Source organism: Pseudomonas sp. PDM05, from assembly GCF_014851685.1.
GTDB lineage: Bacteria > Pseudomonadota > Gammaproteobacteria > Pseudomonadales > Pseudomonadaceae > Aquipseudomonas.
The window spans coordinates 1-57,671 of record NZ_JACVAC010000006.1 but is presented as its reverse complement, the minus strand read 5'-3'; the positions used below and the strand labels follow the sequence as shown (position 1 = coordinate 57,671).

Here is a 57,671-nt window from a genome sequence, read left to right as displayed (position 1 = left end):
TACACCCTGGATGAGCTGTCGAACGACATCACCGGCGGCAAGACTCCGGCGTCCTTCGAGCCGTCCATCGACTACGTCGTGACCAAGCTGCCACGTTTCGCCTTCGAGAAGTTCGCCAAGGCTGACGCGCGCCTGACCACCCAGATGAAATCCGTGGGTGAAGTCATGGCCATCGGCCGTACGTTCCAGGAATCCTTGCAGAAAGCCCTGCGCGGCCTGGAAGTGGGCGTTTGTGGCCTGGACGAGAAGCTCGACCTGAGCAACCCGGAAAGCATGAGCGTGCTCAAGCGCGAGCTGACCGTGCCGGGCGCCGAGCGTATCTGGTACGTGGCTGATGCCTTCCGTGCCGGCCTGTCCGTCGAAGACATCTTCGGCATGAACATGATCGACCCGTGGTTCCTGGTGCAGATCGAAGATCTGATCAAGGAAGAAGAGAAGGTCAAGACCCTGGGTCTGGCCAGCATCGACCGCGACATGATGTTCCGCCTCAAGCGCAAAGGTTTCTCCGACCAGCGTCTGGCCAAGCTGCTGGGCGTGACCGAGAAAAACCTGCGGACCCATCGCCACAAGCTGGAGATCTTCCCGGTCTACAAGCGCGTTGACACCTGCGCTGCCGAGTTCTCCACCGATACCGCGTACTTGTACTCCACCTACGAGGAAGAGTGCGAAGCGGCGCCGTCGGGTCGCGACAAGATCATGATCCTGGGCGGCGGTCCAAACCGTATCGGCCAAGGCATCGAGTTCGACTACTGCTGCGTACACGCCGCTCTGGCCCTGCGCGCAGACGGGTACGAGACCATCATGGTCAACTGCAACCCGGAAACTGTTTCCACCGACTACGACACTTCTGATCGCCTGTACTTCGAACCAGTGACCCTGGAAGACGTGCTGGAAATCGTACGCGTCGAGAAGCCCAAAGGCGTGATCGTCCAGTACGGCGGCCAAACCCCGCTGAAACTGGCTCGCGCCCTTGAAGCGGCTGGCGTGCCGATCATCGGTACCAGCCCTGACGCCATCGACCGTGCCGAAGACCGTGAGCGCTTCCAGCAAATGGTTGAGCGCCTGAATCTGCGTCAGCCGCCAAACGCCACTGTGCGCAGCGAAGACGAGGCCATCCGTGCAGCCAGCAAGATCGGCTACCCGCTGGTGGTGCGTCCGTCCTACGTACTGGGCGGTCGGGCGATGGAAATCGTCTACGAAGAAGAAGAGCTCAAGCGTTACCTGCGTGACGCCGTGAAAGTGTCCAATGACAGCCCGGTGCTGCTGGACCACTTCCTCAACTGCGCCATCGAAATGGACGTGGACGCTGTTTGCGACGGCACCGACGTGGTGATCGGCGCGATCATGCAGCACATCGAACAGGCTGGCGTTCACTCCGGTGACTCCGCATGCTCGCTGCCGCCGTACTCGCTGCCGGTGCACATCCAGGACGAGATGCGCGAACAGGTCAAGAAAATGGCCCTGGAGCTGGGTGTGGTCGGCCTGATGAACGTACAGTTGGCGCTGCAAGGCGAAGACATCTACGTTATTGAGGTCAACCCGCGCGCTTCGCGTACCGTGCCGTTTGTTTCCAAATGCATCGGTGTGTCCCTGGCCATGATCGCTGCCCGTGTGATGGCTGGTAAGACCCTGAAGGAAATCGGCTTCACCAAGGAAATCATCCCGAACTTCTACAGCGTGAAAGAGGCGGTGTTCCCATTCGCCAAATTCCCTGGTGTGGACCCGATCCTGGGCCCTGAAATGAAGTCCACCGGTGAAGTGATGGGCGTGGGCGATACCTTCGGTGAAGCATTCGCCAAGGCCCAGATGGGCGCCAGCGAAGTGCTGCCGACCGGCGGTACTGCGTTCATCAGCGTGCGTGATGACGACAAGCCACTGGTTGCAGGCGTTGCCCGTGATCTGATCAACTTGGGCTTCGAAGTCGTGGCCACTGCCGGGACCGCCAAGCTGATCGAGGCTGCCGGTCTGAAAGTGCGTCGCGTGAACAAGGTGACGGAAGGCCGTCCGCACGTGGTCGACATGATCAAGAACGACGAAGTCACCTTGATCATCAACACCACTGAAGGTCGCCAGTCGATCGCGGATTCCTACTCCATTCGTCGTAACGCCTTGCAGCACAAGATCTACTGCACCACCACCATTGCTGCTGGCGAAGCTATCTGCGAAGCGCTCAAGTTCGGTCCGGAAAAGACCGTGCGTCGCTTGCAGGATCTACACGCAGGATTGAAGGCATGACCAAATACCCAATGACCGTCCAGGGCTTCAAGGCCCTGGAAGAGGAACACGCCCATCTGACCAAGGTCGTCCGTCCAAAGCTGAGCCAGGACATCGGTACGGCCCGCGAGCTGGGTGACTTGAAGGAAAACGCTGAATACCACGCTGCTCGCGAGCAGCAGGGTATGGTTGAGGCGCGGATCCGTGACATCGAAGGCCGCCTGCAGAACTCGGTGGTGATCGACGTGACGACCATTCCGAAGACCGGCAAGGTGATTTTCGGCACGACCGTGGAAATCGCCAATGTCGAGACTGACGAAAGTGTGGTCTACCACATCGTTGGCGAGGACGAAGCTGACTTCAAGCTCGGCAAGATCTCCGTCGGTTCACCGCTGGCCCGCGCCTTGATTGCCAAGGAAGAGGGTGATGTGGTGGCCGTCAAGACGCCGGGTGGCGTGATCGAGTACGAGATTGTTGAAGTTCGTCACGTCTGAAAGGCGGCGCCCGCTCCGTGCGGGCGCCATGCTATGGCAGCTCTCCCAGATGCTTTGGGTGGGTGGCCTGTGGTTGTTGCACATTGGTGTTTTACCGGCGCTGGGCCTGATAGGCCTGGCACCGTTGCTGATCGATGAGATCGACGGATTACTGAGTGCGCTGCTGGTGGGTTTTGCGGCGGCGTGCGTGACACTCCAGGCGTTGGTGCTGGTCAAGGCCGAAGGCTGGGGGAGTTTGTGGCGGGATATTCGCGGCCAACTGCTGTTGATGGCGCTGTATGCGTGTGCAATGTTTTGCATCGTGCATGTCTGGCTGCCGGAAGCGTTGCGCTGGCAGTTGTTCAGCTATCTTGTGCTAGGGTTCTCTGGCTTGGTCCTGGTTGTGCAACCTGCACCGGGATGGAGCGGCAGGGCGCGCGAAGCACGCCCGTGACCCTTTGAATCATTTGAAGCGATGAACGTTCGACAGCTGCTTGTTGACGCTGAAGTTCTTGCGATACAGCAGCGCCATCTTGCCGATGACCTGAACCAGGTCGGCCTTGCCCACCTTGCACAGTTCTGCAATGGCGGCCAGGCGCGCTTCGCGGTCAAGGATGTTGACCTTGATCTTGATCAGTTCGTGATCGCCCAATGCGCGTTCAAGTTCGGCTAACACACCTTCAGTCAAACCGTTGTCTGCCACAATCAGAACTGGTTTCAGATGGTGGCCAATGGATTTGTACTGTTTCTTCTGCTCTTGAGTGAGCGGCATAATCTGACCCCTGCGTCTGATCTTGTAAAAAGCGGCGGCCAGTTTACCCGAGCGAGTCCGGGACCGCCCAGTTAATCACAACCCGTTTTATTTTCGAGGTGGCCCGTGGCCCGTTCCAAAACTAGCCTCAAGTGGCTGCAAGAGCATTTCAACGATCCTTACGTCAAAAAGGCGCAAAAGGACGGCTATCGTTCCCGTGCCAGCTACAAGCTGCTGGAGATCCAGGACAAGGACAAGCTGATTCGTCCAGGCATGAGCGTTATCGATCTTGGTGCAGCCCCTGGTGGCTGGTCCCAGGTGACCAGTCGTCTGATTGGTGGGCAAGGTCGCCTTATCGCTTCCGACATCCTCGAGATGGACAGCATCCCGGACGTGACCTTTGTTCATGGTGACTTTACCCAGGACACGGTGCTCGCCCAAATCCTTGAGGCTGTGGGAAATTCGCAGGTAGACCTTGTGATTTCCGACATGGCCCCCAATATGAGTGGATTACCGGCCGTCGATATGCCGCGTGCAATGTTCCTTTGCGAGCTGGCACTGGATTTGGCGGGTCGGGTATTGCGTCCCGGTGGCGATTTCCTGGTGAAGGTCTTCCAGGGTGAAGGTTTCGACGAGTACCACAAGAACATACGCAAGTTGTTCGATAAGGTGCAGACGCGTAAGCCAGACTCTTCCCGGGACCGGTCCAGAGAGCAATACCTGCTGTGCCGTGGCTTCCGTGGCGTCGAAGGTGCGACGAGTGAAGAGCGTTTTTGAGAAAGTCGAGGAGGGCGATAGGTTTTTTTATGTCGCTTTCGTCACGAAGCTTTACGAATATTGTGTAGTCAAAGTTTCACAAAGGGTTACAGACGGCGCCTGCCAGAGTTGTAGGTAATGTAGTAAGTTAGGCCGGTGAATATCATGCGAAGCGCGCGCCAGTAGCGGAGCTTGCTTCAGAGGGTAGTTAATTGAACGATATGGCAAAGAATCTGATCCTGTGGTTGATCATCGCGGCTGTCCTTGTGACGGTGATGAACAACTTCTCCAGCCCTAACGAGCCGCAGACCCTCAACTACTCCGACTTCATCCAGCAAGTCAAGGATGGCAAGGTCGAGCGTGTAGCGATTGATGGCTTTGTGATCAACGGCAAGCGCAACGACGGCGATAGCTTCAAGACCATTCGTCCGAACATTCCGGACAACGGTCTGATCGGCGATCTGGTGGACAACCACGTCGTGGTCGAAGGCAAGCAGCCTGAGCAGCAGAGCATCTGGACCCAGCTCCTGGTCGCCAGTTTCCCGATCCTGGTGATTATTGCCGTGTTCATGTTCTTCATGCGCCAGATGCAAGGTGGTGCGGGAGGCAAGGGCGGGCCGATGAGCTTTGGCAAGAGCAAGGCGCGCCTGCTCTCCGAAGATCAGGTGAAGACCACCCTGGCTGACGTTGCCGGTTGCGATGAAGCCAAGGAAGAAGTGGGTGAGCTGGTCGAGTTCCTGCGCGATCCGGGCAAGTTCCAGCGCCTGGGTGGTCGCATTCCACGTGGTGTGCTGATGGTAGGCCCCCCAGGTACGGGTAAAACCTTGCTGGCCAAGGCGATTGCCGGCGAAGCGAAAGTGCCGTTCTTCACCATTTCCGGTTCTGACTTCGTCGAGATGTTTGTCGGTGTCGGCGCCAGCCGTGTTCGCGATATGTTCGAGCAGGCCAAGAAGCACGCACCTTGCATTATCTTCATCGATGAAATCGACGCCGTTGGTCGCCATCGTGGCGCCGGCATGGGCGGCGGTCATGATGAGCGTGAGCAGACCCTCAACCAACTGCTGGTTGAGATGGACGGCTTTGAAATGAATGACGGCATCATTGTCATCGCTGCTACCAACCGTCCGGACGTATTGGACCCTGCGTTGCTGCGTCCGGGCCGTTTCGACCGTCAGGTCGTGGTCGGCTTGCCGGACATCCGTGGTCGTGAGCAGATTCTCAAAGTGCATATGCGCAAAGTGCCGATGGGCGACGACGTGGCTCCGGCCGTGATTGCCCGTGGTACTCCTGGCTTCTCCGGTGCTGACCTGGCCAACCTGGTTAACGAGGCTTCGCTGTTTGCGGCCCGTACCGGCAAGCGCATCGTCGAAATGAAAGAGTTCGAACTGGCGAAAGACAAGATCATGATGGGCGCCGAGCGCAAATCCATGGTCATGTCCGAGAAAGAAAAGCAGAACACTGCTTATCACGAAGCCGGTCACGCCATTGTTGGTCGCGTTGTGCCAGAGCATGACCCGGTCTACAAGGTATCGATCATTCCTCGCGGTCGGGCGCTGGGTGTCACCATGTTCCTGCCGGAAGAGGATCGCTACAGCCTTTCCAAGCGTGCGCTGATCAGCCAGATCTGCTCACTGTACGGCGGCCGTATCGCGGAAGAAATGACCCTGGGCTTTGACGGTGTGACCACCGGCGCGTCCAACGACATCATGCGTGCCAGCCAGATTGCGCGAAACATGGTGACCAAGTGGGGCTTGTCGGAAAAACTCGGTCCTTTGATGTATGCCGAGGAAGAAGGTGAGGTGTTCCTGGGTCGTGGCGGCGGCGGTCAAAGCGCCAGCTTCTCCGGTGAGACAGCCAAGCTGATCGACTCCGAAGTGCGCAGCATCATTGACCAGTGCTACGGCACGGCCAAGCAGATCCTGACCGATAACCGCGACAAGCTCGACGCGATGGCTGACGCGCTGATGAAGTACGAAACCATTGATGCCGACCAGATCGACGACATCATGGCTGGCCGCGCCCCGCGTGAGCCTCGCGATTGGGAAGGTGGTTCGGGTACTTCGGGTACTCCGCCAGTGGTCCAGAATGAACGCCCTGAAACCCCGATCGGCGGCCCTGCGGCTGACCATTAAGGTTTGAAATGACTTCTGTGTTGTCCTCCACCCGGTTGCCTTGCGGCAATCGGGTTCTTGATTTGGCCCATACGCACGTCATGGGCATTCTTAATGTCACTCCTGATTCCTTCTCTGATGGTGGTCGCTTCAGCCAGCTTGATGCTGCGTTGCGCCACGCCGAGGCGATGGTGTTGGCCGGTGCGACCTTGATCGATGTGGGAGGGGAGTCCACCCGTCCCGGTGCTCGCGTGGTTTCTCCCTTGGAGGAGTTGGAGCGGGTTGCACCGATTGTCGAGCGCATCGCCCAGGAGCTGGATGTCATTATCTCGGTTGATACCTCGACCCCGGCGGTGATGCGCGAAACCGCGCGGCTGGGGGCTGGACTTATCAACGACGTGCGTTCCTTGCGGCGTGACGGTGCCCTGGATGCGGCAGCAGCCACCGGTCTGCCGGTGTGCCTGATGCACATGCTGGGGGAGCCTGAAAATATGCAGGACAATCCGCACTACGACGATCTCGTTGGTGAGGTGAGCAGTTTCCTGGCTGAGCGGATCGCTCAGTGCGCCGGAGTAGGCATCGCTCCCGAGAAGATCATCCTTGATCCTGGGTTTGGCTTCGCCAAGACCCTGCAACATAATTTGAGTCTGTTTAAACACATGGAGTCTCTCCATGCGCTTGGTCGTCCCTTGTTGGTTGGGGTTTCGCGCAAGAGCATGATAGGGCTGGCATTGAATCGTCCAGTGGGTGAGCGGTTATATGGTGGCCTGGCGCTTGCGGCGCTTGCCGTGACCAAGGGCGCACGCATCTTGCGTGTACATGATGTCGCCGAGACGGTCGATGTGGTGCGCATGATTGCCGCTGTAGAATCCGCCGAATAAGAATGATGGAGCACTTATGACTAAAAAATACTTTGGCACCGACGGTATCCGTGGTCGGGTCGGCGAGTTTCCGATTACTCCTGATTTCATGCTCAAGCTGGGTTGGGCGGCAGGCATGGCGTTCCGCAGCATGGGCGCGTGCCGCATCCTGGTGGGCAAGGACACCCGCATTTCGGGCTATATGTTTGAGTCTGCGCTTGAGGCGGGTTTGTCTGCTGCCGGTGCTGATGTGATGTTGCTGGGGCCGATGCCGACGCCGGCGATCGCCTACCTGACGCGTACCTTCCACGCTGAAGCCGGTATTGTGATCAGCGCTTCGCACAATCCCCACGATGACAATGGCATCAAGTTCTTTTCCGGGCAGGGCACCAAGTTGCCTGACGAAATCGAGCTGATGATCGAAGAGTTGCTCGACGCACCGATGACTGTGGTCGAGTCCAGTAAGCTGGGCAAGGTGTCGCGCATCAATGATGCCTCTGGGCGTTACATCGAGTTTTGCAAAAGCAGTGTTCCTACCAGCACCAATTTTGCCGGGCTGAAAATTGTTGTCGATTGCGCACACGGTGCGACCTACAAGGTTGCCCCGAGCGTGTTCAAGGAGTTGGGTGCCGAAGTAACGGTGCTGTCGGCGCAGCCTGATGGTTTGAATATCAACGAGAACTGTGGCTCCACGCACATGGAGCAGTTGCAGGCAGCCGTGCTGGCCAAGCATGCTGACTTGGGTATTGCCTTTGATGGCGATGGCGATCGCGTGCTGATGGTGGATCACACGGGCGCGGTGGTCGATGGCGATGACCTGCTGTTCATCATTGCTCGCGACTTGCATGAGCGTAACAAGCTGCAGGGCGGCGTCGTTGGTACGTTGATGAGTAATCTGGGATTGGAGTTGGCCCTGGCTGACCTGGGGATTCCCTTTGTTCGTGCCAATGTCGGTGACCGTTACGTAATCGCCGAGCTGCTGGAGCGTAACTGGCAAGTGGGTGGCGAGAACTCCGGGCATGTTGTCTGCTTCCAGCACACCACTACTGGCGACGCAATTATCGCGGCGCTTCAGGTATTGCTGTCTTTGCGTCGTCGTGAAGAGAGTCTTGCTCAGGCGCGTCAGGCGCTGCGCAAGTGCCCGCAAGTGCTCCTCAATGTGCGCTTTGCAGGGGGTGAAAACCCAATCGAGCACCCGGCTGTCAAAGATGCCTGTGAGCGTGTGACGCTGGCAATGGCGGGGCGTGGGCGGGTGTTGCTGCGCAAGTCCGGCACAGAGCCTTTGGTGCGCGTTATGGTCGAAGGTGACGATGAAACGCAGGTTCGCGAGCATGCAGAAAGCCTGGCAAAACTGGTAAGTGAAGTTTGCGCCTGAATTCGGCTTGCCAGTGGTGATGTGGTTGGGTAACATCTGCGCCCACTTTGACCGACGGGGTACAGCATGCGTCGCACTATGGTAGCTGGTAACTGGAAGATGCACGGTACCCGCGCCAGTGTCGCTGAGCTGATCAACGGCCTTCGTCACCTGGCCTTGCCTAGCGGCGTTGATGTGGCGGTTTTCCCGCCTCTCTTGCATATCACCCAAGTGGTTGATGGCTTGAAAGGCAAGTCGATTCAGGTCGGCGCGCAGAATTCTGCGGTGGAAGCCATGCAAGGTGCGTTGACCGGTGAGATTGCACCGAGTCAGTTGGTTGATGCGGGTTGTTCCTATGTGCTTGTCGGGCACTCCGAGCGTCGCCAGATGATGGGCGAGCGGGATGGGACACTCAATCGCAAGTTCGCAGCGGCACAGGCTTGTGGCTTGATTCCGGTGTTGTGCATAGGGGAAACCCTTGAGCAGCGCGAATCGGGCAAGACTCTTGAAGTTGTCTCGCGTCAGCTGGGCAGCATCATCGAGGAGCTGGGTGTCGGTGCGTTTGCAAAGGCAGTAATCGCTTACGAGCCGGTCTGGGCCATTGGTACCGGGCTGACTGCAACGCCGCAACAGGCGCAGGATGTGCACGCAGCCATCCGCGCGCAGTTGGCGGCAGAGAATTCTGAAGTCGCACAAGGTGTGCGTCTTCTATACGGCGGCAGCGTGAAGGCGGCCAATGCGGTCGAACTGTTCGGCATGCCGGATATCGATGGGGGGCTCATTGGTGGAGCTTCCCTGAATGCAGATGAGTTCGGTGCGATCTGTCGCGCCGCGGGAAACTGAAAAAATGCTGGAAACAGTCGTAGTCGTTTTTCATCTGTTGGCCGCACTGGGCGTAGTTGCCCTGGTTTTGCTGCAACAGGGTAAAGGTGCGGATGCTGGTGCGTCTTTCGGTGCAGGTGCTTCAAATACTGTGTTCGGAAGCCAAGGTTCCTCTACCTTTCTTAGTAAGTTTACTGCTATACTTGCCGCCGGTTTCTTCATAACCAGCTTGGGGTTAGGTTACTTTGCTAAAGAGAAGGCTCATGTGCTGACTCAGGTAGGTCTCCCAAACCCAGCAGTGTTGGAAGTTCCAAAAGCAAAACCGGCTTCTGATGATGTCCCGGTGCTTCAAGAGCAAAAGTCGGCTACTCCAGCGACTGACGTACCTCCAGCTCAAGAGCAAAAGTAAGAAGGGTTGTAAACGCTGTATTGCCGAGGTGGTGGAATTGGTAGACACGCAACCTTGAGGTGGTTGTGCCCATAGGGTGTAGGGGTTCGAGTCCCCTTCTCGGTACCAATTATCAGGAGAGCCCGCTGTTGCGGGCTTTCTTGTAGGTGGAAGGTTACATTGACCCTGCAAGGGATCGGTCGTATACTTCCGCCCCAGCTTTGTCGCGGGGTGGAGCAGTCTGGTAGCTCGTCGGGCTCATAACCCGAAGGTCGTCGGTTCAAATCCGGCCCCCGCAACCAGTTTTAGCGGAGCCCCTTTTAAGGGGCTTTTTGTTAGCTGGACACTTTCAACGCCGCTGTTCGACGGCGTTTCAAGGATGGGCGTTTCGCCCATTTTTTTATTTTGCACAGCATGCACATACATGCACGAGGGGGTTCAGGTGTCGAGCAAGCTAGAAGAGTTGCAGGCCTTGCTGGCCCCGGTGGTCGTGGCCCTAGGCTATGAATGCTGGGGTATTGAGTTTTCGGCTCAAGGTCGCCACTCAATGTTGCGCGTTTATATCGATAAAGAGGGCGGTGTGCTGGTGGACGATTGCGCCATTGTCAGCCGTCAGATCAGCGGTGTCCTGGATGTTGAAGATCCAATCGCCGTTGAATACACCCTCGAAGTTTCCTCGCCAGGCATGGAACGCCCACTGTTCACTATCGAGCAGTTTGCTAAATATGTCGGTGAACAAGTGAAGATCAAGCTGCGATCCCCGTTCGAAGGGCGACGCAATTTTCAGGGCCTTCTGCGCGGTGTAGAAGAACAGGATGTCGTGGTGCAGGTAGAAGACCATGAGTTCCTGTTGCCGATCGATATGATCGACAAGGCCAACATTATTCCCAGTTTTGACTGAGACGCGGATCCCGCGGATCCAATGGCTTGCGAAAGGCGAGGCGTACGATGAGCAAAGAAGTACTGCTGGTTGTTGAGTCGGTATCCAACGAAAAGGGTGTACCGGCAAGCGTGATTTTTGAAGCGTTGGAGCTGGCCCTGGCCACTGCTACCAAAAAACGCTTTGAAGACGAAGTTGATCTGCGTGTGGAAATCAACCGCCACACCGGTGCCTACGAGACTTTCCGTCGCTGGACGGTGGTCGAAGAGGACGATCTTGATGATCCTGCCATCGAAACCTGGCCGAGCAAGGTTGCGCAAACGCATCCTGGCGCCAAGGTCGGTGATGTCGTTGAAGAGAAAATCGAATCCATCGAGTTCGGCCGCATTGCTGCACAGACTGCCAAGCAGGTCATTGTGCAGAAAGTCCGCGAAGCCGAGCGCGCTCAAGTCGTTGACGCTTATCGCGAGCGCCTGGGTGAAATCATCTCCGGCACCGTGAAAAAAGTCACCCGCGACAATGTGATCGTCGACCTGGGCAACAACGCAGAAGCGTTGCTGGCTCGCGAAGACATCATTTCTCGCGAAACCTTCCGTGTTGGCGTGCGTCTGCGTGCGCTGCTCAAGGAAATCCGCACCGAGAACCGCGGTCCTCAGTTGATCCTGTCGCGTACCGCGCCGGAAATGCTGATCGAGCTGTTCCGTATCGAAGTGCCGGAAATTGCCGAAGGCCTGATCGAAGTCATGGCTGCGTCCCGCGACCCGGGTTCGCGTGCCAAGATCGCGGTCCGCTCCAAGGACAAACGCATCGACCCGCAAGGCGCTTGCATTGGTATGCGCGGTTCGCGCGTCCAGGCAGTGTCGGGCGAATTGGGCGGTGAGCGTGTGGACATCGTCCTGTGGGACGATAACCCGGCGCAGTTCGTGATCAACGCCATGTCGCCAGCTGAAGTGGCGGCAATTATCGTTGACGAAGATGCCCATGCAATGGACATCGCCGTTGGCGCAGACAATCTGGCTCAGGCCATTGGTCGTGGTGGTCAGAACGTGCGTCTGGCCAGCCAACTGACCGGCTGGACCCTGAACGTGATGACCGAATCGGACATCCAGGCTAAGCAGCAAGCTGAAACCGGTGACATCCTGCGCAACTTCATCGACGAGCTGGAAGTCGACGAAGACCTGGCGCAGGTGCTGGTAGATGAAGGCTTCACCAGCCTGGAAGAGATTGCCTACGTACCGTTGGAAGAAATGCTCAACATCGACGGCTTTGACGAAGATACCGTCAACGAGCTTCGCGCTCGGGCCAAGGATCGTTTGTTGACTAAAGCCATCGCTACTGAGGAAAAGCTGGCAGACGCCCATCCGGCCGAAGACCTGCTCTCGCTTGAGGGCATGGACAAGGATTTGGCGATGGAACTGGCGGTGCGCGGCGTAATTACCCGCGAAGACCTGGCCGAGCAGTCTATTGACGATCTGCTCGACATCGACGGCATTGACGATGATCGTGCCGGCAAGTTGATCATGGCCGCCCGAGCCCATTGGTTCGAGTAATTAGGCGCGGCCTGAGGAGAGAAGTGCATGACGCAAGTCACGGTGAAACAACTGGCCGATGAGGTCAAAACACCGGTAGAGCGCCTGTTGCAGCAGATGCGTGAGGCAGGTCTGCCGCACACCGCCGCCGATGAAGGTGTGAGCGATAGTGAGAAGCAGTCTTTGCTGACTCACTTGAAGAGCAGCCACAAGGCGAAAGTGGAAGAACCGCGCAAGATTACATTGCAGCGCAAAACCACCAGCACACTGCGTGTTGCTGGTAGCAAGAGCATCAGCGTTGAAGTACGCAAGAAGAAAGTCTTCGTACAGCGCAGCCCGGAAGAAATCGAAGCCGAGCGCAAACGCGAACTGGAAGAGCGTCGCGCAGTAGAAAATGCTGCTCGTCAGAAGGCTGAAGAAGAAGCCAAGCGTCGCGCCGAAGAAGAAGCGCGTCGCCAGCCTGCTGCTGCGCAACCTGCTGCCACTGAAGCGGTCGCTGCGCCTGTTGACGCTGTGCGTGAGGCCGCTCCGGTTGCCGCTGCACCTGCTCCGGCAGCTGACGCCCGCAAGCGTGACGAACCTCGTCGCCCGGACAAGCCACGTGCCGACGATAACAATCGTCGCAGCGGTGGTGGCGATGGCGAGCGCAAAAACGCTCCGCATCGTGCTTCGGTCAAAGAGAAAGCGCCTGCTCCACGCGTTGCCCCACGTACTACCGACGAAGAAAGCGATGGCTTCCGTCGTGGTGGTCGCGGCAAGGCCAAGCTGAAGAAACGCAACGCCCACGGTTTCCAGAGCCCAACCGGCCCTGTCGTGCGTGAAGTGAAGATCGGCGAGACCATCACTGTTGGCGATCTCGCCCAACAGATGTCGGTCAAGGCAGCTGAAATCATCAAGTTCATGTTCAAGCTGGGTACTCCGGCCACTATCAACCAGGTACTGGATCAGGAAACTGCCCAACTGGTTGCTGAAGAGCTGGGCCACAAAGTGACCCTGGTCAGCGATACCGCCCTGGAAGATTCCCTGGCCGAGTCCCTGAAGTTTGAAGGTGAGGCAGTTTCCCGTGCACCGGTCGTGACCGTAATGGGCCACGTTGACCACGGTAAAACTTCCCTGCTCGACTACATCCGTCGTGCCAAGGTTGCTGCTGGCGAAGCCGGCGGTATCACCCAGCACATCGGTGCGTACCACGTTGAAACCGACCGTGGCATGGTGACGTTCCTCGACACCCCTGGTCACGCCGCGTTTACCGCAATGCGTGCCCGTGGTGCCAAGGCGACTGACATCGTGATCCTGGTGGTTGCAGCTGACGACGGCGTGATGCCACAAACCATCGAAGCTGTTCAGCATGCCAAGGCTGCTGGCGTTCCGCTGGTTGTTGCGGTGAACAAAATCGACAAGCCGGGCGCTGATCTTGATCGCATCCGTAGCGAACTGTCGGTTCACGGCGTGACATCCGAAGAGTGGGGTGGCGACACTCCATTCGTACCAGTCTCCGCGAAGATGGGTACTGGCGTTGACGAACTGCTCGAAGCCGTTCTGTTGCAAGCCGAAGTCCTGGAACTGACTGCTACTCCATCGGCTCCTGGCCGTGGCGTTGTGGTTGAGTCCCGTCTCGACAAGGGCCGTGGCCCGGTTGCGACCGTTCTGGTTCAAGACGGTACCCTGCGCCAAGGCGACATGGTCCTGGTCGGTTCGAACTACGGCCGTGTACGTGCCATGCTCGACGAGAACGGCAAGCCAATCAAGGAAGCAGGTCCTGCTATCCCGGTCGAGATCCTCGGCCTGGACGGTACGCCGGACGCTGGCGACGAGATGAGCGTAGTGGCCGACGAGAAGAAAGCCCGTGAAGTGGCTCTGTTCCGTCAAGGCAAGTTCCGCGAAGTCAAACTGGCCCGTGCTCACGCAGGCAAGCTGGAAAACATCTTCGAGAACATGGGCCAGGAAGAGAAGAAGACGCTTAACATCGTCCTCAAATCTGACGTACGTGGTTCCCTCGAAGCGTTGAACGGCGCCTTGAACGGCCTGGGTAACGACGAAGTGCAAGTGCGCGTTGTCGGTGGCGGTGTCGGTGGTATCACCGAATCCGACGCCAACCTGGCACTGGCTTCCAACGCTGTACTGTTCGGCTTCAACGTGCGTGCCGATGCTGGCGCTCGCAAGATCGTCGAGCAGGAAGGCCTGGACATGCGTTACTACAACGTCATCTACGACATCATCGAAGACGTCAAGAAAGCCCTTACCGGCATGCTTGGCAGCGACGTCCGGGAGAACATCCTGGGTATCGCCGAAGTACGTGACGTGTTCCGCTCGCCGAAATTCGGCGCGATCGCCGGCTGCATGGTTGTCGAAGGCACCGTGTACCGTAACCGTCCAATCCGCGTACTGCGTGAAGACATCGTTATCTTCGAAGGCGAGCTGGAATCCCTGCGCCGCTTCAAGGATGACGCTTCCGAAGTACGTGCCGGCATGGAATGCGGTATCGGCGTCAAGAGCTACAACGACGTCAAGGTTGGCGACAAGATCGAAGTCTTCGAGAAGGTTCAGGTTGCTCGCAGCCTCTAACTCGCGCACTTCCGGAGCCACGCAGCGAGTGGGTATGCAAATGCCCCGCGCAGCGTACGGACTCTAAACGCAACGCCCGGTCTGGCTTTTGTCAGGCCGGGCGTTTGCCGCTTTCAGACCCCACGGGTTTCACCGTGTGGCAGTAACAGGTAACAAGACATGGCAAAAGAATACAGCCGTACCCAGCGTATCGGCGATCAGATGCAGCGCGAGCTGGCCCAACTGATCCGTCGCGAAGTCAAAGACCCACGGGTTGGCCTGGTCACCATCACCGCCGTTGAAGTGAGCCGTGACGTTGGTCACGCCAAGATCTTCATCACCGTGATGGGGCAGGACAACAGCGAAGAAATCGCGCAAAGCATCAAGGTGCTCAACGCTGCGGCAGGTTTCCTGCGCATGCAGTTGGCCCGTGAAATGAAGCTGCGCAGCGTTCCCCAGCTGCACTTCCACTACGACGAAAGCGTCGTGCGTGGTGCGCACCTGTCGGCACTGATCGAGCGCGCCGTGGCGGAAGACAGTCAGCACCCGTCCACACCTGAAGACGCCAAGGAGTAAGCGGTGGCTCAGGTCAAACGTATCCGTCGCAACGTCAGCGGCATCATTCTGCTCGACAAGCCCATTGGCTTTACCTCCAATGCCGCTTTGCAGAAGGTCCGCTGGCTGCTCAATGCCGAGAAGGCCGGGCACACCGGCAGCCTTGATCCCCTGGCCACCGGTGTGTTGCCGTTGTGCTTTGGCGAGGCCACCAAGTTCTCGCAATACCTGCTCGATTCCGACAAGGGTTACGAAACCCTCATGCAACTGGGCAAGACCACCACCACGGCCGATGCCGAAGGTGATGTTTTGCAGGTTCGCGATGTGACCGTTGGTCGTGCGGATATTGAAGCGGCTTTACCCGGTTTTCGTGGGCAAATCAGTCAGATACCGCCGATGTACTCGGCGCTCAAGCGTGATGGGCAGCCACTTTACAAGCTGGCACGTGCGGGCGAAGTAGTGGAGCGCGAACCGCGTTCTGTTACTATTGCGCGCTTGGAATTGCTCGCCTGTGAAGGTGACACTGCGCGCCTGGCCGTGGACTGCAGCAAAGGCACCTATATCCGTACCCTGGTGGAAGATATTGGTGAAAAGCTTGGTTGCGGCGCGTACGTTGCAGAACTGCGCCGCACCCAGGCCGGCCCTTTCACCCTGGCCCAGACGGTCACGCTGGAAGAGTTGGAAGCGGTGCACGCCGAAGGCGGCAATGAAGCAGTTGATCGCTTCCTGATGCCATCGGACAGCGGTTTGCTGGACTGGCCATTGCTGCACTTCTCGGAGCACAGCGCGTTCTACTGGCTCAACGGCCAGCCGGTACGTGCCCCGGATGCCCCGAAGTTCGGCATGGTGCGGGTACAGGATCATAACGGTCGCTTTATCGGTATCGGTGAAGTGAGCGAAGACGGGCGCATCGCGCCGCGTCGACTGATTCGGTCAGAATGACCGAACGAGTGTGGCTGTTAACAGGCACGGTCAACACTCATTTTTAGATACAGGGATTTGTCCCTGGCCTGTTGAGACTGCCCTTTGGGTGGTTTCCTGAAAAAAGGATTGCCTCATGGCTCTCGACGTTCAAGAAAAAGCACAAATCGTTGCTGACTATCAGCAAGCTGTTGGTGACACTGGTTCGCCAGAAGTGCAAGTTGCACTGCTGACCCACAACATCAACAAGCTGCAAGGTCACTTCAAGGCCAACGGTAAAGATCACCACTCCCGTCGTGGTCTGATCCGCATGGTAAACCAGCGTCGTAAGCTGCTGGATTACCTGAAAGGCAAGGATCTGGGTCGTTATCAGGCTCTGATCGGTCGCCTGGGTCTGCGTCGCTAATAAGCGATTGCGCTAGAGGTTGGTTGTCTGCCGTGTGTCAGTGGGATTCCCGCTGGCCCATGGCAGGCTCCCAGCCTCAAGTTTTATCTGGATACACGTTTTACCCTGGACTAGCGTCGGGCCGATTCCCGGCATTGCCCAAGAATTTCGCAAGAAGACAAGTTCCCCAAGAGCCACAAAGAAGGTAGGACACCGTGAACCCGGTTATCAAAAAATTCCAGTTCGGTCAGTCGACCGTTACCCTCGAGACAGGCCGTATCGCCCGTCAAGCCTCCGGCGCAGTGCTGGTTACCGTTGACGACGACGTGACCGTATTGGTGACCGTTGTTGGCGCCAAGACCGCTGACCCAAGCAAAGGCTTCTTCCCTCTTTCCGTTCACTACCAGGAAAAGACTTACGCTGCCGGTAAGATCCCTGGCGGTTTCTTCAAGCGTGAAGGCCGTCCTTCCGAGAAAGAAACCCTGACTTCCCGACTGATCGACCGTCCGATCCGTCCGCTGTTCCCAGAAGGCTTCATGAACGAAGTGCAGGTTGTCTGCACCGTCGTTTCCACCAGCAAGAAAACCGATCCGGACATCGCTGCGATGATCGGTACTTCGGCTGCCCTGGCTATCTCGGGCATCCCGTTCGACGGCCCGATCGGCGCCGCTCGCGTTGCTTTCCACGAAAGCACCGGCTACCTGCTGAACCCGACTTACGAGCAACAGAAAGCATCGAGCCTGGACATGGTCGTTGCCGGTACCTCGGAAGCCGTATTGATGGTTGAATCGGAAGCCAAAGAGCTGACCGAAGACCAGATGCTGGGCGCCGTACTGTTCGCCCACGACGAGTTCCAGGCGGTCATCAAGGCCGTTACCGAACTGGCTGCCGAAGCCGCCAAGCCTACCTGGACCTGGACTGCTGCTCCGGAAGCCACCGAGCTGCTGAGCACTATCCGCTCCGAGTTCGGCGCTGCGATCTCCGACGCCTACACCATAACCGTCAAGGCCGACCGCTACGCTCGCCTGGGTGAGTTGAAGGATCAGGTCGTTGCCAAGCTGTCCGGTGAAGAAGGCCAGCCTTCCTCCAGCGACGTCAAAGCGGCTTTCGGCGAAATCGAATACCGCACCGTTCGCGAAAACATCGTCAACGGCAAACCACGTATCGACGGTCGCGACACCAAGACCGTACGTCCGCTGAACATCGAAGTCGGCGTTCTGCCGAAGACTCACGGTTCGGCGCTGTTCACCCGTGGTGAAACCCAGGCCCTGGTTGTCGCGACTCTGGGTACTGCCCGTGACGCACAGCTGCTGGACACCCTGGAAGGCGAGAAAAAAGACCCGTTCATGCTGCACTACAACTTCCCTCCGTTCTCGGTGGGCGAGTGTGGTCGCATGGGTGGCGCTGGTCGTCGTGAAATCGGCCACGGCCGTCTGGCCCGTCGTTCGATTGCAGCCATGCTGCCGGCTGCCGACGTGTTCCCGTACACCATCCGTGTCGTATCGGAAATTACTGAATCCAACGGTTCCAGCTCCATGGCTTCGGTCTGCGGTGCTTCCCTGGCACTGATGGATGCTGGTGTGCCGATGAAGGCGCCGGTTGCCGGTATCGCCATGGGCCTGGTTAAAGAAGGCGAGAAGTTCGCCATCCTGACCGACATCCTGGGCGACGAAGACCACCTGGGCGACATGGACTTCAAGGTAGCCGGTACCGCCAAAGGCGTCACCGCGTTGCAGATGGACATCAAGATCAAGGGCATCACCGAAGAGATCATGGAAATCGCCCTGGGCCAAGCCCTGGAAGCGCGCCTGAACATCCTCGGCCAGATGAACCAGATCATTGGTCAGTCCCGTACCGAACTGTCGGAAAATGCTCCGACAATGATCGCGATGAAAATCGACACCGACAAAATCCGTGATGTTATCGGTAAAGGCGGCGCGACTATCCGTGCGATCTGTGAAGAGACCAAGGCTTCGATCGACATCGAAGACGACGGCTCGATCAAGATCTTCGGCGAAACCAAGGAAGCCGCTGAGGCAGCACGTCAGCGCGTCCTGGGCATTACCGCAGAAGCCGAGATCGGCAAGATCTACGTCGGTAAGGTTGAGCGCATCGTCGACTTCGGCGCATTCGTCAACATCCTGCCGGGCAAGGACGGTCTGGTTCACATCTCCATGCTGAGCGACGCTCGTGTTGAGAAAGTGACCGACATCCTGAAAGAAGGCCAGGAAGTGGAAGTGCTGGTACTGGACGTGGACAACCGCGGCCGTATCAAGCTGTCCATCAAGGACGTAGCAGCAGCCAAGGCTTCGGGCGTTTAATCACCCCCAGGCTTTTCGCTGAAAAAAGGGACTCTTCGGAGTCCTTTTTTTATGCCTGGAGGAAAATGCCTGGAAATCAGGTGCTTACCCAGATCCAAAAGCCGCAACTTGCATGCAGAGGCGAGGGGTTTCATGCAAGTTGCACGATTACAAAAAACAGCTGTTTTCATAACGCGTTGTTTTATAAGGATTTAATTGCATGGTGCGACTTGGCACACTGTCTGCAATATCCCTGTTAACGCTGCAGCATCAAGGTTTACGTACTGCAGACTTTTAATAAAACAGGAGTTACTCGTATGAAGAAGTTCGCTCTCGCTACTGCTACCGCTCTGACCCTGGCCATGGGTGCTAACGTAGCCTTTGCTCAGACTTCCCAAGCCCCTATGACCCTGGCGGCCGGTGAAGTGACCAAGGCTAAAGAGTCCACCTCGGACACCTGGATCACCACCAAAGTGAAAGCTGATCTGCTGACCGAGAAAGGCATTCCTGGTTCGGACATCAAGGTTGAGACCAATAAAGGCGTGGTTTCCCTGTCCTCGACAGTCGCGATCTCCGACGCTCAGAAAGCCACTGCCGTAGCCATCACCAAGAAAATCAAAGGTGTTACCGCCGTTTCGGCTGACGGCCTGATGGCTGGCGGCGCTACCAAGGCTGACAATATCGACAAAACCAAAAGCGCAGCGGCTGACGCCAAAGAGTCCACTTCGGACACTTGGATCACCACCAAAGTAAAAGCTGACCTGGTTACCGAGAAAGGCATTCCTGGCACCGACATCAAAGTCGAAACCAACAAAGGCGTAGTGTCCCTGTCTTCGACCGCCGCGGTCACTGAAGCTCAGAAAACTACCGCTGTGAACATCACCAAGAAAATCAAAGGCGTTAAAGCTGTATCGGCCGACGGCCTGAAAGCAGAGTAACGCACCCCTTTTCGTCTGAACTGGACGGCGGCGGCTTAGGGTGAGTTAGACATCCACCTGATGCACCTCTGGAGTTCATGCGAGCGACCACACGGATGTGGTCATTACAGGCCCCGGCACTTGTGTCGGGGCCTGTTCTATTGTGGGTGGCGTTAACTGGAAGCGCCGGCGATCAGGCCCTCGACCCGTCGTCGATTTCAAGGCTGCATCGCCGGCAAGCCGGCTCTTGCAAGGGGCTTACTCCGCGTCCAGATGCATCGGTGTGACGACACGCCCGTCCTTCTCGGCCTGGCCCAAGTTGGCATCAATGAAGTACACCCGGTCATCTTCCAGCTGTCCCTTATCCACCAGGTAGTCCTTGATGGTGCTGGCACGGTCTTGGCCCAGCTGGCGCAGCAGTACATCACTGCCACTCCAGAACTTGATCACCCCGTCACGAAGCTTCGCGCTACGTTCTTCGTTGCTCAGGTCTTTCCATTCGGCTGGCGGTTGCTGTTTCAGGCGGGTGCGGTAAATGCCTTCAAGCAATGGTGCTTTTTCCTTCTCGGGTACCACCAGCAATGACGCTTGGGCGGGAACCTTTTCTCCACGACGTTGAAGAATCTTGTAGTAGTTGTACTGGTACTCGCGCTCCAGTCGCTGAGCGGCAAGGAAAGGCCCGTCGCTGCTGGCCGCCGCGGTACCTTCGATCTCCAGGCGCAGGCTAGGGCGTTCTTTCAGTGCTTTGGCCAGCGTGTTCAGGGCGCCTTCAGCATCCTTGTCCAATTCGCTGGAACCGGCGGCGAACGATACATTGCCGAGGTCTTCCGAACCGCCGCCCGTTACCAGCCCACCGATAAACTTAAACGGCGCTGTGGCTGCACGCACCACCAGGTTACGCAGGGTCTGCCAGACAATCGGCATAACACTGAACTGCGGGTTATTCAGATCGCCAGTCACCGGCAGTTCGATGGAAATCTTGCCGTCGGAGTCCTTGAGCAGCGCAATTGCCAGACGAATCGGCAAGTCCACGGCATCGGCGCTGTCGACTTTCTCGCCCAGTTGCAATTGCTCGACCACCACTTTGTTCTCGGCCTTCAGCTGGCCCTTGGTGATCACATAGTGCAGGTCGAGGTTCAGTCGCCCCTTGCGGATGCGGAAACCGGCGAACTTGCCAGAGTAGGGCGTGAGGGTGGTCAGTTCTACGCGTTTGAAGCTGGTCGCAATATCCAGCGCCGCCATCGGGTCAAACGGGTTCACGCTGCCCTTGATCGTCACGGGTGCGTAGCGATCCACCTTGCCCTTGATGTCGACGCTGGCCGGTTTGGCCTGGCGGCTGTCGATGGTGCCAATTTGTCCGTTGAGCTGTTGAATCGCGGTCGCGAAGTTGGGGGTCAGGCTGAAGTCGGCAAAGTTGGCGGAACCGTCGTTGATCGCAATCTGCCCGATACGAATGCCCAGGGGCTTTTCTTTGCTGACAGGTTTCGAGCCTTTGTCCGGTGGCTGCGGGATCAACAAGTCGTCGACGTTGGTGGTGCGGTCGTCGTTGATCATGAAGCGCGCATACGGCTGCAGCAGGTTGACCTTATCGATCGACAGGCTATCGCCGTGCTGATAGTTCACGCCTTCGAGCACCAGGCGCTGCCATTTGAGGAAGTCGCGGGTCTTGAGGGTGTCCAGGGTGTGCAACTGGTCCACCTGCGCCCGGCCGGTGACCTGGAACTTCAGAGGATCAGTGCTTTTAAGGTTCACATCAAGATTGCTGCCGAGCATGCCGCTACGCAGTTCCAGGCGGATGAACGGGCTGATATAGGACTGGGCGACTCGCAGGTCGATGTCCTGGGTATTTACTTTCAGTTTGGCGCTGACCGGATTGAGGTTGACCTCGCCAGTCGCCTGGACCTTGCCTTGCTTGCCCAGGCCCGTGTCGACTTTCAGCGTGAACGGGCTCTGGTTGAGGCTATCGAAGTTCTGCACATCGACATTCAGCGGGCCGACTTCCAGTGCGACCGCCGGCTTGGCCTGGCGGTCAGCCAGGTGCACCTGATAGTTACGCAGTTGCACATCCTTGAGCAGCACTTGCCAAGGTTTGCTTGGCGCCGCGGGCTCGGCTTTTGGCGAGTCGGCGGTGGCGGGGGCATTTTTCGGCTCCGGCGCCTTGGTGGGTTTGCTCGGCTGGCTGGCGAACAATTTCTGCCAGTCCAGTTGCCCATCCGCTTCCAGCGCCGCCCAGGTTTCCAGCTTGTTGCTGCGGATCTTGCCGACGACGACCTGCTGTTTGGCCAGGTCCACGCTGGTTTCGCTGACGTCCAGGCGCTCCAGGCGCACCAGGGGGCGGCCATCCGGTGCCTTGATGGCAAACGGTGCGATGCTGGCGGAGGTGTTGGTCAGGTTCAGCTCGGTCTCTTTGGCCAGGCTGAATTTATACTCGGTGCTGAAGTTCAGCACGCCGTCTTCAAGCACCAGCGGCAGGGCATCGCGCACATAGGGCCACCAGGCCTTCATCTTGCCGTCGGTGACTTTCAGTGTGCCCTGGGACGTGATTGGCACCAGGCTGAAGTTGCCTTTCCAATCGATTTGCCCGCCTGCCGGGCCTGCCGCGACGAGCGTCATGTCGGCATTGTCTTCGGGCAGGGTGCTGAGGTTCTTCAGCTCGAAGTCGAGCTTATCGTAGAGGAATTCGATGGGCTCGCTGGGGCGCAAGTCCTCAAAGTGCACATAGCCGCCGGCCAGCTTGATGCCATCGATACGCAAAGGAAACGGCTTGGCATTCGGGTCGGTCGGAGTTGGTTCGCTCGGCGGGATTTTGAACAGTTGCGCCAGGTTCAACTGGCCGGACTTGTCGAACAGCAACTCAGTCTTCGGTTTGTCCAGTTGCACATCGGCCAGGTGCAGCGCGCGGGTCCACAGGCTGTCGACCTGCAGGTTGGCATAGAGGCGCTCGAAACCCACCTGCTCCTTGCCGGGGTCGCCGATCTTGAGGCCCCAGACGGTCAGCTCGAGGCTGAAGGGGTTGAGTTCGATCCGTTCGATTCGCGCCGGCACCGTGGCGTAATTCGCCAGTTGCTGGTTGGCAATCCGCAGGGCAATTCCGGGCAAAATCAAGAAGCCCAACAGGCTGTACAGGGCAAGGGCGGTCAACAAGGCGCCAACGGCGCGAATCAATCCTTTGTGCATGGGGCGGCGCCATCTATGTCAAACAGGAGTGCCTTGGAGTATGGCACGGGTTTTCGGTTCCGAAGAGCGAGGGCTTTGGGAAGCGTCCTACAGCTGGAGTATCAATGTTTTCAGGGGTGGCTGCTGGTCTTGTGAAGGAAAATCCGCTCCCGGCGTCATGATTTGCCAGTCGCGTACCGCACGTCCGGCTTTTTCTGCGCAACGCAGTACCTGTTCGCGCCAGTCATCCATGCTGACCTTCGCCAGGTTGTTGCAGCAAATCAGTACACCGTTGTCGGCCGTGGCGAGCAGTGCGGGCTTGAGCAGGCTTTGGTAGTCGCGCAACAGGTCGACGGTGCCGAATGCGCTCTTGGCCCAGGCCGGAGGGTCGAGCAACACCAAGTCATACTGGCGCTGCTCCAGGCGTGGATAACTCGGCAGTTTCTGGCCACGGCGCTGGGTGATCGGCAGGCCGGCCAGTTGGCGAATCGCCGGGAAGTAGTCGGACTGTACGAACTCCATGGTCGGCAACTGCGGGTTCAGCAGGCCGTTCTCGCGGCCGACTGCCAGGTTGCCCTCGGCGAAGTCCAGGTTGCACACCTCCCGCGCCCCGCCTGCCGCAGCGCTCAGGCCGACGCCACAGGTGTAGGCGAACAGGTTCAGCACGCTTTTGCCGGCGCTATGGTTCTTGACCCAGCCGCGGGTGTTGCGCAGGTCGAGGAACAGCAGCGGGTCCTGCCCGGCATGCCGTCCGCGTACGCGGTAATTGAGCCCCCATTCATGGCCGACCAGATCTTCCAGCGCCGCCGGCTCGGCGCGGTACACCGTGTCTTCACGGTCGACCCGCGAGTTGCCACGGGAACGGTCGTTGTACACCAGCAGCAATTCCAGGCCCATGTACTGGTTGATCAACTGGTGCAGGTCCAGCAACTCCTCGGTATGCAGTGACTGATGGAAGCTCTGCACCAGCAGTTGCGGGCCATAACGGTCGATGGTCAGGCCGCCGGCGCCTTCCTGGCTGCCATGGAACAAGCGATAGCAGTCGGTGCCCTGGGCGTGCAGCTCGTTGATCAGGTCTTGGCGATGATCGAGGGCGGCGCGCAGCGCCTGATTCAAGGGAGACATGGAGCGCGCCTTGCTTAAGTAATGGGGGTAAATGTGGGCGCGGAGTTTAACAGTTATAAAGCCTGGCCTACATCAACCCCATCCGCCGATGCGCCCGTTGTACCGAACCGTTGCGCATCGCCCAGCGCAGCAACGGCGTGCTGCGTTTGACCGCGCCCCGGATCATCTGGCGTTGCAGCGGGCTCTGGTGTTGATCGAGCATGGCGCTGGCCCAGTCTGGCAGCAGGTCGATGCCGGCTTGCATCATCAAGGCGCCAAACGGCTTGGCCATCGTGCTGGGTGCCGGGGCATTGAGTAGCAGGCGCAACACTTCACGACTGCGCGCGTCGCACAGCAGTTGCGGGCGGATACGCGCCAGGTAATCCGAAACTTCCTGCCGCGAACGCGGAACATGCCGCGCGCCCAGTTGTTCGGCGACCAAGGCGATCTCGCTGTAGTAACGGTCCTGGTCCCGACCCGAGAGCAGTGGGTTGCGATAGCGCAGGTGAGCGGCGAGGAAGTTGCTGACCTCGGCCACATGCACCCAGGTGAGCAGTTCCGGATCGCTGGCTGCATAAGGTCGGCCGTCCGGCGCATGGCCAACCACTTGCAGGTGAATGGTGCGCACTTTCTCGATCAGCCACTGCGCGTCCTTGCGCGAGCCAAAGGTCGTGCCGGAGATGAACTGCGAGGTGCGCCGCAAACGCCCGAGCATGTCCTCGCGAAAGTTCGAGTGATCCCACACCCCAGCCAGGGCCAGCGGGTGCAGGGCCTGCAACATCAAGGCGCTGATGCCGCCGATCAACATGCTGCTGAAGTCGCCATGCACTTGCCAACTGACCGAACTCGGTCCGAACAGGCCTGGGTCGCCCTTGGGGTTTTCCAGGTCCAGCTGGCCCAGTGAGAGCCCTGTGAGGCTCATCAATTGGGTTTCGATACGGCTGCGGATAAATTCCATGGCGACGCTGGGTTTCCTATCGGTTCAGGCGTTTGTCGATCAGGCCGTCGACAACGCTGGGATCGGCCAGGGTGGAAGTATCACCAAGGCTGTCCAGTTCGTTGCAGGCGATCTTGCGCAAGATCCTGCGCATGATTTTGCCGGAACGGGTCTTCGGCAACGCGGGTGCCCATTGGATCAGTTCCGGCTTGGCAAAGCTGCCGATTTCCTTACTGACCAAGTCCAGCAGGTGTTTTTTTAGCGCATCGTCGGGCGCTACGCCATTCATCGGCGTGACAAAGGCGTAGATGCCCTGGCCTTTGACATCATGGGGGTAGCCCACCACGGCGGCCTCGGCCACCAGGTCATGCAGGACCAGGGCACTTTCCACCTCGGCGGTGCCGATGCGGTGGCCGGAGACGTTGATCACATCGTCGATGCGCCCGGTGATCCAGTAATCGCCGTCCTCGTCGCGTCGCGCGCCGTCGCCGGTGAAGTAGTAGCCGGGGTAGGGTTTGAAATAGGTGTCGATCATCCGCTGGGGGTCGCCGTAGACGCTGCGGATCTGCCCCGGCCAACTCGCCTTGATCGCCAGCACGCCACTGCCGGCGCCGGTAAACACCTTGCCGTGCTCATCCAGCAACACCGGTTGTACGCCAAACATCGGTTGCGTGGCGCAACCGGGCTTGATCCGCTGCGCGCTCACCAGCGGGCTGAGCATGATGCCGCCGGTCTCGGTCTGCCACCAGGTGTCGACGATCGGGCAGCGCTGCTCGCCGACGGCATTGAAGTACCAGTCCCACGCTTCGGGGTTGATCGGCTCGCCGACGCTGCCGAGCAAGCGCAGGCTGGCGCGCGAGGTGTTTTCCAGCGGGCCGTGGCCCTCGCGCATCAAGGCACGCAGGGCCGTCGGCGCGGTGTAGAAGATATTGACCTTGTGCTTGTCGATCACCTGCCAGAACCGCGAACTGTCCGGGTAGCTCGGCACGCCCTCGAACATCAGCGACGTCGCGCCATTGGCCAGCGGGCCGTACACGATGTAGCTGTGGCCGGTGACCCAGCCCACGTCGGCGGTGCACCAGAACACTTCGCCGTCCCGGTAGTCGAGTACGTACTTGAAGGTCATCGCCGCTTGCAGCAGGTAGCCGCCAGTGGTGTGCAGCACGCCTTTGGGTTTGCCGGTGCTGCCGGAGGTGTAGAGGATGAAGAGCGGGTCTTCGGCATCCATCGGCTCGGGTGGGCAGTCGGCGCTTGCGGCGTCCAGCGCCTGTTGATACTTGAGGTCGCGGCCTTCGCTCCAGTTCACGGTCGCACCGGTACGTTCCACTACCAATACGGTGCTGACGCTCGGGCAGTTGGCCAGGGCTTTGTCGACATTCTGTTTCAGCGCCACCGGCTTGCCGCCGCGTACCCCTTCGTCGGCGGTGATCACCGTGCGGCAGTCGGCATCCAGGATGCGGTCGCGCAGAGCGTCCGGCGAAAAGCCCCCAAATACCACCGAGTGCACCGCGCCAATACGTGTGCAGGCCAGCATGGCGTAGGCCGCTTCCGGGATCATCGGCATGTAGATGCACACCCGATCACCTTTCTTCACGCCACGGCCTTTCAGCACATTGGCCAGGCGACTGACGTTTTGGTGCAGTTGGCGGTAGGTGATTTTCGAGGACTTTGTCGGATCATCACCTTCCCAGATGAAGGCGGTTTGCTCAGCGCGTTGCGCCAGATGACGGTCGATGCAGTTGTAGCTGACGTTCAGTTGCCCGCCCACGAACCATTGGGCAGCGCCCGTGTGGATGTCTGATTGCTGAACGGTATGCCAGGGCGTGATCCAGTCCAGAAAGCCCTTGGCCTGTTCGGCCCAGAAGGTATCCGGTTGCTCGATGGATTGGCGGTAGAGGCGCTGATAGTCCTCTTGACTGAGTTGCGCAGCGCGGCGGACGGCATCGGCGCTGGGGAACGTGCTGATATCGAACATGAGCGGTCCTTATTCTTGTTTTTGGCACAAGTCATAAAGATGCACGCTGTGGGGGGAGGGTTCAAGGCCAACGTCCAAACGGACGTTGGCCCTGGAGTGGCCGGATCAGCCGCGGTGACGACCGCGGAAGTAGTTGATCAAACCCTGGGTCGAGGCGTCATCCGCCACGGCTTCTTCAGTGCCGGTCAGGCGGTTGTAGACGCCCTTGCCCAGCTCTTTACCCAGTTCCACGCCCCATTGGTCAAAGGCGTTGATGCCCCAGATGACGCTCTGCACGAACACCTTGTGTTCATACATCGCCACCAGTGCGCCCAGACGACGCGGGCTGATGCGTTCCACCACCAGGGTGTTGCTCGGACGGTTGCCCGGGATCACCTTGTGCGGTGCCAGCTTTTGCACCTCTTCTTCGGCGATGCCCTTGTCGCGCAGTTCGGCCTCGGCCTCGCTGCGGGTCTTGCCGAGCATCAGCGCCTGGCTCTGGGACAGGCAGTTGGCGTATAGCCACTGATGGTGGTCCGACACGGGGTTGAAGCTGACAATCGGCACGATGAAGTCGGCCGGAATCAGTTGGGTCCCTTGGTGCAGCAACTGGTGGTAAGCGTGCTGGCCGTTGCAGCCTACGCCGCCCCAGATCACCGGACCGGTATCGGTGGACACCGGGGTGCCGTCCTGGCGCACGCTCTTGCCGTTGGATTCCATGTCCAGTTGTTGCAAGTGCTTGGTGATGTTACGCAGGTAGTGGTCGTACGGCAGGATCGCATGGCTCTGCGCGCCCCAGAAGTTGCCGTACCACACGCCCAGCAGGCCCAACAGTACCGGCATGTTGGCTTCGAACGGCGCGTTCTGGAAATGCTGGTCCATGGTGTAGGCACCGGACAGCAGTTCCTTGAAGTTGGACATGCCGATGGCCAGGGCGATTGGCAAGCCGATGGCCGACCACAGCGAGTAGCGGCCACCGACCCAGTCCCACATCGGGAAGATGTTTTCTTCGCGGATACCGAACGCCACGGCCGCAGCGTTGTTGCTCGATACGGCGATGAAGTGGCGGAACAGCTCGGCTTCCGACCCCCCCTGGGCCAAGTACCAGGCGCGGGCGGCCTGGGCGTTTTTCAGGGTTTCAAGGGTGTTGAAGGATTTCGACGAGACGATGAACAGCGTGGTCTCGGCGCGCAGCTTCATGGTCAGCTCGTGGAACTCGCTGCCGTCGATGTTCGCCAGGTAGTGGCAGCGCACGCCTTTGTGGGCGTAGGACAACAGCGCTTCGGAGACCAGCTCCGGGCCGAGGAACGAGCCACCGATACCGATGTTCACCACGTCGGTGATCGGCTTCTCGGTGTAGCCACGCCACAGGCCGTCGTGGATGCGGCCGACCAGGTCAGTCATCTGGTTCAGCACCTTGTGCACGTCCGGCATGATGTTCACGCCGTTGACCGACAGCTTGTCACCCACCGGGCGGCGCAGGGCGGTGTGCAGGGCAGGGCGGCCTTCGGATGAGTTGACCGGTTCGCCGGCGTACAGCGAGTTGATCGCGGCCTTGAGGTCGACTTCCTTCGCCAGAGCCACCAGCAGGTCACGGGTTTCGCTGGTGATCAGGTTTTTCGAGTAATCGAGGAAAAGTCCGCAGCTGCTCAAGGTGAATTGGGAAAAACGCTGGGGATCGGCATTGAACGCGTCGCGCATGCTGAAATCCTGCATGGCTTGGCGGTGTTGATTGAGCGCTTGCCAGGCGGGCAGAGCGGTAACGTCGTGAGGAGTGCGGTAGTACGCCATCGCTGCGGGTTTCCTTTTATTACGGGGACTGCCTTTAGGACACTTCTAAGCCCGGAACGTCCTGCCTCTCATCAAGCGGCGGACTCCGGACAGCGCTAACCAAGAGCGCAGGGCGATTACATTAAACCTAGCGTGTGAATATGTCTTGGCTTTGTCTGCGCTGTGGCCGGTACTTTTTTATACCGGCACAGAGAGGAGGGCAACAGGCGGGGGTCAGTCGAGGTTCAGATGCAGGTTGTCGATGAGGCGGGTGGCGCCCAGATAGGCCGCAACGAGGATGACGACATCACGGTCTTCAGGCGTTGCCGGGCGCAGGTGCACGCCTTGGCGCACTTCGAGGTAATCGATGCGCAGCCCGGCGGCTTCGATCTGCCGGATGTGTTCGGCACGCAGCTTGGCGAAGTCGTGGTCACCGGCCTGGATGGCCGCGGCAATCTGGCTGAGGCTGCGGTACAGCACCGGCGCGATGGCGCGTTGTTCGTCGCTGAGGTAACCGTTGCGCGACGACAGCGCGAGGCCATCCTCGGCGCGCACGGTGGGCTCGCCGATGATCTGGATCGGCATATTCAGGTCATGCACCATGGCGCGGATCACTGCCAACTGCTGGTAGTCCTTTTGGCCAAACACCGCGATGTCCGGCTGGACCATGTTGAACAGCTTGCTCACCACGGTCGCCACGCCTTCGAAGTGCCCGGGGCGACTGGCGCCGCACAGGCCCTCCGACAGCAGCGGGACGCTGACGCGGGTCTGGCCGCTCATGCCGCCGGGGTACATCTCGTCGACGGAGGGTGCGAACAGCAGGTTGCAACCGGCTTGCAGGAGTTTCTCCTGGTCGGCGGCCAGGGTGCGCGGGTATTTGTCCAGGTCTTCACCCGCGCCGAATTGCAGCGGGTTGACGAAGATGCTGGCGACGACAAAGTCCGATTGTTGCGCAGCCTTGGTCACCAGTGTCGCGTGGCCGCTGTGCAGGTTGCCCATGGTCGGCACAAAACCGATGCGTTTGCCGGCGTTGCGCGCGTGGGTCACAGCGGCGCGCAGTTCGCGTAGGGTTTTTACGGTGTTCATGCAGAGAATCCGTGTTCGGCGCCTGGGAAGGTCACGCCTTTGACTTCGGCGACGTAAGCGCTCAATGCCGCGTGGATGCTGTCTTGGCCGGTCATGAAGTTCTTCACGAACTTCGGTACGCGGCCGCTGATCGACAGGCCGAGCATGTCGTGCAGCACCAGCACCTGGCCATCGGTGGCCGAGCCGGCGCCGATACCGATGACTGGCACTTTAACGGCTTGGGTGATTTCCGCCGCCAGCTCGCTCGGCACGCATTCAAGCAGGATCATCGCCACGCCGGCCTGTTCCAGGGCAATGGCATCGGCGCGCATCTGGCGCGCCTGGGCTTCGTTGCGGCCCTGAACCTTGTAGCCGCCGAGGATGTTCACCGACTGTGGCGTCAGGCCCATATGGGCGCACACCGGCACGCCGCGTTCGGCCAGCAGGCGGATCGACTCGGCGAGCCAGACGGCACCTTCGACCTTGACCATATGTGCACCGGCACGCATCAGCTTGCCGGCGTTGTGGAAGGTCTGTTCGACGGTGGCGTAATCCATGAACGGCAGGTCGGCAATGATGAATGCGCCATGGTTGCCGCGTTTGACGCTGGCCGTGTGGTAGGCCAGTTCATCGGTGGTCACAGGCAGGGTGCTGTCATGCCCTTGAAGAACCATGCCCAGGGAGTCGCCCACCAGTAACACTTCGACTCCGGCCTGGCAGCAGGCGTGGGCGAAGGTGGCGTCGTAGCAGGTCAGCATGGTGATTTTTTCACCTTTGAGCTTGAGGCTCTGCAAGGTGGTCAGGGTAATGTCTGGCATGAAAAGGGTCCTCGTTCAGGCGCTTGGAAACAGCGAGTAACGCGCGTGAGTCTTCGTTTATACAGGCGCACTGTCTTGAGAGCAGCGCTTATAAGGCCTGGATTGCGCCCTTCAGTGCCGGGTTGGCGGCAGCGGGACGCCTATAGTCGTGAGGAGGACACGGGAAGTCAATTGGATGTGTTACCGCATTGTTACGATGGCGGTGTTACCGCTGTTACTGATGCGATTCAGCAGGGATCAGCCGTTTTTACAGTGCCGAAGCTCCCACATTGATCGAGTCAGTCTGGAAGGATGCGTTCCAGCCCGACGAATGGGCACGCAGCCAACAGGTCACTGAGTTGCCGGCCGTCGGATAACTGCAGGGTGCTCGGCGCCAGTTCAGCCAGCGGGTACAGCACGAAGGGCCGCAGGTGCATCTGGTAGTGCGGCACCTTGAGGCGCGGTTCGTCGATCAGGCGATCGCCAAACAGCAGGATGTCCAGGTCCAGCGTGCGTGGGCCCCAACGCTCAAGGCGCTCGCGGCCCTGGTCGTTTTCGATGGCTTGCAGCGCATCCAGCAGGGCCAGCGGCGCGAGGTCGCTGTCCAGCGCGGCCACCGCGTTGGTGTAGCGCGGTTGGCCCGGGAGCAGGGAATCGCTTTGATAGAAGGCGGATACGCCGACGAGCGTGGTGCCGGGCAATAACGCCAGCGCCTCGATGGCGCTGCGCAATTGCTGGTCCGGGGCAGCCAGGTTGCTGCCCATCCCGATGTAGATACGTTCCACGGTTTATTCGCCCGAGGCGTCGGCCGCGCTGCGTTTGCGCTTGCTGCCGCTGCGTCGGCGTTTCTTGGGCCCTTCGCTGGCGCCATCGCCTTTGCTGCCGAGGTCGCGGATCATGTCGCGGCGCTCGCTGTCATTGGCGTCCTGATAATCGGTCCACCATTCGCCCAGGCCGTCGGTCTGCTCGCCGGCGCTTTCGCGCAGCAGCAGGAAGTCGTAGCCGGCACGGAAGCGCGGGTTGTCGAGCAGCAGGTCGGCGCGTTTGCCGCTGCGGCGCGGCAGGCGCTCCTGCATGTCCCAGATCTCGCGGATCGGCATGGTGAAACGTTTGGGAATGGCAATGCGCTGGCACTGCTCGGCGATCAGTTCGTGAGCCGCTTCCTGCATGGCCGGAATCGGCGGCATGCCGCGCTCTTGCAGGCGCAGAACGCGTTTCGGCAGGGCAGGCCACAGCAAGGCAGCAAACAGGAAAGCCGGGGTCACCGGTTTGTTCTGCTTGATGCGCAGGTCGGTGTTGATCAATGCCTCGCTGATCAGCGTGTGGGTGTACGTCGGGTTGTACTCCAACGCCTCGGCGCTGGCCGGGAACAGGGGGTCGAACAACTGCAGGTCGACGAGCATTTCGAAGGTATCGGCGGCGTGGCCCGAGAGGAACAGCTTGAGCACTTCTTCGAACAGGCGCGCCGAAGGGATTTCCCGCAGCATCGGTGCCAGCTCGCGAATCGGCGCGGCGGTGTGTTTCTCGATACCGAAGTTCAGCTTGGCGGCAAACCGCACCGCCCGCAGCATGCGCACCGGGTCTTCCTGGTAGCGCTGCGTCGGGTCGCCGATCAGGCGGATCAGGTTGTTGCGAATGTCGTGTACGCCGTTGGCGTAATCGAGGATGCGCTCGCTGACCGGGTCGTAATAGAGGGCGTTGATGGTGAAGTCGCGACGTTGCGCGTCTTCTTCCAGGCTGCCATAGACGTTATCGCGCAGGATGCGTCCGCTTTCGTTGCGGGAAGACTGGTTGGTGTCTTCCTCTTCATCGTTTTGCGGGTGGCCGGCGCGGAAGGTCGCGACCTCGATGATCTCGCGACCAAAGTGGATGTGCACCAGCTTGAAGCGACGGCCGATGATGCGCGCATTGCGGAACTCGGCGCGCACTTGTTCAGGCGTGGCGCTGGTGGCGACGTCGAAATCCTTGGGCGTGATGTTGAGCAACATGTCGCGCACACAGCCGCCGACCAGGTAAGCCTGGTAGCCAGCGTTCTGCAAGCGTTCGACGATATTCACCGCATAACGGCTGAATTGAGCGCGTTGCAGCGAATGTTGGCTGCTATTGAGCACTTCAGGCGTGCTGCGTTTGTGTTGCGTACGACGCAAGGGGGAACGGAATGACTGGAACAACTTCTTCAGCATGGGATGCACTGTTTGAAGGAATGTTCGGCCATAACGAAGAATGACCGCATGATGGGCGGGGATTCTAGCATTTAGTCAGGGGATGGTGTAGGAACAAGCTACAGGCATTGCGCCATAAGCCTTTGGTGGTCAAATTCCGGAAACTACAAGGGGAGCCGAAGCTCCCCCAGAAGTAGTTGCGTGCTCTATTTTTATTATTGATTGCGGGCTTCTTGTTTTTGTTGATCGCCCTCGCCATGAAGCTTCACCTTCATGACACTCCCAATCGGGAGTCAAGAGCAAACGGATTGCTTTGGTCGCTGTGTTGCTGATCTACGATCCAACCAGTTCAGGCTCTGCCTTAGGGCAGTTTTTGTTGTTCTCGGCCTGGTTGCGGGGCAAGCCCCAAATGCAACGCCTCTCCAAAAGAATCAGTTAGCTGCGCCTCCGCCGTGTTGTTTTTGTTATGCGTGAGTCGATTCGTCTTATTTTTATTGTCTTGTACAAAGCTTGTTATTGTTTTTGTACTAAGCATATAGCAGGGTGCGTGCCAACTTTTGCACCGCCCAATAAAAACGGGGGTTTGAGCGGTTTTTGGGCTTTTGGCGGGCAAAAAAAAGCCGGGGCTTCGTTACCGTAAGCCCCGGCTTTTGTTACGTGAAAATCATCGGTAACAGTTTTTTCACATCTGAGGGTGTTACCTGTGGGGTCACACCCTCAGCTTTCGCTGGCCACCCCGGTCTTGCGCCGTGGGATGCCCAGGCGCTGGCGACGTTCCCACAGGCACTTGCGGCTCACGCCCAGCTTGCGTGCCAGTTCGGTCTCGGTCATGTGGTCCTGATGCTCGAGGACGAAGTGCTGGAAGTAGTCCTCCAGTGACAAGTCTTCTGTCGGCTCATGGCTGGTAGCGTTGGCGCCGCCCTGTTGTGGGGCCAGGCCGATGAAGTCGTCGTCTTCCAGGTCGCTGAGCTCTATATCGATACCCAGCAGCTCGGCGGAAATTTCCGGGCTCTCCGACAGAATCACCGCACGCTCCACCGCGTTCTCCAGTTCCCGCACGTTGCCCGGCCACGAGTAATGCCGGATCGCCTGCTCGGCATCCGGGGCGAACTTGAGGTCGGTACGGTTGATGCGTGCACTCTGGCGTTGCAGGAACGCGTTGGCGATCTCGTTGACGTCGGCGCCACGCTCGCGCAGGGCCGGCAGCTTGAGGGCAATCACGTGCAGGCGGTAATACAAGTCTTCACGGAACTGGCCGATCTTGGCCAGGCTCTTGAGATCCCGGTGAGTCGCCGCGATCAGGCGCACGTCGACCTTCTGCGATTGCACCGAACCGACGCGGCGAATCTCGCCTTCCTGCAGTACGCGCAGCAAACGTGCCTGCGCTTCCAATGGCAGTTCGCCGATTTCGTCGAGGAACAAGGTGCCGCCGTCCGCCGCTTCCACCAGGCCCGCACGCCCGGCGCTGGCGCCGGTGAAGGCGCCTTTTTCGTGGCCGAACAGTTCGGACTCGATCAGGGATTCCGGGATTGCCGCGCAGTTCACCGAAATCATCGGGGCCTTGGCGCGCTTGGACAGGTTGTGCAGGGCACGGGCCACCAATTCTTTACCAGTGCCCGACTCGCCCTGGATCAGTACATTGGAATCGGTAGGCGCGACCTTGCGGATCTTGCCATACAGGTCCTGCATCGGCGGGCAGGAACCGATGATGCCGATCTCGCCATTGCTGTTGTCGACACCTGGCTTGTCGGCCGCTTTGCCGGCTGGACGCGGCTCGGCAGGGGTACTGCTGGCCGACTGACGGTCGCGCAGGATACGGGCCACGGCCTGGAGCATTTCGTCATGGTCGAAAGGCTTGGCGATGTAGTCCACCGCGCCCATCTTCATGGAGTCCACCGCCGAGCGCAGGCTGGCGTAGCTGGTCATGATCAGCACCGGGGTGCCTTGGCCAAGCTTGATCAACTCGGTGCCAGGTGCGCCCGGCAAGCGCAGGTCGCTGACAATCAGGTCGAACGTGGGAATGCTGAACCGCTCCTGGGCTTCCTGTACCGAGCCAGCTTCGCTGACCTGGTACTGATTACGTTCAAGCAGGCGACGCAAGGCAGAGCGGATAATGGTTTCGTCTTCGACGATCAAAATGTGCGGCATTGATTCAATTCTCTCGACGGTCTCAGTTCACAGCGGACGTCGCTTCGACATGACGCGGCAAGGTCACCCGAATACGGGTGCCGCGTTGGCTTTCGGTGTCAGCCGGGCTGTCGATGGTGATTTGTCCATAATGCTCTTCAACGATGGAATAGACCAGTGCAAGGCCCAGACCGGTGCCTTCACCCGGGTCCTTGGTGGTGAAGAAGGGTTCGAACAATCGGTCCATGATGTTCTGTGGAATGCCGCTGCCTTCGTCTTCGACGATCAGGTCGACCGTATGCTCGAAAGCCTCGGTCTTGACGCGTACCGCACCACCGGCCGGGGTCGCGTCACGGGCATTGGACAACAGGTTGATCAGCACTTGGGCCAGACGCTGTGAGTCGCCGTCGACCCAATGGTCCGGGTCGCACAAGTTGAAAAACTGTACTTCGAAATTTCGTCGGTTCAAGGCCAGCAGCCCGATGGCGTCCTGCGCCACTTCGGCCAGGCACACCGCTTCGTCCTGGTTTTGATGGGCGCCGGCGTGGGCAAAGCTCATCAGCGACTGCACGATGCGCGATACGCGCTTGGTCTGTTCGAGGATCTGCCCGCTGATCTCGGTGATTTCACCGTCCTCTTCGCGCTCTTCGCGCAGGTTCTGCGCCAGGCACGCGATACCGGTGATCGGATTGCCAATCTCGTGGGCCACACCGGCCGCCAGGCGACCAATACTGGCCAACCGCTCGGAGTGCACCAGCTTGTCTTCGAGCATCTGGGTTTCGGTCAAATCTTCCACCAGCAACACCAGGCCGCTGTTGCCCGGCGCCAGGGGCTCGTCGATGGCGGCTTTGTGCAGGTTCAGCCAGCGGGTCTGGCCGTCGAGGGCCAGGTGCTGTTTGTGCAAGTGTTCGTCGGGCAGGTTGATGAAACCTTGCAGCAACTCTCTCCACGGTTCGCCCAGGGTATTGAGGCGCGAGCCGACGACCCGTTGCGCAGCGATGCCGGTGAGTTCTTCCATGGCCTTGTTCCACATCAGGATCTCTTGATCCTTGGCCAGGGAGCAGACGCCCATCGGCAGTTCCTGCAGCGTCTGGCGGTGGTAGCGGCGCAAGGCGTCGAGTTCGGCGGCAAGGCCCGTGAGGCGCGAGTGGTAGTCCTCCAGCCGGCTTTCGATGAAATGGATGTCTTCGGTGACGTAGTTTTCGCCGCCCGCCTTGTAGGGCAGAAAGGTTTCCACCATGTCCTGGGACACGCTGGGACCCATCAGGCCGGACAGGTTGGCCTCGATGCGATCACGCAGACGGCGCAGCGCGTACGGGCGACGTTCGTCGAACGGCAGGTAGAGATCGCGCAGTGCCTGCTCGACTTCCTTTTGCGCGGCCTTGGCGCCCAATGGCTTCGCCAGTTGCGTGGCGAATTCCTGGGGTGAGGCCGCGTGCAGTTCGCGCCGTTGCGGGCGGCGCACGTTGTCCACCGCGCAGGCTTCGGCGGCGCTGGTTTCCTCCGGGCTGGCATTGGTGAACAGCGAGATCAGGGTGAACATCAGGACGTTGGCGGCCAGGGATGCAATCGCCGCCATGTGCCAACTGGTGTCGTCGAGCACGTAGATCATGTTCAGCAGCGGGATGTAGAAGCCCTGTAAGTTGCCGACCAGCGGCAGCAGCATGGTCACCGTCCAGACCAGGATTCCGGCCAGCAGCCCGGCGATGAAACCGCGGCGATTGGCTGTCGGCCAGTACAGCACCGACAACACCCCCGGCAGGAACTGCAAGGTGGCGACAAACGCGACGATGCCCAGGTTGGCCAGGTCCTGCCCGGCGCCGAGCAGCAGGTAGAAGCCGTAGCCGGCCATGATGATCGCGACGATCAATGCGCGGCGCGTCCACTTCAGCCAGCGGTAGATATTGCCTTCGGCCGGCGGCTGGTACAGCGGCAGCACCAAGTGGTTGAGCGCCATGCCCGAGAGCGCCAGCGTGGTGACGATGATCAGCCCGCTGGCCGCCGATAAACCGCCGACATACGCCAACATCGCCAAGGCCGGACTATTGGCCGCAATGCCGATGCCAAGGGTGAAATATTCAGGGTTGGTGGTCGCGCCCAGCTTGAGGCCGGCCCATAGGATCAGCGGCACCGCCAGGCTCATCAGCAACAGGAACAGCGGCAAGCCCCAACTGGCACTGACCAGCGAGCGGGGGTTGAGGTTTTCAGTGAAGGTCATGTGGTACATGTGCGGCATCACGATCGCCGAGGCAAAGAACACCAGCAATAACGTGCGCCACGGGCCTTCCTGCAAAGGTGTGTGCAGGGCCGCGAGGGCGGTCTGGTTTTGCAGCAGCCACAGTTCCAACTGTTGCGGGCCGTCGAACACGCCGTAGAGCGCATACAGGCCGACGCCGCCGATGGCGATCAGCTTGATCACCGATTCAAAGGCAATCGCAAACACCAGGCCTTCGTGCTTCTCGCGGGTGGCGATATGGCGCGAACCGAAGAAGATCGTGAACAGTGTGATCAGTGCGCAGAACGCCAGGGCGACGCGATGCTGCACGGGCTCGCGGGTGAGAATGCTGATGGAATCAGCCACCGCCTGGATCTGCAGGGCCAGCAGCGGCAGCACGCCGATCAGCATGAAAATCGTAGTCAGCGCGCCAGCCCAGGTGCTGCGAAAGCGGAAGGCGAACAGGTCGGCCAGGGACGACAGCTGGTAGGTGCGGGTAATTTTCAGGATCGGGTACAGCAACACCGGCGCCAGCAGAAACGCGCCGGACACGCCGAGATAGCTGGAAAGAAAACCATAACCGTACTGATAGGCCAGGCCCACCGTACCGTAGAACGCCCAGGCGCTGGCATAGACGCCGAGGGACAAGGTGTAGGTCAACGGATGGCGAATGATCGCCCGCGGAATCATTCCACGCTCACTGATCCAGGCCACCCCGAACAGCGCGGCCAGGTAGGCGGCGCTGACCAGTAGCATCTGGGTGAGACTAAAGCTCATCGGCATCTTTTTGGCTCTGCAGGATGAAAGTCACGACGATCAGGATCAGCCACAGCAGATACGGGCGATACCAGGCGCCCGTGGCGTCGATCCACCAATCCATGATGGCGGGGGAAAACAGGTAGATCCCGACGACCAGCAGCAGGACCAATCGATAGATGTACATGTTGGCCTCTGATTAGAAAACTGCGGCGATGGTAACGGATGGTGGGCAAGCTGCAAGCGCCTTCAGCTCAATTGCGCTTCGGCCAGCGTGAGTGTGCGTGGGATCTGTGCCGCATCCCAGTGCTGGATACCCCAATCAAGCAGTTCCCGTGGGCTGGCGTGCAACAGCTCATCGCCGGGTTGCTGGCCGAGGGCGCGCAGTGCCCGCAGTAGCAAAGGCGTGGCCTGGTCTGGCGTCAGCGGTGGGGAGCGGTAGGACTTGCCCAGTTTGTTACCGTCCGGCTGGACGATCAGCGGTACGTGCAGGTAGCGCGGTTGGCGCAGGCCCAGCAGTTCTTGCAGATACAACTGGCGTGGCGTGGAGTCGAGCAGGTCGGCACCGCGGACAATATCGGTAACACCTTGCCAGGCGTCGTCGAGGACCACGGCCAGTTGATAGGCGTACAGGCCATCGCGGCGACGGATGACGAAATCGCCGACATCGCGGCCCAGGTGCTGTCGGAATTCGCCCTGAACCCGGTCGGTAAAGTGATACTCCAGTTCCGGCACACGCAGACGGATTGCGGCATCTTGCTGATCGTGACCGGCGTTGCGACACAGGCCGGGATAGATCCCGTTGTAGGGCTCCAGCTGTTTGCGCGAACACGTGCAGGCGTAGGCCAGGCCATGGTTGAACATATCGTTCAACACTTTGGCGTAGGCGTCATGCCGCTCGCTTTGTCGGACCAGTTCGCCGTCCCATTCGAAGCCGTAGCTTTCCAGCGCATGCAGGATCGCTGCCTGGGCGCCGGGCTCTTCACGGGGAGGGTCGAGGTCTTCCATACGCATGAGCCAGCGGCCTTGATTGGCGCGGGCGTCGAGGTAGGAGGCGAGGGCGGCGACCAGGGAGCCAAAGTGCAAATGGCCGCTGGGCGTGGGGGCGAAGCGCCCGATATAGGTAGAGGCTGTCATGGGCCGGATACTACTGGAAAAACGGTAAACGCCAGAAACAAAAATGGGGCGTTTGCACGCCCCATTCGTTCAGCTCGGAAGGATTACTTGCCGACCTGCTTTTCCTTGATTTCCGCAAGGTTCTTGCAGTCCACGCACATGTCTGCGGTAGGACGGGCCTCGAGGCGGCGAATACCGATCTCGATGCCGCAGGACTCGCACCAGCCGTATTCTTCGTCTTTGATCATTTGCAGTGTCTTGTCGATCTTCTTGATCAACTTGCGCTCGCGATCACGGGCGCGCAGTTCGAGGGCGAACTCTTCTTCCTGGCTGGCACGGTCTGCCGGGTCGGGGAAGTTGGCTGCTTCGTCCTTCATGTGGTCAACGGTACGGTCGACCTCCTGCATCAAGTCCTGTTTCCACTTGTTCAGGATCTTGGTGAAGTGCTCGCGCATGGGCTCGCCCATGTACTCTTCGCCCTTCTTTTCCACATAGGGTTCGAAGCCGCTGAGGCCTTGAGTCTGCTGTTGCTTTGCTTGGGTGGACATGAATAGACCGCCTCTCACTCTTCTAATCCATTGCGCAGGATTGCAACATCACCGACACCTGCCGGCCCTGCGGCTGCAAGCGGGCGAACTTACCAGATAGATTCGGGGTGCGCCACTCCCGGTTGTCGAGGCCGTGGCGAAGGCGTCGCAAACTGCGGCGGCCCGTCGTAGCTGGGCATGCACTGTCTCGAATCTTGATTTTAGTCGTTTTGCAGACGCTTGCCCGGCCTGCGCGGATAGCCGGGCAGGCAATAGAACATGTTTTACCGCGTGGGTTCGGTAGAATCCGGATTTTGTCCTCACCGTTAAGGAAGGCTAATGGTCCAGCCCTACAGTGCGCGCAGTCGCGCCATCGAACCTTTTCATGTCATGGCGTTACTGGCACGTGCCAATGAGCTGCAGGCCGCCGGGCATGACGTGATCCATCTGGAAATCGGCGAGCCGGACTTCACCACCGCCGAGCCGATTATCCGTGCCGGCCAGGCGGCGCTGGCCAATGGCAAGACCCGTTACACCGCAGCCCGCGGTCTACCTGAGTTGCGCGAAGCGATCAGCGGTTTCTACCAGCAACGTTACGGCTTGAATATCGACCCGGAGCGCATCCTGATCACGCCTGGGGGCTCAGGTGCATTGTTGTTGGCCAGCAGCTTGTTGGTGGATCCGGGCAAGCACTGGTTGCTGGCCGACCCTGGCTACCCGTGCAACCGCCACTTCCTGCGGCTGGTGGAGGGCGCGGCGCAGTTGGTGCCGGTGGGCCCGGACGTGCGCTATCAACTGACCGCCGAGCTGGTGGCCAGGCATTGGGACCAGGACAGTGTGGGCGCGCTTGTCGCTTCCCCTGCCAACCCGACCGGCACCATCCTCACGCGCGACGAACTGGCTGGCTTGTCGACGGCAATCAAGGCGCGTCACGGTCACTTGGTGGTGGACGAGATTTACCACGGCCTCACCTACGGCACCGATGCCGCCAGCGTGCTCGAAGTGGACGATGACGCCTTCGTCCTGAATAGTTTTTCGAAGTATTTCGGCATGACCGGCTGGCGCCTGGGTTGGCTGGTAGCACCACCGGCTGCAGTCGGGGAGTTGGAGAAACTCGCGCAGAACCTCTACATTAGCGCACCCAGCATGGCCCAGCATGCCGCGCTTGCGTGTTTCACCCCGGACACCCTGAGCATCCTCGAGGAGCGCCGCGCCGAATTCGGCCGTCGTCGCGACTTCCTGCTGCCGGCCCTGCGTGAACTGGGTTTTGGCATTGCGGTTGAGCCGCAGGGGGCGTTCTATTTGTATGCCGATATCAGCGCGTTCGGTGGTGATGCCTTCGCGTTTTGTCGACACTTCCTTGAAACCGAACATGTGGCGTTTACGCCGGGGCTGGATTTCGGTCGCCATCAGGCCAGCCATCATGTGCGTTTTGCCTACACGCAAAACCTTGAGCGGCTACAAGAGGCGGTGGATCGGATCGCCCGTGGGCTGCGGAGCTGGCAAGGCTGATGCGTTTTAATCCTCCCCTCGAACAAGCGCGGCTGATCCGTCGTTACAAGCGTTTTCTCACCGATATCGAAACCGTTGGCGGCGAGTTGCTGACTATTCACTGCCCGAACACTGGCTCGATGCTCAACTGCATGGTGGAAGGCGGGCAGGTGTGGTTCAGTCGTTCCAATGACCCCAAGCGCAAGCTGCCCGGCACCTGGGAAATCGCCGAGACACCCCAGGGCCGCCTGGCCTGCGTCAATACGGCACGCGCCAATCAGTTGGTCGAGGAGGCGTTGCACGCCGGGGTGATCGCTGAGCTCAATGGCTTCACCGCACTCAAGCGTGAAGTGCCGTACGGCCAGGAGAAAAGCCGCATCGATTTTCGCCTGGAATACCCCGACGGTGTGGCTTATGTGGAAGTCAAAAGTGTCACCCTGGGCTTCGATGACAGTGCGGTCGCTGCGTTCCCGGACGCGGTAACGCAGCGTGGAGCCAAGCATCTGCGTGAGTTGGCGCACCTGGCCCGCGAAGGGGTACGGGCGGTGCAGTTGTATTGCGTCAACCTCTCGGGGATTGAGGCGGTGCGCCCGGCCGTGGAAATCGATCCCGCTTACGCGGCGGCATTGCGTGAGGCCAAGGCTGCCGGTGTGCAAGTGTTGGCGTATGGCGTGCGGGTCACGCCGCAGGAAGTATGCTTGGAGCGTCGCCTGGACGTACTGCTCGACTAGAGTTCCACCCACAAGCCCTGCGCGTCTTCACGGCCGGGCAGGGCGGTGAGGCTTTGGCCTGCGCACGGGCCGGAGATGCACTCGCCACTTTCGATCAGGAACAAGGCACCGTGGGTGGCGCACTGGATCAGGCTGGCGCTGGTGTCAAGGAACTGGTCCGGCTGCCATTCCAGCGGGATGCCGCGATGAGGGCAGCGGTTGATGTAGAAGTAGGCAACGCCGTCACGGCGCACCGCCAACAGTTTGCAGCCATCGATTTCAAAACCGCGGCTGCTGTCGGGGGCGAGGGTGTCGGAGGGGCAGAGAAACTTCATTTCAATCCTTAAGTGCCTTGACGTTCAAATGCAAACAATTATCAAATGCAGGCTTCGCCCGTCAGCTGACTGGGCGCCCAGTACGATGCCCGGCAGGGATTATCTGTCACATCGATGAGTGCCCGTAAGGCCCGCCTTTGGAAGGAAACCCTGTTATGCGCTTGAGTGCCAGCGCTATTGCGCTTGTTGTCGGACTGCTGTTCAACCTCGGGGCACACGCCTCTGAACGGCCACAACGCTGGGTCAGTGCCGGTGGGGCGCTTTCGGAGTGGGTGACGGCCCTGGGGGGCGAGTCGAATCTGGTGGGGGTGGACACCACAAGCCAGCATCCGGCCTCACTCAAGGCCTTGCCGAGTATTGGTTATCAACGACAACTGTCGGCGGAGGGCATCCTGAGCCTGCGTCCACAGATTCTGGTGGGCACCGAGGAGATGGGGCCGCCGCCGGTGCTGGCGCAGATCCGCAGCGCGGGCGTGCAGGTGGAGATGTTCTCGGCCCAGCCGGATCTGCCGACGCTGAAGGGCACTCTCCAGCACTTGGGCAAGTTGCTGGGTGATGAAGCCAAGGCCAATGAGTTGTTTAGCGGATATGAGCAGGCTCTGGATCAGCAGAAGAACTGGTTGACCAAGGCCCAAGCCACGCAAAAGGCCCCGGGTGTATTGCTGTTGCTCGGCCATTCGGGTGGCAAGCCGCTGATTGCCGGCAAGGATACGGCGGCGGACTGGGTGTTGCAGCAGGCCGGTGGACGCAACCTGGCGACCCACAGTGGTTACAAGCCGTTTTCGGTAGAGTCGCTGGCTGGCTTGAGCCCTGATGTGCTGGTGTTCTCTGATCGCGCCCTGAGCGGTGATGCGGCGCGGGCGGCCCTGTTCAGGGAGAACCCGATCCTGGCTGCAACCCCGGCGGCCAAAGGGGGACGGGTGTTTGAGCTGGACCCCACGCTCTTGGTCGGTGGGCTTGGGCCGCGCTTGCCGCAAAGCCTCAAGCAATTGTCCGCCGGGTTTTATCCGTCCCAGGGCAAGCCTGCCCCATGACTACTCTGGTTAAACCCAAGACGCTGTTTATCGGGCTGGCGCTGTTGTGTGTGTTGGCGATTTGGCTCTCATTGGCCCTGGGGCCGGTCAGCCTGCCGTTGTTGGATACGCTCCGCGCGGCGTTGCGCTTGATGGGCGCCCCTATCGAGGCCCAAGGGCTGGAGCAGGCGGAGCTGATCCTGGGGCAGATCCGTTTGCCGCGTACGTTGCTGGGGCTGGCGGTGGGCGGGGTGCTCGCGTTGTCGGGCGTGGCGATGCAGGGCCTGTTTCGCAATCCGCTGGCGGACCCGGGGCTGGTCGGGGTGTCGAGCGGCGCGGCGTTGGGGGCGGCGATTGCGATTGTCGGCGGCGCTTTTTTTGGCGGTTTGCCGCAAGCGTTCGGCCCTTATTTGTTGTCATTGTGTGCGTTTCTCGGTGGCTTGGGGGTCACCGCACTGGTGTATCGGCTGGGGCGGCACAACGGGCAGACGAACGTCGCGACAATGCTGCTGGCCGGCATCGCTCTTACGGCGCTCGCGGGTTCGGCGGTGGGGCTGTTTACTTATCTGGCGGACGACGCCACCTTGCGCACCCTGACCTTCTGGAACCTGGGCAGCCTCAATGGCGCCAGCTATTCGCGGCTGTGGCCGTTGCTGCTGGTGAGTGCCGCTGTCGCGTTGTGGCTGCCGCGTCGGGCCAAGGCCTTGAATGCGCTGCTGCTGGGCGAGTCCGAGGCCAACCATCTCGGGGTTGATGTTGAGCGGCTCAAGCGCGAGTTGGTGTTCTGTACGGCCCTCGGCGTTGGCGCAGCCGTGGCGGCGGCGGGGATGATCGGGTTTGTCGGCTTGGTGGTGCCGCATCTGGTGCGATTGCTGGCGGGGCCGGATCATCGGGTGTTGCTGCCGGCGTCGGTGCTGGCGGGGGCGAGTTTATTGCTGTTTGCCGACTTGGTGGCCAGGCTGGCTTTGGCGCCGGCGGAGTTGCCCATCGGTATTGTGACTGCGTTTATCGGCGCGCCATTTTTTCTCTACCTGTTGTTGCGGGGGCGTGCCTGATGCTGCGTGTGGAAGACCTGCAGATCCGTCGCGGCCGCAAAACCGTGCTGGCGGATGTCACCCTGGAGCTGCTGCCGGGTGAAGTACTCGGTGTGCTGGGCCCCAATGGCGCGGGCAAAAGCACGTTGCTCGGTGCGTTGTGCGGTGAGTTGCCGCCGGATCAGGGCGGCGTGTGGTTGGATCAGCGCCCGCTGAGCGAGTGGAGTGGTTCGCAGCGCGCGCAACGTTTGGCGGTGTTGCCGCAGTCTTCGTCCCTGGAGTTTGCCTTTCGCGTCGAAGAAGTCGTGGGCATGGGCCGCTTGCCCCATCAGACCGGGCGGATGCGCGATGATGAAATCATCGCGGCGGCCCTGCTGGCGGCGGATGTCGGGCATTTGAGCGGTCGCAGTTATCTCGCCTTGTCCGGTGGCGAGCGTCAACGCGTGCACCTGGCGCGAGTCTTGGCGCAGTTGTGGCCGGGGGAGGCTGGGCAGACATTGTTGCTGGATGAGCCGACATCGATGCTCGACCCCTTGCATCAACATACGACCTTGCAGGCGATCCGCACCTTCGCCGATCGCGGCGCGGCGGTGCTGGTGATTCTCCACGACCTGAATCTGGCGGCGCGTTACTGTGACCGGATCTTGCTGCTGGAGGCGGGGCGTCCCCATGCCCTGGATACGCCAGTACAGGTGATGCAGCCGGAGCCGCTCAAGGCAGTGTTCGGTTTGGATGTGTTGGTACAGCCGCATCCGGAACGGGGGCATCCGCTGATCATTGCGCGCTGAAACGTAGTTTTGCGCAGGCAAAAAAAGACCCGGCAAGAGCCGGGTCAAATAACCGTGATTAGCCTGATGAGGAGATAATCTGAGAGTCCGAACCAAGGGTCTTTCAGTTATCGGCTGATCTCGCGACCAGTTGTGATAATCATAACGATTCTCATTTGAGAGTCAACATTTGTTTTTGCATGCATTCGTGCTTTTCTCAAACGCTCGTTCGTAACCCCCGTCAACCCTGGCTCTGACCGTCGCGCTAATTCTTCTGGCGCGCCGAGATAGCATCCAATTGACGGTTCAACGCTTCCTTGCGCTCGGCTGGAATGTCGTTCCAGTGAACATCCATCAACGCCCCTTCAATTGCATACAGCAAGACTTTCGATGCGCGGAACCCGCGAGTCCGTACAGCTCGGTAGGCGTCGACCGCGCCCAGGCGACGCAGGTCGGACGCACTGTGGATGCCCACCGCATGCAGCCATTGTGCTGACGTCTTGCCGAGGTTTTTCAGGTGTTGCAGCTCATCGTTCATCAAGCCTCCTTGCGACGGCCGAATGGTGCGGTGGGTATCGTGACCAGGCAAGCCTGAAAAGGAGTGTAGCGCTCAGTAGGAAAAGCGTAGTTCTTTGGCCTGAAACGGCCTAAAAGCTTATAAGAATGGTGCGGGGATTTTTTCCAGGGCAGGGATGGAGCACCCCGGAGCACTGAATGTGTCCGGGGCTTTGCGGCAGGGAATTACTTGGTGCGATAACGCAGGCGTGTACCGAAATTGACCGACATGAGGATCTCGTCGGCGGTCAGTTCGGGCGGGAAGTAAGTACCGGAGATCTGTGCATGGGCCAGGCTGGCGCCTTCGAGCGAGCACTCGCGCAGATCCAGGCCGCGCAAATCGGCCGAGCGGAAATAGGCGTCGGTGAAGTCCACGCCCGCGGCTTCCAGTTCGCGTAAATCCAGCCCTCGGAAGTCGCCACCGCGCATGTCGATCGTGCCGCCTTTTGGGCGCTCCAGGTTGAAGCCGCGAATATCGTCTTTATGCAGGAGCGAGTAGAGCGGTGTATCAAGAAGCTTCGGCTGACTCATGATGGCAACTCCTGTTAGTTTTATGACGCCATTATAGTGCCACTATTGCTTGGCCGTGCGCCGAAAGTCGGTGACACGGCCAAGAAATTTTTCTTACAGCCCAGGCAGGCGCTGACGGATGTGCGCGACCAAAGCGTCCAGTGTCCCGCTTTCATTGGTTTCGACGCGTTTGCTCAGGAGCAGTTCCTCGGCGCTCAGTGGTTCGCGGTTGGCCTGTTGCTCTTCGATAACGGCCAGTGTTGCGTCGGATGGATCGTTTTTGTCGGCCTGACGTTGTGCCAACCAGCTCTCGATAACGGCTTGTGGTGCGTTGCAGTCCAGGATCAGGAACGGTGCGCCAGTGGCTTCGGCAACCTTGGCGGCGGCGTCGCGTTGTGCGCGCTTGAGGAACGTGGCATCCAGCACTACCGGGAAACCGGCGCGCAGCACGATATCGGCGATTTCATTCAAGCGCGCGTAGGTGGCAGCGCTTGCGTCGGCTGCATAGATACCGGCCTTGGGCGTGTTCTCGACCTGCTGTTCGCCGAACAGGCGTTTGCGTTCCACATCCGAGCGCAGGCGCACGGCACCCAGTGCCTCGACCAGGCGCATGGACACCTGGCTTTTGCCCACCGCGGAAACGCCGTGGGTAATTGCCAGGAACCGCGAAGGAATGGTGCTGTAGCTTTCCGCCAGGTTGGCGTAGTTGCGGTACTGGCGCAGGCTGCTGGCGCGTTGCACCGGGCTGGCGTCGCCCGGCATGCTGAACAGCGCGATCTTGGCGCGTACCAGGGCACGGTAGGCTTTATAGAAGTTCAGCACTTCGAGGCCCTGGTAGTCGCCGGTCAGTTCCAGGTATTGGCTGATAAAACGCCGTGCCAGGGATTTGAGGCCACGGTCTTCCAGGTCCATCGCGAGGAAACCGGTATCCGCGTACACGTCGGTGAAACGGAACGGCTCGTTGAACTCGATGCAGTCGAAGATCACCACCTGGCCGTCGATCAAGGTGGCGTTGCCCAGGTGGATGTCGCCGTGGCATTCACGGGTGAAGCCGTCCTGCTTGCGCTGGATGAACAGTGGCTTGAGGCGTTCGAAGCTGCTTTCGGCCCAGGCTTGCAGCGCGTCGAGTTGAATCAGGTCGGCCTTGTCGCTGAGGAAGGGACGGATCTGGTCGAAGTTCTGGCGCACCGGTGCCATCACCTCGTCCGGAGTGCCGGCTGGGTGGTCTTGCGCAACTTTCGGTGCCGTCAGGTGGAACTGTGCGATCTGTTTGGCCATCTCATCGATGTGCGCGCTGGTCAGTTCGCCGTTGGCTTGCAAGGTGCTGAGCAGTTGGCTTTGCGGGAACTGGCGCATTTTCAGCGCGTACTCGATGACCGGGCCTTCACCGCCCAGTTGTGGGGCTTCGGCGGTGCCAGTGATCGGCAGCACCTCAAGATACAAATCCTTGGTCAGGCGCCCGTTGAGGCGCAGCTCTTCCCGGCAGAAATGGCCGCGATCATCCAGGGCCGTGAAGTCCAGAAAGCCGAAGTTCATCGGTTTCTTCAGTTTATAAGCGTAGGGCCCAGTGAGTATGACCCAGGAAATGTGGGTCTCGATCACTTGGAATTCTTCAACCGGATGAGGGTACAAAGCCGGGTTTTGCAGGGCTGCGATCAGGGACTGGCTCACGGGCGATCCTTCAAAGACTGGGGGAAATCATGGCGGGCATTATGGCTGCTGATGTCTGCCGTGCAAACCGCTGTCCGGCTCATGTTGATCATCAATAAAGTGCGTATAATCCGCCGCCATGACTCGAACCCGATCTCCCCGTTCCCGTAAAAAACCTCCTTCCCGTGGCCTGCGCCCTTGGCTGGGCTGGGCGCTCAAGCTCAGCCTGGTGGGCCTTGTGGTCCTCGCCGGCTTCGCGGTGTATCTCGATGCCGTGGTGCAGGAGAAGTTCTCCGGCAAGCGCTGGACCATCCCGGCCAAGGTGTATGCGCGGCCATTGGAATTGTTCAATGGCCAGAAGCTGAGCAAGGATGACTTCCTCACCGAGCTTGATGCCTTGGGCTATCGCCGTGAGCCCGTGAGCAACGGCCCGGGCGCCGCTGCCGTCAGCGGCAATACCGTCGACCTGAACACCCGCGGCTTCCAGTTCTATGAAGGCCTGGAAAAAGCCCAGCCGGTGCGCGTGCGTTTCTCCGGCGACTATGTGGCCGAGCTGTCGTCCCTCAACGGTTCGAAGCTGCCGGTAGTGCGTCTGGAACCGCTGATGATCGGCGGGATTTATCCGAAGAACCTTGAAGATCGCATCCTGATCAAGCTCGATCAGGTGCCGCCGTACCTGCTCGAAACCCTGGTCGCCGTAGAAGACCGCGATTTCTACAGCCACTGGGGCGTCTCGCCGAAGTCGATTGCCCGTGCCATCTGGGTGAACACCTCCGGCGGCAAGATGACCCAGGGCGGCAGTACGCTGACGCAACAGTTGGTGAAGAACTTCTACCTGACCAACGAGCGCAGCCTGACCCGTAAGCTCACCGAAGCCATGATGGCGATGCTGCTGGAGGTGCATTACAGCAAGCAGGAAATCCTCGAGGCGTACCTCAATGAGGTGTTCGTCGGCCAGGATGGTCAGCGCGCGGTGCATGGTTTCGGTCTGGCCAGCCAGTTCTTCTTTGGCCAGCCGCTGTCCGAGCTGAAGCTGCATCAGGTCGCTTTGCTGGTGGGGATGGTCAAGGGCCCGTCCTACTACAACCCGCGTCGCAACCCGGAGCGTGCGCTGGAGCGTCGTAACCTGGTGCTTGATGTGCTTGAGCAGCAGGGCGTTGCCACTGCAGAACAAGTGGCTGCGGCGAAGAAGATGCCGCTGGGCGTGACCACGCGCGGCAAGTTGGCTGACAGTTCGTTCCCGGGCTTTATCGACCTGGTCAAGCGCCAGTTGCGTGAAGACTATCGCGACGAAGACTTGACCGAAGAGGGCCTGCGTATCTTCACCAGTTTCGACCCGATCCTGCAGATGAAGGCCGAGGCGTCGGTAAATGACACCTTCAAGCGCATGACCGGCCGCAAAGGCGCCGACGAAGTCGAAGCGGCCATGGTCGTGACCAACCCGGAGACCGGCGAGGTCCAGGCCCTGGTTGGCAGTCGCCTGGCTAGCTTTGCCGGGTTCAACCGCGCGCTGGATGCGGTGCGACCGATCGGCTCGCTGGTCAAGCCGGCGGTTTACCTGACCGCGCTGGAGAAACCGAGCAAATACACACTGACCAGTTGGTTGTCGGATGATCCGCTGTCGGTCAAAGGCGGGGATGGCCAGGTGTGGACGCCGCAGAACTTCGACCGCCGTTCCCACGGCACGGTTTTCCTGTACCAGGGCCTGGCGCACTCCTACAACATCTCCACTTCACGCCTTGGGCTTGAAGTGGGCGTGCCGAACGTGTTGAAAACCCTCGCACGCCTGGGCATTACCCGTGAGTTCCCGGCCTTCCCGTCGATCCTGTTGGGTGCCGGTGCGATGACGCCGATGGAAGTCGCGACGATGTACCAGACCCTGGCCAACGGCGGTTTCAATACGCCGATGCGTGGGATTCGAAGCGTGCTGACTGCCGAAGGCGAGCCGCTCAAGCGTTATCCGTTCCAGATACAGCAGCGTTTCGATGCAGGCTCCATCTACCTGATCCAGAACGCCATGCAGCGCGTGATGCGTGAAGGTACGGGCGCCTCGGTCTATAAGGTGCTGCCGTCGAACCTGACGCTGGCGGGCAAGACCGGCACCAGTAACGACTCGCGTGACAGCTGGTTCGCCGGTTTCGGCCAGGATGTGCTGGCGGTGGTGTGGATGGGCCGTGATGACAACGGCAAGACTCCGTTCACCGGCGCGACAGGTGCGTTGCAGGTCTGGACCAGTTTCATGCGCAAGGCCGACCCGCTGCCGTTGAACATGCCGCAGCCGGACAACATCGTGCAGGCCTGGATTGATCCGCACACGGGGCAGGGCTCTGACGCCAACTGTCCGGGTGCGGTACAGATGCCGTATATTCGCGGCAGCGAGCCACCACCCGGCGCCGCGTGCGGTGGCAGTTTGCCTGCTGACGCGGAGTCGGTGATGGATTGGGTCAAGGGCTGGATGAATTAAGCGAAGAGGGTTTCACGTGAACAAGTGGTTGTTTCCAGCTATTACAACTCTGGCTTTGCTCGGTGGTTGCTCCAGCGTGCAGCGCGGCTCCATCCCCGTGGTGGATTCGAGCACCGCTGTCTCCAACAGCGACCGTATCTCGGCCAATGGCGGTTTCCGCCAGACCGTGACCAACCGTCCCGCCCAGGCCCGGCCGCAGGCTGTGCCGCAGGATTCGGGCGTGGTGGTGATGGTGCCGGGTGCTGGCGCCGCGACATCGGCGCCCATCAGTGCCGAGCCGTGGACGCCGGGGCCAAGCACTTCCGGCCCGATCGATTCCACGCCGATCCAGTCGGCGCCGATCAACCAGGGCACCTACAATATGCCGTCGACGCCGAGCGGCATTCCGTCGTCGTCCAATTCCGGCGGCCTGTCGGCTGACGAGCAACTGGACGGCCCGGTGCTGGCGTTGTTGACCACTGCCCAGCAACAGCAGGCCGGTGGCGATTTGAACGGCGCATCGTCGAGTCTTGAGCGCGCCCAGCGTGTGGCACCTCGTGAGCCGCAAGTGTTGTATCGCCTGGCCCAGGTGCGCATGGCCCAGGGTGATGCGCCACAAGCCGAGCAGTTCGCCCGTCGTGGCCTGACGCTGGCCAATGGTCGCCCCGACCTGCAAGCCAACCTGTGGGCCCTGATCGGCGACGCGCGCGCCGCCCAGGGTGATGCCGCCGGTGCTGCTCAGGCGCGGCAGAAAGGCAAGGTCACGTACTGATGGATGCACGGTTTCCCGCAATTGCCGAGCAATTATTGCTGATCGAGCGCGAATTGCGCGTGCAGGGCTGGTGGGACGAGGTGTCCCCCGGCATTGAAGCGCTCAGCAGTGTCGAGCCGTTTTCGGTGGATACCCTGGACTTCCACCAGTGGCTGCAATGGATCTTCCTGGTGCGCATGAAGCAGATCCTCGAACAGGACCTGCCGCTGCCCAACGCCTCGGGGATCCTGGAGATGGCGGAAATGGTCTACGCCGACCGTCCGCGTGAGAGCCTCGGATTGCGTAACGCGCTGAAAAAGTTCGACCAATTGATCGTCGACGCTCGTTAATTGCCTGACTGCCGGGTTTTCCGGCAGTCTTGCGCACATTTCTACCGCTTGACGACATTCAGGCGAGTTTTATCCCTCCTCAAAGCCCTTTCTTCTACGTTCTCATGCGCTTAGTTGGAAAAAAGCGCAATTATTGCTTGACTTGAACGGCCTGAAACAGAAGAATCCAAAGTCCGCTGTATCGGGACTGCCAGAAGCAGGCCCGCTCAGCAGATCATGAGGCGCACACCCGCGCCGACCTGTTACACCCGCAACGCGTTACCTCGCGCTGGGTGGGAAAAGCCCGCAACACTTGGGACGATCCCAATACTTGCTCAGTCAGTGCTGACGTAGTCGGCGACCACCGTCGCTCATGCTCTGTTGAGAAGTAAACCTATTAAGACCCGTCGGTTTTCAACGGACGGTATTCTGGCGTTTTAGAGGTGAACAACGTGGAGCTTTTATCTGGCGGTGAGATGCTCGTCCGCTTTTTGCGTGACGAAGGCGTCGACTATATCTACGGGTACCCAGGTGGTGCTCTGCTGCATGTCTACGACGCACTGTTCAAGGAACCGGCTGTCAACCACATCCTGGTTCGCCACGAACAGGCCGCGACCCATATGGCGGACGGTTACGCCCGTGCCACCGGCAAGGCCGGCGTGGTACTGGTAACGTCCGGCCCAGGCGCAACCAATGCCATTACCGGCATCGCGACTGCTTATATGGATTCCATTCCGATGGTGATCATTTCCGGTCAGGTGCCAAGCACCATGGTCGGCACTGACGCATTCCAGGAAACCGACATGATCGGTATTTCCCGGCCGATCGTGAAACACAGCTTCATGATCAAGCACGCCTCGGAAATCCCGGAAGTCATGAAAAAGGCGTTCTACCTCGCACAGTCCGGTCGCCCGGGCCCTGTGGTGGTCGACATTCCAAAAGACATGACCAACCCGGCGGAAAAATTCGAATACGTCTTCCCGAAAAAAGCCAAGCTGCGCTCCTACAGCCCGGCCGTCCGTGGGCACTCGGGGCAAATCCGCAAGGCGGCAGAAATGCTCCTGGCGGCCAAGCGTCCCGTGCTGTACTCGGGTGGTGGCGTGATTCTCGGTGGTGGTTCTGCACCGCTGACCGAACTGGCCAAGCTGCTCAACCTGCCGGTAACCAATACCCTGATGGGTCTCGGCGCATTTCCGGGTACTGACCGTCAGTTCGTCGGCATGCTCGGCATGCACGGCAGCTACACCGCCAACCTGACCATGCACCACGCCGACGTGATCCTGGCCGTGGGCGCTCGTTTCGATGACCGTGTGATCAACGGCGCGAGCAAATTCTGCCCGAATGCCAAGATCATCCACATCGACATCGACCCGGCGTCCATCTCCAAGACCATCAAGGCCGACGTGCCGATCGTGGGTCCTGTAGAAAGCGTATTGACCGAAATGGTCGCTGCGCTCAAGGACATCGGCGAAACGCCGAACAAGGAATCCGTTGCCAGCTGGTGGAAACAGATCGACGAATGGCGCGGTGATCGCGGCCTGTTCCCTTACGACAAGGGTGACGGCAGCATCATCAAGCCACAGACCGTGATCGAGACCCTGTGCGAAGTGACCAAGGGCGACGCCTTTGTGACCTCCGACGTGGGCCAGCACCAGATGTTCGCCGCGCAGTACTACAAGTTCGACAAGCCAAACCGCTGGATCAACTCCGGTGGCCTGGGCACGATGGGCTTTGGTTTCCCTGCGGCCATGGGTGTGAAACTGAGCTTCCCGGACAGCGACGTCGCGTGCGTAACCGGCGAGGGCAGTATCCAGATGAACATCCAGGAACTGTCGACGTGCCTGCAATACGGTCTTCCAGTGAAGATCGTGTGCTTGAACAACGGCGTACTGGGCATGGTTCGCCAGTGGCAGGACATGAGCTACAACAGCCGTCACTCCCATTCCTACATGGAATCGCTGCCGGACTTCGTCAAGCTGGTTGAAGCCTATGGCCATGTCGGCATTCGCATCACCGATCTGAAAGATCTGAAGCCGAAGATGGAAGAAGCGTTCGCCATGAAGGATCGCCTGGTGTTCATCGATATCAAGGTGGATACCAGCGAGCACGTCTACCCGATGCAGATCAAAGACGGCTCTATGCGCGACATGTGGCTGAACAAGACGGAGCGTACTTAATCATGCGGCACATTATCTCCCTGCTTCTGGAGAACGAACCCGGCGCTCTGTCTCGTGTTGTCGGCCTGTTTTCGCAGCGTAACTACAACATCGAAAGCCTGACCGTGGCCCCGACCGAAGACCCGACCCTGTCGCGTCTGACGTTGACCACCGTGGGCCACGATGAGGTGATCGAGCAGATCACCAAGAACCTCAACAAGCTGATCGAAGTGGTCAAGCTGGTCGACCTGTCGGAAAGTGCCCACATCGAGCGCGAGCTGATGCTGGTTAAAGTCAAGGCCACGGGCGCCCAACGTGCCGAGATCAAGCGCACTACCGATATTTATCGCGGGCAGATCGTCGATGTGAGCGCCAGCGTTTATACCGTTCAACTGACCGGTACAAGCGACAAGCTGGACAGCTTCATCCAGTCGATCGGGACGGCCTCGATTCTGGAAACGGTACGCAGTGGTGTCACCGGCATTGCCCGTGGCGACAAAGTACTCAGCATCTAAACCAAATTAGCGAATGGCCTTACGGCCTGGATATATAGAGGAACCTCATGAAAGTTTATTACGATAAAGATTGTGACCTGTCGATCATCCAGGGCAAGAAAGTCGCCATCATCGGCTACGGCTCCCAGGGTCACGCGCAAGCTTGCAACCTGAAAGATTCCGGCGTTGACGTGACTGTTGGCCTGCGCAAAGGCTCGGCCACTGTTGCCAAGGCAGAAGCCCATGGCCTGAAAGTGACTGACGTTGCTTCCGCTGTTGCTGCTGCCGACCTGGTCATGATCCTGACCCCGGACGAGTTCCAGTCCTCGCTGTACAAGAACGAAATCGAGCCGAACATCAAGAAGGGCGCCACCCTGGCCTTCTCCCACGGCTTCGCGATTCACTACAACCAGGTTGTGCCGCGTGCTGACCTCGACGTGATCATGATCGCGCCGAAAGCACCGGGTCACACCGTGCGTTCCGAGTTCGTCAAAGGCGGCGGTATCCCTGACCTGATCGCGATCTACCAAGACGCATCGGGCAACGCCAAAAACGTTGCGCTGTCCTACGCAGCAGGCGTGGGTGGTGGTCGTACTGGCATCATCGAAACCACCTTCAAGGACGAGACTGAAACCGACCTGTTCGGCGAGCAAGCCGTTCTGTGCGGCGGTACCGTTGAGCTGGTGAAAGCTGGCTTCGAAACTCTGGTTGAAGCTGGTTACGCGCCAGAAATGGCCTACTTCGAGTGCTTGCACGAACTGAAGCTGATCGTTGACCTCATGTACGAAGGCGGTATCGCCAACATGAACTACTCGATCTCCAACAACGCCGAATACGGCGAATACGTCACTGGCCCGGAAGTGATCAACGCCGAGTCCCGTCAGGCTATGCGCAACGCCCTGAAACGTATTCAGGACGGCGAATACGCCAAAATGTTCATCAGCGAAGGCGCTACCGGCTACCCTTCGATGACCGCCAAGCGTCGTAACAACGCCGCTCACGGTATCGAAGTCATCGGCGAGCAACTGCGCTCCATGATGCCGTGGATCGGTGCCAACAAGATCGTCGACAAAGCCAAAAACTAAGTCGTACGGATCAAGGGAAAACGCGGCTTAGGCCGCGTTTTTTCGTTTGGGGGGCAGGTTCTGGTATAAAGCTGCATCGTTTGCGGGCGAACACTCGCCGCAAGTATCTGTCGAATTTTTTCACACCGTTGCAAGGTAAAGTCCATGAGCGAACGTCCCGAAGAGCCAAACCAGGCTCCTGACGCCGAAAGCCTGCTACCGATCGATGAGCATGTCGAAGAAGGGCATGACGCGGAGGGCCGCAAGGTCCGGCATCGTGGCATCTATCTGCTGCCCAATCTGTTCACTACGGCGAACCTGTTTGCCGGGTTCTATTCCATCATCAACTCCATGAGCGCCCAAAGTGCGCTGGCAGCGGGTGATGCGGTGAGTGCCAGCAAATACTTCGGTTTTGCTGCCATCGCAATCTTTGTTGCCATGGTGCTCGACGGCCTTGATGGGCGTGTGGCGCGCATGACCAATACCCAAAGTGCCTTCGGTGCCGAGTATGACTCGCTGTCGGACATGGTTGCCTTTGGTGTTGCGCCTGCGTTGCTGGCGTTTGCCTGGGCGCTGGGTGATATGGGCAAGGTCGGCTGGATGGTCGCCTTTATCTATGTCGCCGGGGCTGCATTGCGCCTGGCGCGTTTCAATACCCAGGTTGGGACCGCTGACAAGCGTTACTTCATTGGTCTGGCCAGCCCGGCTGCAGCAGGTGTGGTGGCGGGTATCGTCTGGGCATTCAGTGACTACGGTATCCAGGGTTCGAAGATGTCGTTCCTGGTGGCCTTGATGGTTGCGGCCGCTGGCATGCTGATGGTCAGCAACATCAAGTACAACAGCTTCAAGGAACTGGATCTCAAGGGGCGCGTGCCTTTTGTGGCAATCCTGGCCGTTGTGCTGGTGTTTGCAGTGGTCTTCAGTGATCCTCCGCGGATCCTGCTGCTGGCGTTCCTGGTCTATGCCGCGTCGGGCCCGGTTCAGTACTTGCTGCATCTGCGTCGGGACAAAACATTGCCTTAATGTAATTTCCCCCATACTCCGCAGTCTATTGGTGCATCAGTTCTCCAATGCTGCGGAGTTGCCATGTTAATCAAATTGCCAAAAGCGTCCGATTGCCACGAGTCGGATGTCACCCCTGAATCTCTTTATTTCTCTCGCCGCAGCTTGCTCGGTGGTGCGCTCGCCGGTATCGCTGCCAGCAGCTTGCCGCGCTGGGCCAGTGCGGCTGATGCTTCCCGTTACGCCGATGTTGAGCCGGGCAACGCACCGAATTGGTTTGCCGAGAAACTGCCTGGCACTCAATGGCAGGCTGTGACGGTGAAGGATGAAGCGATCACCCCCTTCAAGGATGCGACTCACTACAACAACTTCTATGAGTTCGGCACCGGCAAGGGCGATCCGGCAACGAATGCGGGTTCGCTCAAGACCGAGCCCTGGAGTGTTGTGATTGATGGTGAGGTTGCAAAGCCAGGGCGTTATGCCCTGGAAGATTTTATGAAGCCTTATCAGTTGGAGGAGCGGATCTACCGTTTACGGTGTGTCGAGGCGTGGTCGATGGTCATCCCCTGGATCGGCTTCCCTATCTCGGCGTTGCTCAAGCAAGTCGAACCGACCTCCAAGGCCAAGTACATTCGATTTGAAACGCTTCAGGACCCCAAGAGCATGCCGGGCCAGCGTTCGAGTTTTGGTTTGATCGACTGGCCATATATAGAAGGGTTGCGTCTGGATGAAGCGATGAACCCTTTGGCGATTCTTGCCGTTGGCATGTACGGGCGTGAACTGCCCAACCAGAACGGTGCGCCGCTGCGCTTGGTGGTGCCTTGGAAGTACGGCTTCAAAAGCGTGAAGTCCATTGTGCGCATCAGCCTGGTGAGCGAACAGCCGAAAACCACCTGGCAGAGTATTGCGGCGGATGAGTATGGGTTCTACGCGAACGTGAACCCCACGGTTGATCATCCGCGGTGGACCCAGGCGCGGGAGCGTCGCCTGCCGAGCGGCCTGTTCAGTCCCAATGTGCGTGAGACACAGATGTTCAATGGCTACTCGGATGAGGTTGCCTCCCTGTATGCCGGCCTTGATCTGCGGAAGAACTACTGATGCGCTACCCCATCTGGCGCCTCGGCGTTTTTATCGCGGTGGCCGTGTGGCCGCTATTCTGGCTATACGAGGCGTGGAGCTCTGTTCTCGGGCCTGATCCGGGCAAAGTGCTGGTGGATCGGCTGGGCCTGGGGACGTTGGTCCTTTTGCTGATCACTCTTGGAATGACGCCGTTGCAGAAGCTCAGCGGCTGGGCGGGGTGGATAGCTGTACGCCGGCAGTTGGGATTGTGGTGCTTTGCTTACGTAGTGCTGCATCTGGCGGCTTATTGCGTGTTTGTCCTTGGGCTCGACTGGTCGCAGTTGGGGGTGGAGTTGCGCAAGCGGCCTTACATTATTGTAGGGGCGCTGGGCTTCTTGTCGCTTTTGGTGTTGGCGGTGACTTCAAATCGCTATAGCCAGCGACGTTTGGGGAGTCGGTGGAAGAAATTGCATCGCCTGGTTTACGTGATTCTTGGGCTCGGCTTGCTGCATATGTTGTGGATAGTGCGGGCTGATCTCAAGGAGTGGGCGGTCTATGCATCTATAGGTGTATTGCTTTTGGCCCTGCGGATACCACCGGTGATGCGCCGAATCCCTCGTCTTATTGCCAAAAAGGCACCTTCTGCAACAAAAGCGTAATTAAAGGTTGACGGCAAATTGTAACTGTCTATAATTCGCCCCACTTCCGGCGCAGTCGAAACGGAAAACTCTTTGGTAAACAATGAGTTACGCAGTTTTCGGCAGCAGGTTGCTTCAGTTCATCGAAGCGCTGAGGAAGTTGAAAAAGAGGTGTTGACAGCAGCGTGTAACGCTGTAGAATTCGCCTCCCGCTAACGAGAGAT

The 57,671-nt window shown here is 59.5% G+C and carries 50 protein-coding genes and 2 tRNA genes (1 of these 52 running past the window's edge); 33 read left to right on the top strand and 19 right to left on the bottom strand.

Annotated elements, in window-relative coordinates:
- The 3 genes in view from carB to IB241_RS13855 are tightly spaced (at most 28 nt apart) and all read left to right on the top strand, a layout consistent with a single transcriptional unit that may run on beyond the window.
- Positions 1-2,235 carry the 3' portion of a carbamoyl-phosphate synthase large subunit gene (carB, locus tag IB241_RS13865; protein WP_192298924.1) on the top strand. Its footprint begins 987 nt before the window's first position, so only the last 2,235 of its 3,222 coding nucleotides appear in the window; its start codon lies off the left edge, out of view; it ends in the stop codon at positions 2,233-2,235.
- Positions 2,232-2,708, top strand: a complete 477-nt coding sequence (gene greA, locus IB241_RS13860) for a transcription elongation factor GreA (protein WP_003235048.1) — start codon at positions 2,232-2,234, stop codon at positions 2,706-2,708. The genes carB and greA overlap by 4 nt, the downstream gene beginning before the upstream one ends.
- 28 nt (positions 2,709-2,736) lie before the next feature.
- Positions 2,737-3,141 carry an MFS transporter gene (locus IB241_RS13855; protein ID WP_192298923.1) on the top strand — a complete coding sequence of 135 codons (405 nt, stop codon included), beginning with the start codon at positions 2,737-2,739 and terminating at the stop codon, positions 3,139-3,141.
- A 9-nt stretch (positions 3,142-3,150) separates the two neighbouring features.
- Here the strand turns inward: IB241_RS13855 and IB241_RS13850 are convergent, their stop codons facing one another.
- The gene (locus IB241_RS13850; RefSeq protein WP_017139256.1) at positions 3,151-3,459 is read right to left on the bottom strand and encodes a YhbY family RNA-binding protein; all 309 of its coding nucleotides are present in this window, start codon (positions 3,457-3,459) and stop codon (positions 3,151-3,153) included.
- Between the two features lie 105 nt (positions 3,460-3,564).
- On the opposite strand from IB241_RS13850, the gene rlmE reads away from it, so the two are divergent.
- From rlmE to IB241_RS13770, 16 genes are all read left to right on the top strand, one after another.
- Complete coding sequence (gene rlmE / locus IB241_RS13845) at positions 3,565-4,215, top strand: 23S rRNA (uridine(2552)-2'-O)-methyltransferase RlmE (RefSeq protein ID WP_192298922.1); 651 nt, start codon at positions 3,565-3,567, stop codon at positions 4,213-4,215.
- A gap of 200 nt (positions 4,216-4,415) precedes the next feature.
- Positions 4,416-6,326 (top strand): ATP-dependent zinc metalloprotease FtsH, encoded by a 1,911-nt coding sequence (gene ftsH / locus IB241_RS13840; protein WP_192298921.1) that lies wholly within the window; start codon positions 4,416-4,418, stop codon positions 6,324-6,326.
- An 8-nt stretch (positions 6,327-6,334) separates the two neighbouring features.
- A complete protein-coding gene (gene folP / locus IB241_RS13835; protein ID WP_192298920.1) occupies positions 6,335-7,186 on the top strand; it encodes a dihydropteroate synthase in 852 nt (283 codons plus the stop codon).
- Positions 7,187-7,202: 16 nt separating this feature from the next.
- Entirely contained in the window at positions 7,203-8,540 is a 1,338-nt protein-coding gene (glmM, locus tag IB241_RS13830; RefSeq protein WP_192298919.1) for a phosphoglucosamine mutase, read from the top strand.
- Positions 8,541-8,606: 66 nt separating this feature from the next.
- Positions 8,607-9,362, top strand: coding sequence for a triose-phosphate isomerase (tpiA, locus tag IB241_RS13825; RefSeq protein ID WP_192298918.1), 756 nt, complete (start codon positions 8,607-8,609; stop codon positions 9,360-9,362).
- A 4-nt stretch (positions 9,363-9,366) separates the two neighbouring features.
- Complete coding sequence (gene secG, locus IB241_RS13820; protein WP_010206600.1) at positions 9,367-9,750, top strand: preprotein translocase subunit SecG; 384 nt, start codon at positions 9,367-9,369, stop codon at positions 9,748-9,750.
- 22 nt (positions 9,751-9,772) lie between these two features.
- A tRNA-Leu gene (locus IB241_RS13815) sits at positions 9,773-9,858 on the top strand.
- A gap of 96 nt (positions 9,859-9,954) precedes the next feature.
- Positions 9,955-10,031 (top strand) — tRNA-Met (locus IB241_RS13810).
- A 140-nt stretch (positions 10,032-10,171) separates the two neighbouring features.
- Positions 10,172-10,630 carry a ribosome maturation factor RimP gene (gene rimP / locus IB241_RS13805; protein WP_032862957.1) on the top strand — a complete coding sequence of 153 codons (459 nt, stop codon included), beginning with the start codon at positions 10,172-10,174 and terminating at the stop codon, positions 10,628-10,630.
- Between the two features lie 47 nt (positions 10,631-10,677).
- Positions 10,678-12,159 carry a transcription termination factor NusA gene (gene nusA, locus IB241_RS13800; RefSeq protein WP_017735551.1) on the top strand — a complete coding sequence of 494 codons (1,482 nt, stop codon included), beginning with the start codon at positions 10,678-10,680 and terminating at the stop codon, positions 12,157-12,159.
- A 27-nt stretch (positions 12,160-12,186) separates the two neighbouring features.
- Entirely contained in the window at positions 12,187-14,703 is a 2,517-nt protein-coding gene (gene infB / locus IB241_RS13795) for a translation initiation factor IF-2 (RefSeq protein WP_192298917.1), read from the top strand.
- 159 nt (positions 14,704-14,862) lie between these two features.
- Positions 14,863-15,258: a 30S ribosome-binding factor RbfA gene (rbfA, locus tag IB241_RS13790; RefSeq protein ID WP_065883945.1), complete on the top strand. Its 396-nt coding sequence runs from the start codon at positions 14,863-14,865 to the stop codon at positions 15,256-15,258.
- A gap of 3 nt (positions 15,259-15,261) precedes the next feature.
- Complete coding sequence (gene truB / locus IB241_RS13785; RefSeq protein ID WP_026136642.1) at positions 15,262-16,179, top strand: tRNA pseudouridine(55) synthase TruB; 918 nt, start codon at positions 15,262-15,264, stop codon at positions 16,177-16,179.
- Positions 16,180-16,294: 115 nt separating this feature from the next.
- Entirely contained in the window at positions 16,295-16,564 is a 270-nt protein-coding gene (gene rpsO / locus IB241_RS13780) for a 30S ribosomal protein S15 (protein ID WP_003176135.1), read from the top strand.
- 194 nt (positions 16,565-16,758) lie between these two features.
- On the top strand, positions 16,759-18,864 hold the full coding sequence (pnp, locus tag IB241_RS13775) for a polyribonucleotide nucleotidyltransferase (RefSeq protein ID WP_192298916.1): 2,106 nt from the start codon (positions 16,759-16,761) through the stop codon (positions 18,862-18,864).
- Between the two features lie 296 nt (positions 18,865-19,160).
- A complete protein-coding gene (locus tag IB241_RS13770) occupies positions 19,161-19,781 on the top strand; it encodes a BON domain-containing protein (protein WP_192298915.1) in 621 nt (206 codons plus the stop codon).
- 237 nt (positions 19,782-20,018) lie between these two features.
- Here IB241_RS13770 and IB241_RS13765 read toward each other — a convergent pair whose 3' ends face one another.
- The 14 genes from IB241_RS13765 to dksA form a co-directional block, all read right to left on the bottom strand.
- Entirely contained in the window at positions 20,019-22,937 is a 2,919-nt protein-coding gene (locus IB241_RS13765; RefSeq protein ID WP_192298914.1) for a DUF748 domain-containing protein, read from the bottom strand.
- A gap of 87 nt (positions 22,938-23,024) precedes the next feature.
- A complete protein-coding gene (locus IB241_RS13760; protein WP_192298913.1) occupies positions 23,025-24,041 on the bottom strand; it encodes a class I SAM-dependent rRNA methyltransferase in 1,017 nt (338 codons plus the stop codon).
- 67 nt (positions 24,042-24,108) lie between these two features.
- Positions 24,109-24,978: an oxygenase MpaB family protein gene (locus IB241_RS13755; RefSeq protein WP_192298912.1), complete on the bottom strand. Its 870-nt coding sequence runs from the start codon at positions 24,976-24,978 to the stop codon at positions 24,109-24,111.
- Positions 24,979-24,994: 16 nt separating this feature from the next.
- Positions 24,995-26,932 (bottom strand): acetate--CoA ligase, encoded by a 1,938-nt coding sequence (gene acs, locus IB241_RS13750; RefSeq protein ID WP_192298911.1) that lies wholly within the window; start codon positions 26,930-26,932, stop codon positions 24,995-24,997.
- A gap of 105 nt (positions 26,933-27,037) precedes the next feature.
- On the bottom strand, positions 27,038-28,702 hold the full coding sequence (gene pgi, locus IB241_RS13745) for a glucose-6-phosphate isomerase (protein ID WP_192298910.1): 1,665 nt from the start codon (positions 28,700-28,702) through the stop codon (positions 27,038-27,040).
- A 213-nt stretch (positions 28,703-28,915) separates the two neighbouring features.
- Positions 28,916-29,767, bottom strand: coding sequence for a pantoate--beta-alanine ligase (panC, locus tag IB241_RS13740; RefSeq protein ID WP_192298909.1), 852 nt, complete (start codon positions 29,765-29,767; stop codon positions 28,916-28,918).
- Positions 29,764-30,564 carry a 3-methyl-2-oxobutanoate hydroxymethyltransferase gene (gene panB, locus IB241_RS13735; RefSeq protein WP_192298908.1) on the bottom strand — a complete coding sequence of 267 codons (801 nt, stop codon included), beginning with the start codon at positions 30,562-30,564 and terminating at the stop codon, positions 29,764-29,766. The genes panC and panB overlap by 4 nt, the downstream gene beginning before the upstream one ends.
- Positions 30,565-30,842: 278 nt before the next feature.
- Positions 30,843-31,328 (bottom strand): 2-amino-4-hydroxy-6-hydroxymethyldihydropteridine diphosphokinase, encoded by a 486-nt coding sequence (gene folK / locus IB241_RS13730; protein ID WP_192298907.1) that lies wholly within the window; start codon positions 31,326-31,328, stop codon positions 30,843-30,845.
- A 3-nt stretch (positions 31,329-31,331) separates the two neighbouring features.
- On the bottom strand, positions 31,332-32,726 hold the full coding sequence (locus IB241_RS13725) for a polynucleotide adenylyltransferase PcnB (RefSeq protein WP_192298906.1): 1,395 nt from the start codon (positions 32,724-32,726) through the stop codon (positions 31,332-31,334).
- 696 nt (positions 32,727-33,422) lie between these two features.
- Positions 33,423-34,853: a sigma-54-dependent transcriptional regulator gene (locus tag IB241_RS13720; RefSeq protein ID WP_192298905.1), complete on the bottom strand. Its 1,431-nt coding sequence runs from the start codon at positions 34,851-34,853 to the stop codon at positions 33,423-33,425.
- A 22-nt stretch (positions 34,854-34,875) separates the two neighbouring features.
- Positions 34,876-37,830, bottom strand: a complete 2,955-nt coding sequence (locus IB241_RS13715; RefSeq protein WP_192298904.1) for a sensor histidine kinase — start codon at positions 37,828-37,830, stop codon at positions 34,876-34,878.
- Complete coding sequence (locus IB241_RS13710) at positions 37,814-37,990, bottom strand: hypothetical protein (RefSeq protein ID WP_003176118.1); 177 nt, start codon at positions 37,988-37,990, stop codon at positions 37,814-37,816. The genes IB241_RS13715 and IB241_RS13710 overlap by 17 nt, the downstream gene beginning before the upstream one ends.
- Positions 37,991-38,052: 62 nt before the next feature.
- On the bottom strand, positions 38,053-38,940 hold the full coding sequence (gene gluQRS / locus IB241_RS13705; RefSeq protein WP_192298903.1) for a tRNA glutamyl-Q(34) synthetase GluQRS: 888 nt from the start codon (positions 38,938-38,940) through the stop codon (positions 38,053-38,055).
- An 83-nt stretch (positions 38,941-39,023) separates the two neighbouring features.
- Positions 39,024-39,467 (bottom strand): RNA polymerase-binding protein DksA, encoded by a 444-nt coding sequence (dksA, locus tag IB241_RS13700; protein ID WP_192298902.1) that lies wholly within the window; start codon positions 39,465-39,467, stop codon positions 39,024-39,026.
- A gap of 318 nt (positions 39,468-39,785) precedes the next feature.
- Here dksA and IB241_RS13695 point away from each other — a divergent pair, with 318 nt between their 5' ends.
- Together IB241_RS13695 and sfsA are read left to right on the top strand one after the other, a co-directional pair.
- Positions 39,786-40,958, top strand: a complete 1,173-nt coding sequence (locus IB241_RS13695; protein ID WP_192298901.1) for a pyridoxal phosphate-dependent aminotransferase — start codon at positions 39,786-39,788, stop codon at positions 40,956-40,958.
- A complete protein-coding gene (gene sfsA, locus IB241_RS13690) occupies positions 40,958-41,668 on the top strand; it encodes a DNA/RNA nuclease SfsA (RefSeq protein ID WP_192298900.1) in 711 nt (236 codons plus the stop codon). The genes IB241_RS13695 and sfsA overlap by 1 nt, the downstream gene beginning before the upstream one ends.
- Here sfsA and IB241_RS13685 read toward each other — a convergent pair.
- The gene (locus tag IB241_RS13685; protein WP_192298899.1) at positions 41,665-41,982 is read right to left on the bottom strand and encodes a Rieske (2Fe-2S) protein; all 318 of its coding nucleotides are present in this window, start codon (positions 41,980-41,982) and stop codon (positions 41,665-41,667) included. The two genes, sfsA and IB241_RS13685, sit on opposite strands and share 4 nt — an antisense overlap.
- 155 nt (positions 41,983-42,137) lie before the next feature.
- Here IB241_RS13685 and IB241_RS13680 point away from each other — a divergent pair, with 155 nt between their 5' ends.
- From IB241_RS13680 to IB241_RS13670, 3 genes are read left to right on the top strand one after another with little or no spacing between them, the layout of a single operon-like run.
- Positions 42,138-43,016 (top strand): heme/hemin ABC transporter substrate-binding protein, encoded by an 879-nt coding sequence (locus tag IB241_RS13680; protein WP_192298898.1) that lies wholly within the window; start codon positions 42,138-42,140, stop codon positions 43,014-43,016.
- Between the two features lie 50 nt (positions 43,017-43,066).
- Complete coding sequence (locus tag IB241_RS13675; protein ID WP_192299107.1) at positions 43,067-44,050, top strand: FecCD family ABC transporter permease; 984 nt, start codon at positions 43,067-43,069, stop codon at positions 44,048-44,050.
- A complete protein-coding gene (locus tag IB241_RS13670; protein WP_192298897.1) occupies positions 44,050-44,817 on the top strand; it encodes a heme ABC transporter ATP-binding protein in 768 nt (255 codons plus the stop codon). The genes IB241_RS13675 and IB241_RS13670 overlap by 1 nt, the downstream gene beginning before the upstream one ends.
- 244 nt (positions 44,818-45,061) lie before the next feature.
- Here IB241_RS13670 and IB241_RS13665 read toward each other — a convergent pair whose 3' ends face one another.
- From IB241_RS13665 to IB241_RS13655, 3 genes are all read right to left on the bottom strand, one after another.
- Entirely contained in the window at positions 45,062-45,334 is a 273-nt protein-coding gene (locus IB241_RS13665) for a TfoX/Sxy family protein (RefSeq protein ID WP_010562703.1), read from the bottom strand.
- Positions 45,335-45,537: 203 nt separating this feature from the next.
- Complete coding sequence (locus IB241_RS13660) at positions 45,538-45,882, bottom strand: pentapeptide repeat-containing protein (RefSeq protein ID WP_192298896.1); 345 nt, start codon at positions 45,880-45,882, stop codon at positions 45,538-45,540.
- Positions 45,883-45,975: 93 nt separating this feature from the next.
- On the bottom strand, positions 45,976-47,532 hold the full coding sequence (locus tag IB241_RS13655; RefSeq protein ID WP_192298895.1) for a bifunctional aminoglycoside phosphotransferase/ATP-binding protein: 1,557 nt from the start codon (positions 47,530-47,532) through the stop codon (positions 45,976-45,978).
- A gap of 118 nt (positions 47,533-47,650) precedes the next feature.
- On the opposite strand from IB241_RS13655, the gene mrcB reads away from it, so the two are divergent.
- From mrcB to msrQ, 9 genes are all read left to right on the top strand, one after another.
- Positions 47,651-49,975, top strand: a complete 2,325-nt coding sequence (gene mrcB, locus IB241_RS13650) for a penicillin-binding protein 1B (protein ID WP_192298894.1) — start codon at positions 47,651-47,653, stop codon at positions 49,973-49,975.
- Between the two features lie 16 nt (positions 49,976-49,991).
- Positions 49,992-50,726 carry a tetratricopeptide repeat protein gene (locus IB241_RS13645; protein WP_192298893.1) on the top strand — a complete coding sequence of 245 codons (735 nt, stop codon included), beginning with the start codon at positions 49,992-49,994 and terminating at the stop codon, positions 50,724-50,726.
- Entirely contained in the window at positions 50,726-51,055 is a 330-nt protein-coding gene (locus IB241_RS13640; RefSeq protein ID WP_192298892.1) for a YqcC family protein, read from the top strand. The genes IB241_RS13645 and IB241_RS13640 overlap by 1 nt, the downstream gene beginning before the upstream one ends.
- A 431-nt stretch (positions 51,056-51,486) precedes the next feature.
- Positions 51,487-53,211: an acetolactate synthase 3 large subunit gene (locus tag IB241_RS13635; protein ID WP_192298891.1), complete on the top strand. Its 1,725-nt coding sequence runs from the start codon at positions 51,487-51,489 to the stop codon at positions 53,209-53,211.
- Between the two features lie 2 nt (positions 53,212-53,213).
- Positions 53,214-53,705: an acetolactate synthase small subunit gene (gene ilvN, locus IB241_RS13630; RefSeq protein ID WP_003176102.1), complete on the top strand. Its 492-nt coding sequence runs from the start codon at positions 53,214-53,216 to the stop codon at positions 53,703-53,705.
- Positions 53,706-53,752: 47 nt separating this feature from the next.
- Positions 53,753-54,769, top strand: a complete 1,017-nt coding sequence (gene ilvC / locus IB241_RS13625) for a ketol-acid reductoisomerase (protein WP_003194132.1) — start codon at positions 53,753-53,755, stop codon at positions 54,767-54,769.
- 144 nt (positions 54,770-54,913) lie between these two features.
- On the top strand, positions 54,914-55,771 hold the full coding sequence (gene pssA / locus IB241_RS13620) for a CDP-diacylglycerol--serine O-phosphatidyltransferase (RefSeq protein WP_017734128.1): 858 nt from the start codon (positions 54,914-54,916) through the stop codon (positions 55,769-55,771).
- Positions 55,772-55,834: 63 nt separating this feature from the next.
- A complete protein-coding gene (gene msrP / locus IB241_RS13615; protein WP_192298890.1) occupies positions 55,835-56,848 on the top strand; it encodes a protein-methionine-sulfoxide reductase catalytic subunit MsrP in 1,014 nt (337 codons plus the stop codon).
- On the top strand, positions 56,848-57,468 hold the full coding sequence (gene msrQ / locus IB241_RS13610; protein WP_192298889.1) for a protein-methionine-sulfoxide reductase heme-binding subunit MsrQ: 621 nt from the start codon (positions 56,848-56,850) through the stop codon (positions 57,466-57,468). The genes msrP and msrQ overlap by 1 nt, the downstream gene beginning before the upstream one ends.
- The last annotated feature ends 203 nt before the right edge of the window (positions 57,469-57,671 follow it).

Excerpts from the sequence above, each read along its gene's own strand:
- IB241_RS13710 (WP_003176118.1), bottom strand. The coding sequence starts at position 37,990 with ATGTACATCTATCGATTGGTCCTGCTGCTGGTCGTCGGGATCTACCTG.
- secG (WP_010206600.1), top strand. The coding sequence starts at position 9,367 with ATGCTGGAAACAGTCGTAGTCGTTTTTCATCTGTTGGCCGCACTGGGC.
- IB241_RS13695 (WP_192298901.1), top strand. The coding sequence starts at position 39,786 with ATGGTCCAGCCCTACAGTGCGCGCAGTCGCGCCATCGAACCTTTTCAT.
- IB241_RS13725 (WP_192298906.1), bottom strand. The coding sequence starts at position 32,726 with ATGCTGAAGAAGTTGTTCCAGTCATTCCGTTCCCCCTTGCGTCGTACG.
- IB241_RS13765 (WP_192298914.1), bottom strand. The coding sequence starts at position 22,937 with ATGCACAAAGGATTGATTCGCGCCGTTGGCGCCTTGTTGACCGCCCTT.
- IB241_RS13755 (WP_192298912.1), bottom strand. The coding sequence starts at position 24,978 with ATGGAATTTATCCGCAGCCGTATCGAAACCCAATTGATGAGCCTCACA.
- IB241_RS13770 (WP_192298915.1), top strand. The coding sequence starts at position 19,161 with ATGAAGAAGTTCGCTCTCGCTACTGCTACCGCTCTGACCCTGGCCATG.
- infB (WP_192298917.1), top strand. The coding sequence starts at position 12,187 with ATGACGCAAGTCACGGTGAAACAACTGGCCGATGAGGTCAAAACACCG.
- IB241_RS13715 (WP_192298904.1), bottom strand. The coding sequence starts at position 37,830 with ATGCCGATGAGCTTTAGTCTCACCCAGATGCTACTGGTCAGCGCCGCC.
- panB (WP_192298908.1), bottom strand. The coding sequence starts at position 30,564 with ATGCCAGACATTACCCTGACCACCTTGCAGAGCCTCAAGCTCAAAGGT.
- IB241_RS13850 (WP_017139256.1), bottom strand. The coding sequence starts at position 3,459 with ATGCCGCTCACTCAAGAGCAGAAGAAACAGTACAAATCCATTGGCCAC.
- IB241_RS13670 (WP_192298897.1), top strand. The coding sequence starts at position 44,050 with ATGCTGCGTGTGGAAGACCTGCAGATCCGTCGCGGCCGCAAAACCGTG.
- dksA (WP_192298902.1), bottom strand. The coding sequence starts at position 39,467 with ATGTCCACCCAAGCAAAGCAACAGCAGACTCAAGGCCTCAGCGGCTTC.
- sfsA (WP_192298900.1), top strand. The coding sequence starts at position 40,958 with ATGCGTTTTAATCCTCCCCTCGAACAAGCGCGGCTGATCCGTCGTTAC.
- gluQRS (WP_192298903.1), bottom strand. The coding sequence starts at position 38,940 with ATGACAGCCTCTACCTATATCGGGCGCTTCGCCCCCACGCCCAGCGGC.
- nusA (WP_017735551.1), top strand. The coding sequence starts at position 10,678 with ATGAGCAAAGAAGTACTGCTGGTTGTTGAGTCGGTATCCAACGAAAAG.
- IB241_RS13680 (WP_192298898.1), top strand. The coding sequence starts at position 42,138 with ATGCGCTTGAGTGCCAGCGCTATTGCGCTTGTTGTCGGACTGCTGTTC.
- rpsO (WP_003176135.1), top strand. The coding sequence starts at position 16,295 with ATGGCTCTCGACGTTCAAGAAAAAGCACAAATCGTTGCTGACTATCAG.
- glmM (WP_192298919.1), top strand. The coding sequence starts at position 7,203 with ATGACTAAAAAATACTTTGGCACCGACGGTATCCGTGGTCGGGTCGGC.
- greA (WP_003235048.1), top strand. The coding sequence starts at position 2,232 with ATGACCAAATACCCAATGACCGTCCAGGGCTTCAAGGCCCTGGAAGAG.
- mrcB (WP_192298894.1), top strand. The coding sequence starts at position 47,651 with ATGACTCGAACCCGATCTCCCCGTTCCCGTAAAAAACCTCCTTCCCGT.
- ftsH (WP_192298921.1), top strand. The coding sequence starts at position 4,416 with ATGGCAAAGAATCTGATCCTGTGGTTGATCATCGCGGCTGTCCTTGTG.
- panC (WP_192298909.1), bottom strand. The coding sequence starts at position 29,767 with ATGAACACCGTAAAAACCCTACGCGAACTGCGCGCCGCTGTGACCCAC.
- IB241_RS13665 (WP_010562703.1), bottom strand. The coding sequence starts at position 45,334 with ATGAACGATGAGCTGCAACACCTGAAAAACCTCGGCAAGACGTCAGCA.
- pssA (WP_017734128.1), top strand. The coding sequence starts at position 54,914 with ATGAGCGAACGTCCCGAAGAGCCAAACCAGGCTCCTGACGCCGAAAGC.
- msrQ (WP_192298889.1), top strand. The coding sequence starts at position 56,848 with ATGCGCTACCCCATCTGGCGCCTCGGCGTTTTTATCGCGGTGGCCGTG.
- IB241_RS13720 (WP_192298905.1), bottom strand. The coding sequence starts at position 34,853 with ATGCCGCACATTTTGATCGTCGAAGACGAAACCATTATCCGCTCTGCC.
- rbfA (WP_065883945.1), top strand. The coding sequence starts at position 14,863 with ATGGCAAAAGAATACAGCCGTACCCAGCGTATCGGCGATCAGATGCAG.
- folP (WP_192298920.1), top strand. The coding sequence starts at position 6,335 with ATGACTTCTGTGTTGTCCTCCACCCGGTTGCCTTGCGGCAATCGGGTT.
- IB241_RS13685 (WP_192298899.1), bottom strand. The coding sequence starts at position 41,982 with ATGAAGTTTCTCTGCCCCTCCGACACCCTCGCCCCCGACAGCAGCCGC.
- pgi (WP_192298910.1), bottom strand. The coding sequence starts at position 28,702 with ATGGCGTACTACCGCACTCCTCACGACGTTACCGCTCTGCCCGCCTGG.
- IB241_RS13640 (WP_192298892.1), top strand. The coding sequence starts at position 50,726 with ATGGATGCACGGTTTCCCGCAATTGCCGAGCAATTATTGCTGATCGAG.
- IB241_RS13660 (WP_192298896.1), bottom strand. The coding sequence starts at position 45,882 with ATGAGTCAGCCGAAGCTTCTTGATACACCGCTCTACTCGCTCCTGCAT.
- acs (WP_192298911.1), bottom strand. The coding sequence starts at position 26,932 with ATGTTCGATATCAGCACGTTCCCCAGCGCCGATGCCGTCCGCCGCGCT.
- ilvN (WP_003176102.1), top strand. The coding sequence starts at position 53,214 with ATGCGGCACATTATCTCCCTGCTTCTGGAGAACGAACCCGGCGCTCTG.
- ilvC (WP_003194132.1), top strand. The coding sequence starts at position 53,753 with ATGAAAGTTTATTACGATAAAGATTGTGACCTGTCGATCATCCAGGGC.
- tpiA (WP_192298918.1), top strand. The coding sequence starts at position 8,607 with ATGCGTCGCACTATGGTAGCTGGTAACTGGAAGATGCACGGTACCCGC.
- IB241_RS13855 (WP_192298923.1), top strand. The coding sequence starts at position 2,737 with ATGCTATGGCAGCTCTCCCAGATGCTTTGGGTGGGTGGCCTGTGGTTG.
- IB241_RS13760 (WP_192298913.1), bottom strand. The coding sequence starts at position 24,041 with ATGTCTCCCTTGAATCAGGCGCTGCGCGCCGCCCTCGATCATCGCCAA.
- msrP (WP_192298890.1), top strand. The coding sequence starts at position 55,835 with ATGTTAATCAAATTGCCAAAAGCGTCCGATTGCCACGAGTCGGATGTC.